Annotated in this window: 55 protein-coding genes and 1 pseudogene; 26 read left to right on the forward strand and 30 right to left on the reverse strand. The window is 64.4% G+C overall.

Translation table 11 applies throughout. The features are described 5' to 3' along the window. A pseudogene (locus tag QRN11_RS22180) lies at window positions 1-203 on the forward strand (HNH endonuclease signature motif containing protein); the annotation flags it as partial. A gap of 135 nt (window positions 204-338) precedes the next feature. Here QRN11_RS22180 and QRN11_RS22185 read toward each other — a convergent pair. Together QRN11_RS22185 and QRN11_RS22190 are read right to left on the reverse strand one after the other, a co-directional pair. Continuing rightward, window positions 339-1,205, reverse strand: a complete 867-nt coding sequence (locus QRN11_RS22185) for a hypothetical protein (protein WP_285314515.1) — start codon at window positions 1,203-1,205, stop codon at window positions 339-341. Then, window positions 1,189-2,952 carry an NAD(P)/FAD-dependent oxidoreductase gene (locus QRN11_RS22190; RefSeq protein WP_285314516.1) on the reverse strand — a complete coding sequence of 588 codons (1,764 nt, stop codon included), beginning with the start codon at window positions 2,950-2,952 and terminating at the stop codon, window positions 1,189-1,191. Before QRN11_RS22190 ends, QRN11_RS22185 begins: the two co-directional genes overlap by 17 nt. A gap of 244 nt (window positions 2,953-3,196) precedes the next feature. Here QRN11_RS22190 and QRN11_RS22195 point away from each other — a divergent pair, with 244 nt between their 5' ends. The 4 genes from QRN11_RS22195 (at window position 3,197) to QRN11_RS22210 (ending at window position 5,654) form a co-directional block, all read left to right on the forward strand. Next, complete coding sequence (locus tag QRN11_RS22195; protein WP_285314517.1) at window positions 3,197-3,559, forward strand: UBP-type zinc finger domain-containing protein; 363 nt, start codon at window positions 3,197-3,199, stop codon at window positions 3,557-3,559. 63 nt (window positions 3,560-3,622) lie between these two features. Further along, a complete protein-coding gene (locus QRN11_RS22200) occupies window positions 3,623-4,315 on the forward strand; it encodes an MSMEG_4193 family putative phosphomutase (protein ID WP_285314518.1) in 693 nt (230 codons plus the stop codon). 23 nt (window positions 4,316-4,338) lie between these two features. Continuing rightward, entirely contained in the window at window positions 4,339-4,887 is a 549-nt protein-coding gene (locus QRN11_RS22205; RefSeq protein WP_285314519.1) for a DUF3090 domain-containing protein, read from the forward strand. Continuing rightward, on the forward strand, window positions 4,887-5,654 hold the full coding sequence (locus QRN11_RS22210; protein WP_285314520.1) for an SCO1664 family protein: 768 nt from the start codon (window positions 4,887-4,889) through the stop codon (window positions 5,652-5,654). The genes QRN11_RS22205 and QRN11_RS22210 overlap by 1 nt, the downstream gene beginning before the upstream one ends. A gap of 140 nt (window positions 5,655-5,794) precedes the next feature. On the opposite strand, the gene QRN11_RS22215 is transcribed toward QRN11_RS22210, so the two are convergent. Then, the gene (locus QRN11_RS22215; protein ID WP_285314521.1) at window positions 5,795-7,225 is read right to left on the reverse strand and encodes a LamG domain-containing protein; all 1,431 of its coding nucleotides are present in this window, start codon (window positions 7,223-7,225) and stop codon (window positions 5,795-5,797) included. Between the two features lie 625 nt (window positions 7,226-7,850). On the opposite strand from QRN11_RS22215, the gene QRN11_RS22220 reads away from it, so the two are divergent. The 8 genes from QRN11_RS22220 (at window position 7,851) to QRN11_RS22255 (ending at window position 12,114) form a co-directional block, all read left to right on the forward strand. Then, window positions 7,851-8,405 (forward strand): hypothetical protein, encoded by a 555-nt coding sequence (locus tag QRN11_RS22220; RefSeq protein ID WP_285314522.1) that lies wholly within the window; start codon window positions 7,851-7,853, stop codon window positions 8,403-8,405. A 711-nt stretch (window positions 8,406-9,116) separates the two neighbouring features. Continuing rightward, on the forward strand, window positions 9,117-9,290 hold the full coding sequence (locus QRN11_RS22225) for a CsbD family protein (RefSeq protein ID WP_091418386.1): 174 nt from the start codon (window positions 9,117-9,119) through the stop codon (window positions 9,288-9,290). Window positions 9,291-9,472: 182 nt separating this feature from the next. Beyond that, window positions 9,473-9,865: a nuclear transport factor 2 family protein gene (locus tag QRN11_RS22230; protein WP_285314523.1), complete on the forward strand. Its 393-nt coding sequence runs from the start codon at window positions 9,473-9,475 to the stop codon at window positions 9,863-9,865. A 207-nt stretch (window positions 9,866-10,072) separates the two neighbouring features. Next, entirely contained in the window at window positions 10,073-10,396 is a 324-nt protein-coding gene (locus tag QRN11_RS22235; RefSeq protein WP_285314524.1) for a hypothetical protein, read from the forward strand. Between the two features lie 106 nt (window positions 10,397-10,502). After that, window positions 10,503-10,673: a hypothetical protein gene (locus QRN11_RS22240; protein ID WP_285314525.1), complete on the forward strand. Its 171-nt coding sequence runs from the start codon at window positions 10,503-10,505 to the stop codon at window positions 10,671-10,673. A 61-nt stretch (window positions 10,674-10,734) separates the two neighbouring features. Beyond that, the gene (locus tag QRN11_RS22245) at window positions 10,735-10,899 is read left to right on the forward strand and encodes a hypothetical protein (RefSeq protein ID WP_285314526.1); all 165 of its coding nucleotides are present in this window, start codon (window positions 10,735-10,737) and stop codon (window positions 10,897-10,899) included. Window positions 10,900-10,904: 5 nt separating this feature from the next. Next, window positions 10,905-11,057, forward strand: a complete 153-nt coding sequence (locus QRN11_RS22250) for a hypothetical protein (protein WP_285314527.1) — start codon at window positions 10,905-10,907, stop codon at window positions 11,055-11,057. Window positions 11,058-11,604: 547 nt separating this feature from the next. After that, window positions 11,605-12,114, forward strand: coding sequence for a hypothetical protein (locus QRN11_RS22255; RefSeq protein WP_285314528.1), 510 nt, complete (start codon window positions 11,605-11,607; stop codon window positions 12,112-12,114). Between the two features lie 37 nt (window positions 12,115-12,151). Here the strand turns inward: QRN11_RS22255 and QRN11_RS22260 are convergent, their stop codons facing one another. Then, window positions 12,152-12,601: a DUF4259 domain-containing protein gene (locus QRN11_RS22260; protein ID WP_350224021.1), complete on the reverse strand. Its 450-nt coding sequence runs from the start codon at window positions 12,599-12,601 to the stop codon at window positions 12,152-12,154. A gap of 310 nt (window positions 12,602-12,911) precedes the next feature. Here QRN11_RS22260 and QRN11_RS22265 point away from each other — a divergent pair, with 310 nt between their 5' ends. Both QRN11_RS22265 and QRN11_RS22270 read left to right on the forward strand, forming a co-directional pair. Further along, window positions 12,912-13,640: a hypothetical protein gene (locus tag QRN11_RS22265; protein ID WP_502935067.1), complete on the forward strand. Its 729-nt coding sequence runs from the start codon at window positions 12,912-12,914 to the stop codon at window positions 13,638-13,640. A gap of 173 nt (window positions 13,641-13,813) precedes the next feature. Next, the gene (locus tag QRN11_RS22270; RefSeq protein WP_285314530.1) at window positions 13,814-14,701 is read left to right on the forward strand and encodes a DNA/RNA non-specific endonuclease; all 888 of its coding nucleotides are present in this window, start codon (window positions 13,814-13,816) and stop codon (window positions 14,699-14,701) included. 337 nt (window positions 14,702-15,038) lie between these two features. Here the strand turns inward: QRN11_RS22270 and QRN11_RS22275 are convergent, their stop codons facing one another. Then, window positions 15,039-15,197, reverse strand: a complete 159-nt coding sequence (locus tag QRN11_RS22275; RefSeq protein ID WP_285314531.1) for a hypothetical protein — start codon at window positions 15,195-15,197, stop codon at window positions 15,039-15,041. An 810-nt stretch (window positions 15,198-16,007) separates the two neighbouring features. Here QRN11_RS22275 and QRN11_RS22280 point away from each other — a divergent pair. Further along, on the forward strand, window positions 16,008-16,586 hold the full coding sequence (locus QRN11_RS22280; protein ID WP_502935069.1) for an AMIN-like domain-containing (lipo)protein: 579 nt from the start codon (window positions 16,008-16,010) through the stop codon (window positions 16,584-16,586). Window positions 16,587-16,915: 329 nt separating this feature from the next. Further along, the gene (locus QRN11_RS22285; RefSeq protein WP_285314533.1) at window positions 16,916-17,146 is read left to right on the forward strand and encodes a hypothetical protein; all 231 of its coding nucleotides are present in this window, start codon (window positions 16,916-16,918) and stop codon (window positions 17,144-17,146) included. 285 nt (window positions 17,147-17,431) lie between these two features. On the opposite strand, the gene QRN11_RS22290 is transcribed toward QRN11_RS22285, so the two are convergent. Then, window positions 17,432-17,725 (reverse strand): hypothetical protein, encoded by a 294-nt coding sequence (locus tag QRN11_RS22290; RefSeq protein ID WP_285314534.1) that lies wholly within the window; start codon window positions 17,723-17,725, stop codon window positions 17,432-17,434. Between the two features lie 612 nt (window positions 17,726-18,337). Here QRN11_RS22290 and QRN11_RS22295 point away from each other — a divergent pair. From QRN11_RS22295 to QRN11_RS22305, 3 genes are read left to right on the forward strand one after another with little or no spacing between them, the layout of a single operon-like run. Then, complete coding sequence (locus tag QRN11_RS22295; protein WP_285314535.1) at window positions 18,338-18,982, forward strand: hypothetical protein; 645 nt, start codon at window positions 18,338-18,340, stop codon at window positions 18,980-18,982. Further along, on the forward strand, window positions 18,979-19,143 hold the full coding sequence (locus QRN11_RS22300; protein ID WP_285314560.1) for a hypothetical protein: 165 nt from the start codon (window positions 18,979-18,981) through the stop codon (window positions 19,141-19,143). Before QRN11_RS22295 ends, QRN11_RS22300 begins: the two co-directional genes overlap by 4 nt. Next, window positions 19,140-19,313, forward strand: a complete 174-nt coding sequence (locus tag QRN11_RS22305) for a hypothetical protein (protein ID WP_285314536.1) — start codon at window positions 19,140-19,142, stop codon at window positions 19,311-19,313. Before QRN11_RS22300 ends, QRN11_RS22305 begins: the two co-directional genes overlap by 4 nt. Before the next feature lie 86 nt (window positions 19,314-19,399). Here QRN11_RS22305 and QRN11_RS22310 read toward each other — a convergent pair whose 3' ends face one another. Together QRN11_RS22310 and QRN11_RS22315 are read right to left on the reverse strand one after the other, a co-directional pair. Further along, window positions 19,400-20,128, reverse strand: a complete 729-nt coding sequence (locus tag QRN11_RS22310) for a PspA/IM30 family protein (protein WP_285314537.1) — start codon at window positions 20,126-20,128, stop codon at window positions 19,400-19,402. Window positions 20,129-20,790: 662 nt separating this feature from the next. Next, window positions 20,791-21,201: a hypothetical protein gene (locus QRN11_RS22315; RefSeq protein ID WP_285314538.1), complete on the reverse strand. Its 411-nt coding sequence runs from the start codon at window positions 21,199-21,201 to the stop codon at window positions 20,791-20,793. 547 nt (window positions 21,202-21,748) lie between these two features. Between QRN11_RS22315 and QRN11_RS22320 the strand changes: the two genes are divergently transcribed. Continuing rightward, the gene (locus tag QRN11_RS22320; protein ID WP_285314539.1) at window positions 21,749-22,498 is read left to right on the forward strand and encodes a DUF4241 domain-containing protein; all 750 of its coding nucleotides are present in this window, start codon (window positions 21,749-21,751) and stop codon (window positions 22,496-22,498) included. A 54-nt stretch (window positions 22,499-22,552) separates the two neighbouring features. Here QRN11_RS22320 and QRN11_RS22325 read toward each other — a convergent pair whose 3' ends face one another. From QRN11_RS22325 to QRN11_RS22360, 8 genes are all read right to left on the reverse strand, one after another. Then, window positions 22,553-23,140 carry a hypothetical protein gene (locus QRN11_RS22325; RefSeq protein ID WP_285314540.1) on the reverse strand — a complete coding sequence of 196 codons (588 nt, stop codon included), beginning with the start codon at window positions 23,138-23,140 and terminating at the stop codon, window positions 22,553-22,555. Between the two features lie 134 nt (window positions 23,141-23,274). Then, a complete protein-coding gene (nrdF, locus tag QRN11_RS22330) occupies window positions 23,275-24,249 on the reverse strand; it encodes a class 1b ribonucleoside-diphosphate reductase subunit beta (protein WP_050054849.1) in 975 nt (324 codons plus the stop codon). A gap of 97 nt (window positions 24,250-24,346) precedes the next feature. Further along, on the reverse strand, window positions 24,347-26,467 hold the full coding sequence (gene nrdE / locus QRN11_RS22335) for a class 1b ribonucleoside-diphosphate reductase subunit alpha (protein ID WP_091419697.1): 2,121 nt from the start codon (window positions 26,465-26,467) through the stop codon (window positions 24,347-24,349). A gap of 20 nt (window positions 26,468-26,487) precedes the next feature. Continuing rightward, window positions 26,488-27,000: a class Ib ribonucleoside-diphosphate reductase assembly flavoprotein NrdI gene (nrdI, locus tag QRN11_RS22340; RefSeq protein ID WP_285314541.1), complete on the reverse strand. Its 513-nt coding sequence runs from the start codon at window positions 26,998-27,000 to the stop codon at window positions 26,488-26,490. Between the two features lie 51 nt (window positions 27,001-27,051). After that, window positions 27,052-27,297: a glutaredoxin-like protein NrdH gene (gene nrdH / locus QRN11_RS22345; protein ID WP_050054847.1), complete on the reverse strand. Its 246-nt coding sequence runs from the start codon at window positions 27,295-27,297 to the stop codon at window positions 27,052-27,054. Between the two features lie 400 nt (window positions 27,298-27,697). Next, window positions 27,698-29,110 carry a class I SAM-dependent methyltransferase gene (locus QRN11_RS22350; protein ID WP_285314542.1) on the reverse strand — a complete coding sequence of 471 codons (1,413 nt, stop codon included), beginning with the start codon at window positions 29,108-29,110 and terminating at the stop codon, window positions 27,698-27,700. After that, window positions 29,107-29,832: a DUF1365 domain-containing protein gene (locus QRN11_RS22355; protein ID WP_285314543.1), complete on the reverse strand. Its 726-nt coding sequence runs from the start codon at window positions 29,830-29,832 to the stop codon at window positions 29,107-29,109. The genes QRN11_RS22350 and QRN11_RS22355 overlap by 4 nt, the downstream gene beginning before the upstream one ends. Further along, entirely contained in the window at window positions 29,829-31,229 is a 1,401-nt protein-coding gene (locus QRN11_RS22360) for an NAD(P)/FAD-dependent oxidoreductase (protein ID WP_285314544.1), read from the reverse strand. The genes QRN11_RS22355 and QRN11_RS22360 overlap by 4 nt, the downstream gene beginning before the upstream one ends. Window positions 31,230-31,354: 125 nt before the next feature. On the opposite strand from QRN11_RS22360, the gene QRN11_RS22365 reads away from it, so the two are divergent. From QRN11_RS22365 to QRN11_RS22375, 3 genes are read left to right on the forward strand one after another with little or no spacing between them, the layout of a single operon-like run. After that, entirely contained in the window at window positions 31,355-32,272 is a 918-nt protein-coding gene (locus QRN11_RS22365; protein WP_091419689.1) for a LysR family transcriptional regulator, read from the forward strand. Window positions 32,273-32,317: 45 nt separating this feature from the next. Continuing rightward, window positions 32,318-32,824, forward strand: a complete 507-nt coding sequence (locus QRN11_RS22370) for a DUF2004 domain-containing protein (RefSeq protein ID WP_091419687.1) — start codon at window positions 32,318-32,320, stop codon at window positions 32,822-32,824. Window positions 32,825-32,842: 18 nt separating this feature from the next. Beyond that, complete coding sequence (locus QRN11_RS22375) at window positions 32,843-33,553, forward strand: DUF4386 family protein (RefSeq protein WP_285314545.1); 711 nt, start codon at window positions 32,843-32,845, stop codon at window positions 33,551-33,553. A gap of 60 nt (window positions 33,554-33,613) precedes the next feature. Here the strand turns inward: QRN11_RS22375 and metE are convergent, their stop codons facing one another. The 8 genes from metE to QRN11_RS22415 form a co-directional block, all read right to left on the reverse strand. Next, window positions 33,614-35,944, reverse strand: coding sequence for a 5-methyltetrahydropteroyltriglutamate--homocysteine S-methyltransferase (gene metE / locus QRN11_RS22380; RefSeq protein ID WP_285314546.1), 2,331 nt, complete (start codon window positions 35,942-35,944; stop codon window positions 33,614-33,616). An 83-nt stretch (window positions 35,945-36,027) separates the two neighbouring features. Beyond that, window positions 36,028-36,993 carry a methylenetetrahydrofolate reductase gene (locus tag QRN11_RS22385; RefSeq protein WP_142063067.1) on the reverse strand — a complete coding sequence of 322 codons (966 nt, stop codon included), beginning with the start codon at window positions 36,991-36,993 and terminating at the stop codon, window positions 36,028-36,030. Between the two features lie 349 nt (window positions 36,994-37,342). Further along, window positions 37,343-38,044: a hypothetical protein gene (locus tag QRN11_RS22390; protein ID WP_285314547.1), complete on the reverse strand. Its 702-nt coding sequence runs from the start codon at window positions 38,042-38,044 to the stop codon at window positions 37,343-37,345. Beyond that, window positions 38,041-39,087 (reverse strand): vWA domain-containing protein, encoded by a 1,047-nt coding sequence (locus QRN11_RS22395; RefSeq protein ID WP_285314548.1) that lies wholly within the window; start codon window positions 39,085-39,087, stop codon window positions 38,041-38,043. Before QRN11_RS22395 ends, QRN11_RS22390 begins: the two co-directional genes overlap by 4 nt. Beyond that, window positions 39,084-40,115, reverse strand: a complete 1,032-nt coding sequence (locus QRN11_RS22400) for a vWA domain-containing protein (protein ID WP_285314549.1) — start codon at window positions 40,113-40,115, stop codon at window positions 39,084-39,086. The genes QRN11_RS22395 and QRN11_RS22400 overlap by 4 nt, the downstream gene beginning before the upstream one ends. After that, window positions 40,106-40,573 carry a hypothetical protein gene (locus QRN11_RS22405; RefSeq protein WP_285314550.1) on the reverse strand — a complete coding sequence of 156 codons (468 nt, stop codon included), beginning with the start codon at window positions 40,571-40,573 and terminating at the stop codon, window positions 40,106-40,108. The genes QRN11_RS22400 and QRN11_RS22405 overlap by 10 nt, the downstream gene beginning before the upstream one ends. Further along, a complete protein-coding gene (locus QRN11_RS22410) occupies window positions 40,563-41,435 on the reverse strand; it encodes a DUF58 domain-containing protein (RefSeq protein WP_285314551.1) in 873 nt (290 codons plus the stop codon). Before QRN11_RS22410 ends, QRN11_RS22405 begins: the two co-directional genes overlap by 11 nt. 7 nt (window positions 41,436-41,442) lie before the next feature. Further along, window positions 41,443-42,450 carry an AAA family ATPase gene (locus QRN11_RS22415; protein ID WP_285314552.1) on the reverse strand — a complete coding sequence of 336 codons (1,008 nt, stop codon included), beginning with the start codon at window positions 42,448-42,450 and terminating at the stop codon, window positions 41,443-41,445. A 140-nt stretch (window positions 42,451-42,590) separates the two neighbouring features. Here QRN11_RS22415 and QRN11_RS22420 point away from each other — a divergent pair, with 140 nt between their 5' ends. Beyond that, window positions 42,591-42,794 (forward strand): hypothetical protein, encoded by a 204-nt coding sequence (locus QRN11_RS22420; protein WP_091419676.1) that lies wholly within the window; start codon window positions 42,591-42,593, stop codon window positions 42,792-42,794. Window positions 42,795-42,801: 7 nt separating this feature from the next. On the opposite strand, the gene QRN11_RS22425 is transcribed toward QRN11_RS22420, so the two are convergent. The 6 genes from QRN11_RS22425 to QRN11_RS22450 all read right to left on the reverse strand — a co-directional run bounded on the left by QRN11_RS22425 (window position 42,802) and on the right by QRN11_RS22450 (window position 49,726). Beyond that, the gene (locus QRN11_RS22425) at window positions 42,802-43,683 is read right to left on the reverse strand and encodes a carbohydrate ABC transporter permease (RefSeq protein ID WP_502935068.1); all 882 of its coding nucleotides are present in this window, start codon (window positions 43,681-43,683) and stop codon (window positions 42,802-42,804) included. Then, window positions 43,680-44,549 (reverse strand): carbohydrate ABC transporter permease, encoded by an 870-nt coding sequence (locus QRN11_RS22430; protein WP_142063144.1) that lies wholly within the window; start codon window positions 44,547-44,549, stop codon window positions 43,680-43,682. Before QRN11_RS22430 ends, QRN11_RS22425 begins: the two co-directional genes overlap by 4 nt. Before the next feature lie 15 nt (window positions 44,550-44,564). Next, window positions 44,565-45,917, reverse strand: a complete 1,353-nt coding sequence (locus tag QRN11_RS22435; RefSeq protein ID WP_502935070.1) for an extracellular solute-binding protein — start codon at window positions 45,915-45,917, stop codon at window positions 44,565-44,567. Between the two features lie 111 nt (window positions 45,918-46,028). Next, window positions 46,029-47,231, reverse strand: a complete 1,203-nt coding sequence (locus QRN11_RS22440) for an ROK family transcriptional regulator (RefSeq protein WP_285314559.1) — start codon at window positions 47,229-47,231, stop codon at window positions 46,029-46,031. Window positions 47,232-47,399: 168 nt separating this feature from the next. Next, window positions 47,400-48,590, reverse strand: coding sequence for a class I SAM-dependent methyltransferase (locus QRN11_RS22445; protein WP_285314554.1), 1,191 nt, complete (start codon window positions 48,588-48,590; stop codon window positions 47,400-47,402). Window positions 48,591-48,643: 53 nt separating this feature from the next. Next, complete coding sequence (locus QRN11_RS22450; protein ID WP_285314555.1) at window positions 48,644-49,726, reverse strand: FAD-dependent oxidoreductase; 1,083 nt, start codon at window positions 49,724-49,726, stop codon at window positions 48,644-48,646. A 67-nt stretch (window positions 49,727-49,793) separates the two neighbouring features. Between QRN11_RS22450 and QRN11_RS22455 the strand changes: the two genes are divergently transcribed. Further along, entirely contained in the window at window positions 49,794-51,125 is a 1,332-nt protein-coding gene (locus QRN11_RS22455) for an SAM-dependent methyltransferase (RefSeq protein WP_285314556.1), read from the forward strand. The last annotated feature ends 201 nt before the right edge of the window (window positions 51,126-51,326 follow it).

Below are 51,326 nucleotides of genomic sequence, written 5' to 3' on the forward strand. Positions count from 1 at the left end.
CGGGCTGGACCTCACCCACCGGCCGCCACTACAAAGCCGAACACCACGACTGGGAACCACCACACTTGCCCAGGCGACTGGCACCGCCTCGGAAAGGCGCATGGCCTTCACGATCATCACCCGGCGATCCGCCGGACTTTATCTACACCAGATGCTCCCCCGGGGAGGACTACCTGGAGCGGTTCCTCCACGGCAGCTCCTAGCGAACCAGCAATCGGGGCGACCGGGGGTCCTGCATGCGAATGTGCAAGACCCCCAAACGTGTCTCGCAGGCCTTGCGGTACCCCGCCGCCCATGCGGGCCTTTGCCGGGGCACCCCTGCACGAGCATGAGGTGGCTCAGTTTATTCCTGCCCGGGCGGCCGGTGCGAGCGACAGTGCGAGCGCCCACCCGCCGGCCACTCCGATGGCAAGCAGTACGGTTACGAAGCCGATCGCCGGTGGGCTCGGCCATGTCAAGGTGCCGCCGTACCGCAGCAGGGCGATTGCCTGCAGAATGACGAAGGCTACGGAGGTCAGGGCCACCGGGCGGGCTGTGCGGAGGTCGCGGCTGAACTGACCCTGCGCGGCCGCCCACCCCAGGCCGACCAGCCACGCTCCGATCGCCCTCCCTGTGAGCTCGGTCAGAGGCCAAGGCCACCACGCCGCGGCTGGAATCGGTGCTGCCAGCAGCGCCAGGCCATACAACAGCAGCACCCCGGCGATTCCTGCCAGGAGCAGCCGGAGGACAGGCGGCAACACTGGCCTTCCCGCTGTTCCGGACACGGGGGCAGGAGGCCGCGATCTGAGCTGCATTCTGCTGATGGCGAGCATCGCCACTGGCACCACCGCATATATTGCCAGCCATGCCCAAGTGGCTATTTGGGCAGTGGGGGCAGTATCTGGCGAAAGGTGGAAGCGATCGATATGGACCAGGGTGACTCCCAAGGTCAATGTCGTGAAAATGAACACAGGCCACACCGCCAGCCTCGCTGAATCCCAACTTTCCGAACGGGCGCCGGTCACCTCCAGGCCTGCACTCGCCCAGTATGCAGCCCCGAGGAAGACCGCAGTCATGGGCGGATTGACTGTCCACGCAAAGAATTCATTGGTCTGCAGCGGAAACACGAACAGCACGAGCCCGGCAAGGAATACCAGGAATGCAGCGACGTACAGCAGCCACCGCATCGGCGGAATCAACGGTGCGACTTCAGTTGACGCGGACATCACCTGGCCGATCCTCGGGTGCGGTTTCCCCACCAGGAGCTTGAGGCGAGGCAGGCAGGGGGTTCTCGGCCAGGTAGGCGTGAAGCATCGAGACCACGGTGGCGCCGTCCCCGACTGCCGTAGCCACCCTTTTGATCGAACCGGACCTCACGTCGCCGATAGCGAAAACGCCGGGCAAACTGGTTTCCAGCGCCAGTGGTGGCCTGGCGGCCCGGACGGACCCGGTGTCACTGACATCCCGGGCGCCCGTACGCAGAAAACCGGCCGGATCACGCTCTACAGTGGCCGGCAGCCAGGAGGTCCGCGGCACCGAACCGATCAGCACAAACAAACCTGCCGCTTCTATCTCCTCGCTCGCGGTTGCATCGGAGGCTTCGGATGCGGCAACCTTCACGGCGGTAAGGAATCCGTCCTGATGCCGGGCCCCCACGAGCACGGCGCGATAGCGGATCGCGACGTTCCGGGTGGCCTCAAGTTGGGAGATAAGGTATTCCGACATGCTGACCGACAGGGTGGGTCCCCGCACCAGCAGCATCACCTTCTTCGCGTACTTCGCAAGGTGCAGAACAGCCTGTCCGGCCGAATTGCCGCCACCCACCACACAGACGGGCTTTCCTGCCATGGACGGCGCCTCGGAAACTGTGGCCCCGTAGAAGACGCCTCTGCCGACCAGATCCTCGAGTTGAGGTATGCCGAGGCGGCGGTAGTCCACGCCGGCGGCCACCACCACGGTGCGGCATCGCACCACGCTGCCATCGGAAATTGACACAGCGTAGAGTGCCCCGTCCACGCGAAGCCCCTCCACCTTCCGCAGGAACAGGAAGTCCGTCCCCAAAGTCCAGGCCTGATGGAATGAGCGGTAGGCCAAGTGGGCGCCGCTCACACCTCGGGAGAAGCCAGGGTAGTTGCGGATCAGTGAACTGGTGCCAGCCTGTCCGCCCACTGCTTCTCCCTCCACCACCATGGTGGAGAGGCCCTCGGAGGAGGCATAAACAGCAGTCGCGAGACCGGAGGGACCGGCTCCCACCACCACCACATCGAAGATCCTGTCCGCCGGCGGCGGTCGCGTCACCCCCATCGCTTCAGCGATCTCCTCGTTGCTGGGGTTCTCGAGCACAATTGGTGGAGCGGTGAACTCCAGCACCATAACCGGCAGCACGGGGCTGCGCAGGCCCAGGCTCTCCAACGTGCGTTGCGCGGTCTCAGACCCCACAGGGTGGAAGACCGCCGGGATGTGGTTTCGGCTCAAGGAGTCGCGCAACATGTGAGTCCGTTGGTCGCCTACCTCCCCGATCAGCCGGACTGCCTCGAAGCCGACACCCTGGGCCAGGTGCCAGTCGTCGAGGGCGTCAGTAATTGCCCCGTGGAACTCTTCGTCACGCGATCGCTCGGGACGTATGATCACCAATTCGGCGTAACCCTGGGCGATTGCCCGGAAAACGGTGGGGGCGCTGGCGAAGTCACCCCATGTCACCACAACACCGCGCTTGGCGGCAGGGTGAAAGCCATAGGCACGTCGCAGGAATTCGAGTCCACTACGGTCAGCAGGTCCGTAGCACCCAAGTATGAGGGCGACCGGGCGGTTCCATCGCCGGAGCCCCTCCAACACCGCCCGCCCGTGGGCGTAGTCGGCGCAGGCCACCACCTCGTAGTCGGCACCGTACCGTCGACGTAACTCGTCTTCAAGAATCCGCCGGGAGTTCGGGTCTGTGGTGGCAACCAGCATGATCGGAACCGAGTGGTCCATGGCCGCCGTCTTTCCGGATCAAAATGGTTCGGTGGCGCTCACGATACTCGCGATTGGACGATGGGGACAAGAGGTGCCCGGTGCCTGCGGAACGTCCTTTGCCGGCCGTCGACGGAGTTGTATCGCGCCCGCCTCGTCACCTCGAATCTGCCATTCCAAGGGCGCGACGATTCTGCCAGAATGGCTCCCTGGGCGGGCAAGCCGGATGACCTGGCAAAACGGCAGCGATGAAAGTAGAGGACCGATGGAGGATCGCCCGATTCCGGGAATCAGCCTCACTGCCATACCCAGTGGAACAGGGTGCCTGGAGTGCCTTAAGGGTGACGGCCCAGGTTGGTGGCTTCATCTTCGCCGCTGCGCCCAATGCGGCCATATCGGATGCTGCGATTCGTCACCGTCACAGCATGCCAGTGCCCACGCGCGCACCGTCGGCCATGCCGTCATGAGGTCATTTGAACCTGGCGAGAACTGGTTCTACCAGCGCACCACCAAAAAGTTTTTCCACGGTCCGCGGCTTCCGGATCCGCAGTCCAGGCCCCTGGATCAACCGTCGCCTGCCCCCGCAGACAAGGTGCCGGCAGACTGGCGGGACCACCTGCACCGGTAGCCGCGCAACTGTAAACAACCGCGACGCCGGGATTCAGTGAAGGAGGCTGGTTAGGCTGTAGGAATGGCGACAGTTATCCTCGTGCGGCACGGCCGCACCACAGCCAACGCCGCTGGACTGCTGGCTGGTCGGGCGGCCGGCGTCAGCTTGGACCAGATCGGGCTCGAGCAGGCAGCTTTAACCGGAGACCGGCTCGCGTTGGTGCCTTTGGCCGGGGTGGTATCGAGCCCCCTCGAGCGTTGCCAGCAGACCGCCCGGCTCATCCTCGACCGCCAGGCTGGTAATCCTCATTCGCCGTCCGATCCCGATCTCACCGAGTGCGATTACGGCCAGTGGCAGGGCCGCTTACTCAGTGATCTCGCGACCGAAGACCTGTGGGCTGCAGTGCAGTCCCAGCCGTCCGCCGTCGTATTTCCCGGCGGTGAATCCATGGCGGCGATGCAGGCGCGGTCGGTAGCAGCAATCCGACGCCACGATGCGGCTTTCGAAGCCGAGTATGGGCCAGGAGCCGTGTGGGTGGCAGTGAGTCACGGTGACATCATCAAATCAATCCTCGCCGACGCGCTTGGTATGCACCTCGACCTTTTCCAGCGCATCAACGTGGGCCCGGCCTCCGTATCGATCGTGCACTATGGTGCTGTCCGGCCGAGCGTCTATGCGACAAACACCGATGCAGGCGATCTGTCATGGCTGTCCAAAGGCATCAGCTCCGGCGATGCACCGGTGGGCGGCGGTGCAGGGCAAGCGGCGCCGTAACCTCATGTGCCTAGAATACTGACATGCCCACACGAGTTCATGAGTTTGCCTGGCCTGACCGGGTCGTCATCGGCACAATCGGCGAACCAGGGGCGCGCACGTTCTACCTGCAGGTACGCACAGGTAAGCAAATTGTGAGCATCGCCTTGGAGAAGCAGCAGTCGGCCCAGCTCGCAGAGAAGGTTGACGGCATCCTCGATCAGCTCAGCACCCTCGAGGGCAACCCCTTCAGCGTTCCCAAGGGTACTCCCATCGAACTGGTGGACAATGACCAGCTCGAGCCGGTCGAGGAGCAGTTCCGAACCGGTGCAATGACCTTGGGCTGGGACCCGACGACGGCGCAGGTGGTCATTGAGGCATACCCGCTCACCGACGCTGATGATGACGACGAATCGCCTGATCAGAACGGCATTGAAGTGCCCGAAATGCTGCTGGTGCGGATGCCGGTTGGCACCGCCCGCGCCTTCGCCAAGCGGACGCGTGAAGTTGTGGGCGCCGGCCGACCCGCCTGCCCGCTCTGCGGTTATCCCGTGGACGCGGACGGGCACGCCTGCACCCTGCCCGAGGCCTGATGCCCGCGCCCGAGCTGCTGACTGCCGAGCTCACGCTCTCCGGGCGGATCACGACGGCGTCGAATGCCACCTTTGTGGGCAGCATCGGCGACACCACAGTCGTTTATAAGCCGATAGCCGGGGAAAAACCACTATGGGATTTTCCCGACGGCTTCCTTGCCCACCGGGAGGTCGCCGCCTACCTGGTCTCTGAGGTTCTCGGCTGGAACGTTGTGCCTCGCACCTGGCTCCGCGATGGTCCCCTAGGCCAAGGAATGGTGCAACTGTGGCAGGACACTGACCCCGACCAGAACGCGGTGGATCTCGTTGCCGCGCATGACGTTCCGGAGATCGGGTGGAAACAGGTCCTTGAGGGGGAGGATGAGACGGGGCGGATGGTCGCCCTCATACATGAGGACACGCCAGCGCTCAGACGCATGGCGGTGTTCGACGTCGTCGTCAATAACGCTGACCGCAAAGGCGACCACGTCCTTGCCATGAAAGACGGGCACCGGCACGGCGTGGACCATGGACTGACCTTTCACCGAGACCACAAGCTGCGCACGGTGCTGTGGGGGTGGCTGGGAGCCACATTGACCGACGAGGAATGCGACGGCGTCGATCGCGTCATCGAAGGACTGCACGGTGAGCTGGGGCGAAACCTGGCGAACTTGCTCAGCGCCGAGGAAATCGCCTCACTCGCCAAACGCTGTGCCCGGTTGCGCTCGGCAGGGCGGTTTCCAGCTCCCAGCGGTGACATGCCCGCAGTTCCTTGGCCACTGTTCTAAGGGCACTACGGCTACAGGCTTCGCACGTTGGCCCATGGCTCCCCCGCCGCTGCAACCTCGGCGCTCTTGTGGATAATTTCAACCTGAGGGGCGCGCGGACGGCACGTCGCGCGAATCCTGGATTCTATTCAGCCGGGATGTCAGGACCCGAATTTGAAGGACTCGACGACCTCCCCGGCTCCGGCTTCCCTGAGATAGTCATTCAGACTCCACTGTGCGCGGAGGGCGGTCACCTCTACTGCAACGTTTCCGCCTCTCCAGTCAAGAAGGATGAGGCGTATTTCGAGTGGGGCACCGGCTGCGTGGTAGAAGTCGGAAACTCCGCCACCGATCATAAGGGGAACTGCGTGGAAAAAACCGCCGAGCGGGCATGTGCTCTTCCAGTCGTCGCTGACGCGGAAGTCCAGGGCTATTCCCGTCAAGCCGCCAAGTGAGGTGGGGGCCTCTGCTGCAATTTCAAGGCCTGGGACGGTGCGGTACCAGGCGGCAAGTTCTGCGGCCCTGGTACCTACTCCTGGTTGCGCTTCTTCACTGCACTGCGCCGCGGCGCGAACATTCTGATACACGCCAATGTAGCTTCTGCCCCAATCTCCTTCCTGGGGATCGCTGGGGCGGAGCAGCAGTACTTGGCCGGGAAGGTCTTCCTCGTTGGACCATCCCTTTGGGACTGTGTAGGACAGCTTCAGTTCAAATGATGTGGTTTCATGTTTTGTGCCTGGTTCCAGGGGGCCGAGGCAGATGCCACCGTGGGGATTGGGGTAGATGAAGGGTGCAGATTGCTCGGGGCGATCGAGCGTGGCTCCTTTGGGGGCGGCGACCCCTGCAGCGGCAGTCACCTCATCGGCGCCGAGAGCGCGGGGCCAAGTTCGAACGTCGTAAATGGTTCCTTTGAAGAATCCTTCGGGTTCTCCGTGGGACTGGCCCCTGCCGAACAGCAAAGCCCCTTGCGATGCGAACAAAGGGTCGGTGGCGATACCTTGCTCGCTCACGGGGAACCCGTTGAGATAGAAGCGGGCCTTTCCGGCCGCGGTATCGTAGACGCCGGCAAGGTGTACCCAGCGGTCCGGTGTCACCTCGACCCGCGTCGCCCGGTCCCGGTTGGTGACGAAGTTGTCCCCGTTTCCATCCTTGGGCTTGACCGAGAAGGACCAGAACCCTTCATTGACGCCCAGGAAAAACGCGCCGGCAGTTTGCCCTGCTTGGGTGAGCACTGTGACGTTCTGCCCGGGTTGCCCCTTGGGGCGTACCCACGCGCCGACCGTGAAGTTTGAGTCGGTGGCGACCGGACCGGGAGCGGAAGTGCTCGCGAAGCCAGTGCCCTCAACCACCAACCCCTCACCTGTCCATTGGGCGCCGCCTTGCATGGAGAGGGTCACGCCGCCAGTCGAAGCTTCAGGAGCCGTGAGTGGCCACACGTTAGCTGCGCCCAAGTCCTTTGATGAGTTGCAGGCAGCGAGGGTCCATGCCAGCATCGCGGCAACGATTATCGCGACGATTAGCGCCTGGCGACGGCCGGCCGGGGGTTCGATGATCGAAAAGGCACCATCGGTGCTGAGATCCCGGATACCCATAATGGCCTCTTTGCCGTCTAGTAAGGCGAGATCCGGACAAAAAAGGATCGCCGGTTACGGGTGGACCCATTTAACCGGAAATTATGAGGAAGCCGTCGGCGCCGTCCGGCAGGGGATGCGCAGACCTTCAAGATACGCTCAGCCCCCAGCTAAGGGAAGGGACCCGTCAGGCGTCGCGCCGTGACAGCGGGCACAATTGGGCCCCGGTCCAAGGCGTTCTGCCCATCGTCATGCGGCTGGCAGGGTCCGGGCATGGTGAACTTATGACGCATGAGGCATCAGCTGCCACCGCCCGAGACCTGACCGGCCGAGCCGGTACGACGCCGGCTTCCTCGGGTCCCGGTCACGGCATCCTGTCTGGGTGTTCATCCCGCAGAGTGAAGAAGCTCTTCGGATCGTCGGCGCCCAACAGGTCGTGGTGGAAGGCGATGGCGTCCACGGGCCGGGTGTCCACGAGACAAGATTCCAGGCAAGATCCATCAGTTCGTGGATCGCCGCGTCAACAGTTGGAGCCGTCATAGCTCCATGGTGCTCCCGGGCACCGACAGTTTGGGGTAGCGGGCGGGTGTGTCCTGCAGGGCTGTTGCTTTGAGCGCTGGGCGTGGCGAACATGGGAGGTGTGGACATGAAAGGCATCCGCCGGCTGGCCTTTCCCCTGTGCCTGCTGGTACCGATGGCCGGCACGACAGGATGCTCCTATGACTACCCGGACCAGGCGAGCACCTCGACAGCCTCAGCCGACGGCACGAGCACAAACGACCCGTTATGGACCACCGGATCTTCTCCACAAACCGCTGATCCTCTGGTCCTTCAGCACGAGGTCAGAAACTACCAGGACCTGGACGCGCTCTTGAAAGCCGTGCCAGGGCCGGTCCTGCTCTACCAAAAAGGTCCAATGGACGGCCCCGCCAGGGGCTTCGGCGGGAGGGAACAGGTGCCGGCAGCCGGCCAGTACACGGTCACTGTCGCCTGCGTCGGGGCCGCCAAAGCCACCATCTTCATCCGGCAGGAGCATCCCACGGTCACCCTCTGGCCCGTCGAGCTCATAGTGGACTGCCCAGGAACCACGTCCCAGGTCATCACGCTTCAAAAGGGCTACGTTTCGACACACCTATCCCTGCCCAGTCCCGGAGACACACCCTGGACAGGGGCAGTCGGCGGAGTACGCGTTACCGGTTGAGCATCCCGTCTCCTCGACGCCGCTTCCCTACCAAGATCCGCGAGTCGAAAGGGTGGCGATCACATCGTCGCCCCATGAGACTAAGCTGTCCGGAGTCGATCTGATCACTTGATCCAACAGCACTCGTTCCACGGGCTCAGCGTAACGTCACTGCTGCCATTGAGCTTGTCGATGACCGGATTATGCGAACCAGGACGGGCGCCTGAGCCCTTGCGATGGATTCGGCGGTTGTCTGCCGGCCGAGGGCCACCAAGGCGAGGGTATCGAACTTGTCGGCGTCCCCACTGTTCCCCGCGTCCCGGACGATTCGTCCGCGGTACGCTCTTCCGGGAAGCCGGGGAGAAGATCTCGGAAATCAGCTCCCCGGAAGCTGGCCATGGCCCCGACTCAACCAGCGGAGAAGAAGTCCGAGCACTCCTTGCCACCGTGGATCCCAGCACGGCAAACCCGGCATGGACAAAGTTCGCCCCTAGGGATGTCCTGCCGCTGCCTGAAGGATCACAAGCGATTAACTTGGAAAAGGCATCTGCTTGGTCACCGATAACGGCCCGTCGACGGCCCAGCGACACCTGACGTAGCGTCTTGCGCTGCGGCAGGGCACATCAACTGACGAATGCAAGTCGGCTCGTCCGACTTGCGCGGTCAATCCTAAGCATGCTTAGTATGGGTGTAGCCGAATGCGAACGGCTGCCAACCAGAGGAGGAAACACCATGGGACTAGGCGACAAGATTGAGAACGCGGCCGAGAAGGCCGGCGGCAAGGGCAAGGAAGCGGCCGGTAACGCCACGGGCGATGACAGCCTGAAGGCTGAAGGCCAGACGGACCAGGCCAAAGGCGACGTGAAGCAGGCCGGGGAAAAGGTCAAAGACGCCTTCAAAGACTGAATGGTTTTACGAAAGGGTGCGCTCAGCGAACGGGGCGCACCTTTTTCGTGCCCTCATTTTGTGAGGCCACGCCCGCTGATCCGGCACTGCCCGCGGCACTTTAAAGCGCCCATCGACAAACCGGCCGCTCGAGCCTACTCTGACCTCGCAGGAATCCGACAACGAAGACGGAGGTGCCCAAAATGGGCGCACAGGAAGATGTGGCACTGGTACGGCGCGGCTATGAAGCTTTCAACGCGGGCGACATGGACACACTCAGGGAACTATTCACCGAAGGCGCTGTGTGGCGCGTTGGCGGCAGCGGCGCCCTGTCAGGCGCGAAGCAGGGCAGGGACGCAATCCTGGCCTATTTCGGCGAGCTGGGTTCGCGCTCCAACGGAACCGTCAAGGTCGATCTGGAAGACGTGTCCGCCGGTGACAGATATGTGATCGGTGTCCAGTCGAACCATGCCGAGCGCGACGGCAAGTTCCTGGACCAGCGATCCGCCCTCGTCTTTACCCTCGCTGACGGAATGGTAACTGAAGTCCTCGAACTCCAGGAAGACACGGGCAAGGCATCTGACTTCTGGTCCTGACCGCAAGTCATTCGAAAGGCGCACCGCAATATAGGTGTGCCTTTTCGTGTCACTCGAATTTGCCCGGTCAAGAAATTCTTGATCAACTCTTGGGGACTTTCGGATTCACTCTTTGCACCCGGCCCCCCATCATTGCCTCAACGCGCCGGTCAGTCCCGGCCGGGCTCGGGTCGGGAGCTTCCCACCCGTGATGAGGATGGAGCCGAAATGGTGGCGTTCCGAGTAGAAATCGGTGAGGGTGGACAACCGTCGTGGTGGCTTTACGGAGTCAATGACGAACTCCTGGCCTGGGCCGGCAGGTATTACGTTTCCCTGGCCTTTGCGCGCGATGAGGCGGCCGCATTCCGGTCATCCGCGCTTCGGGCGGTGTACGAAATCTATCCGCACCCGGCTGGTGGCTGGGGCTGGAGGGCTGTGCAGCCCGTAGACTACTACATGGCCCATTCCGCCGCCGGTTTCACTAAGCCGGCAGAAGCTCGCCGCGCTGCGAGACACGTCAAGACGGTGGCACATCGGGCCTCCGGGCTGTAGACAACGCCCCGGACGTATAGGGCTGGACACCCTCCTGTCGTTAGAGAACCAGGAGGCCGCGGAGTTGCGTCCAGGATTCACGGTCCTTCAGTCCTAGGCTTTCGGCATGCACCCCTTAGCGGCGATCGGTCTGGTGTTCCTCGCCGCCACGGCTTGGACCGTCACGATCCTGACCATGCTGATTCTTCTGGTCAAAGCCCGGCGCCGTCCCCCAGCCGAAGCCAGGAGCGCAGTCCCGGGTGCAGCGGTCCAAGGCTCCGTTGAGCGGGCGGAGTAGAGATAGCCAGGGCCCCTTGCCGACCGCGTAGCCTAGGGGCAACGACTATTTGGGGGTAGCAATGTTTAGTCTCAGTCCCGCGTTTGGCATCCTCGGCATTCTGTCCGCGGCACTCAGCATCGTCCTGGCCGGCCTGGCGGTGTACGCCCTGGTGTTGGTCATCATCTTCCTTCGGCTGCGGATCACCGAGCTGAAACGTGCTGCCCCACCGAGGAACAACCCGTAAACCCCATGACCCAGGTCAAACGCCCTGCACCACACCCGGAGTGGGTCATGATGTACAGCAAGGGCACCAGCGCTCCGAGGATCGCCGCCGGGGCTGGCGTGGCTCCATCGGTGGTGCGCTACACCTGGCTATTGCCGCAAAACTGGAGCCCGGTCTGAGGTCTGAACATCGCGAGGCCCTGCCGCCTGCTGGGCCGCGGCTCACCGTTGCCGGCCAGCAGAACCTTGACGACATCCTCGCCTTTTACGCGTCCGAGGACCGGCTGCCCGTAAGGGGTCGGTCTGCACGCGAGTCGGCGTTGGCTAATTGGCTGCCACGCCGCTGCAAGGAGGCATCCGAGGGAAGCCTCTCCCCTGCCTACCCTGCCCTGGACCAGGTCCCCGGATGGCGGAAGCCCAACGAAGCGGGACGCCGACGAGGCCCGCTGGAAGCAGCGCCTGGACCAGGCGGCCACCTACCTGGCCGCCGACAACCAATGGGCCCGGCACAATAAGACCGAGGACCAGTCGGAACGCACCCTGGGCGTCAGGCTACATACCCAAACGGATCACCCGGCGGGCGGGGAAACTCGACGCGGCCAAGGAGAAACAGCTGGACGAGGTCGTCCCCGGCTGGCGACAAGGCCGCGAGCGCAGCGCCCAGAGGCGAATAAGAGACCGCGAGTAGTGTGGAGAGACGCCAAGCAACAACATTTCGGGGGAAATAATGCTTGAAAATACCGCCCGGCCATCGCAGCCACCGCCGCCGGCAGCCCATCGCCATGTTCATCAGGCGGACCTTCCTGAAGAACAAATCTACGTCCTGGAAGCGGTGCCCAAACGGCGGCTGGGCGGCTGCTTCGTCGCGATACTTCTCAGTTGCTGGATGCTGGTGATTCCGATCGCCCTTATCGTCCGACTCAAAGATGTTCCGGGACCAGGGGCGGGAGTGGTTTCGGTCATCATCGTCGCCTCTGCTGTGGCGACTGCCGCTCTTGGATGCTTCCGTTTGTTCAACCCCCGCGATGAACGCAGGGGCCTGGCCATCGCCCTGGTCATTTCATTGGCAGCGACTGTAGGTGCGGCGGTCGCATCAGTTGCCATTCCCGGTTACGGTCCACTCCTGATTATCCCCGCCCTGATCGCAGGACTGCCCGCAGTATTCATGCTCAGCAAGGACACCCACCCGCAGATAGCTGCCGGTTCAACCTTCCGGATGGCAGTTGATCGTCAGTAGCTGGAACAACACATCGGCTGACGGCAGGCGCCGCACGTTACCGCAGGGCCGCGCGCAGCCTCTCCGACAGGTCGTCGAGGGATTCTCGCCATTCGGGCTCGTCGGCGTCGTCCCACAGCTCGGCCAGCTCGGACTTCTCCCCGGCCACGCGTCCTACCGCTTCCAACGCCAGCTCCACGTCTTCGGGGGTGAGCTCGGCCCCGTGCGCGGCCACCCAGTCGGCGACATGCTCGGGCAGGTCCCCGGACGGGTTGCCCTGGCAGGCTGCGGTGATGTCGGCGGCCACAATGGCGATGCTGTCCTCTTGTGCTCCGACGTAGCCGCCGTTAGTTTTGGCCAGCGCCCCACGGATAACGTCCACACCGCCGGCTTCGAGTTCGTCCAGCCAGTCCAGCGCGTCATCATTCTCAAACGGCAAATAGCCCCATGCGCCCGCTTGATTCCCCTTCCGGTTGCCCGAACTTGCTGGCACCAATATGGCAGACACTGCCGGTATTCTTGCGTACCCACACGGAGGCCGTGGTCCTTTCCTGACCGCTTGTAGTCGTCGAGCAGAGGGGCCCAGTATCGTCGGTTTCCTTGCCCGAGTTGTGCGCTGGGCGTGATCTAGGTACAACTCTTACGTTGTCACGGCTTCTGTGCCGGAGGAGACTTGAGGCGACGGCATCCCATCTCGGGCCGCCCGCGGGGCCACCCGGCTGCGAGGCCTCACAGTACCCCTGTAGCGGCTTGGTGGATCGATGAGCTCGACACCCCTCGAAAATGCCGCTCAGCGTTCGCGCCATCTCATGCCCCTGATGGCTATCGCACTGATTTCATGTCTCGGCGGGTGCGAGTATGAATCCAACGACGTCGCCCTCCCCTCCGCCAGTTCTCCCACTACGGAGGCTCGCACCGTCTCACCGCTGCCGGAGAGTGGCGACACTCGCATGGTCCGACCGCTGCCGAAGAGTGGCGACATCGACGCCGGCACATACCTTGTCCCCGTCGCCGGCTACACGGAACCTTTCGAGATCACCGTCCCAGACGGCTGGTTTGCTCTTGACAGCAAAAGCCTGGGCAAGGACGACCCGGATCACCCGGCTGAATGGGCCGTCTACATAACTCTTTGGCCTGCCAACTATGTGTCGATGGACGTATGCAAGTGGATGGGCGCTCTTGCCGATGTCGGTCCGTCGGCCGAGGCCTTCATCAAGGCCATGGCGGCGCAGGCGTCAACGGCAAGTACCCCTCCCACCAAGGTCATGGTCGGCAATGACTCCGGCTTCGAGTTCGACCACTCGGTCGAGGGCGACGTGGACATCAACGCCTGCGACGCCGACAGGTTATGTATCCACTCAGAAAATAGATTTACCTGCACACACGGGTACTCGACTCGGGGCCAACGCGAAACCTACCGGGTGGTCGACCTCAACGGCCAGCGCGCTGTCGTCGCGGTGGGCAATATCGCCGAATCAATCAATCCTGAACTGACGAGAGAGGCACGCGTCGTCTTCGACTCGATCGTGTTCAAGTCCGACAAGTGACCAGCTGATCCGATAGGCGATTCCGCCCGCGGGCGGGATTGGTCCGCGCGCGGGCTAACGGAAGGCACCCACTCAGGCATTGCCCGGTGACAGCGGGGCACAACCTGGCCCCTGCCCCTGCCGTTCAGCCCACCGTCATGTGCGGCTGCTAGGGTCCGGGCGTAGATGAACTGATGACGCATGAGGCGCAGGTCGCCACCGCACGGGACTTGGCCGGCCGGGCGGGGTACGACGCCGGCTTCCTCGGAGTCCCGGTCCCGATCCCCGCGCTGCCAGGCGTTGAGACCGTCCTGCTCCCGTACACGCACTTCTCCGTCCTCATGCGCCCGGGCAAGCGGCTCGCCGCGGTGACCGCCCTTGCCATGGACGGGAAAAAGCTGATGGACCTGGACCGGGCCGGGATCCAGTGGCGGCTGGATCCGCGCCTGCCGGAGGAGCAACAGACCGGTGAACGGGTGTATGCCCGCAACGACCTGGACCGCGGACACCTGGTCCGCCGCGGCTCCGCGGTCTGGGGCAATACCCGGGCCGAGGCCGAGCAGGCGAACGAGGACACCTTCTACTACACGAACGCGGCCCCGCAGGCGGCCAAGTTCAACCAGGGCATGGAACTCTGGCTGGTGCTGGAGTCCTACCTGCAGAAGAACGCCGCCGACAACAGCCGGCGGATCGTCGTGTTCACCGGACCGGTCTTCGGCGACACCGATCCGGTCTACCGGGGCGCGGACATCCCGCTGCGCTTCTTCAAAGTCGCCGCCTTCCGCCACAAGGGTGAGCTTGCGGCCACCGGCTATGCTGTGGACCAGACACCCTCCCTGGACGACCTGCCGGAGATCCCCCTCCCCCGTGCCATCGACGAGGCTCCCCCGCTCGGGCCGTTCCGGACCTTGAAGGTACCCATTAGGGACATCGCCGCACTCACCGGGCTCGACTTGGACCAGTTTGTGGCTGTGGACCGGATGCCGACCGCGGCAGCCCTGCCAAGCGCCCGGATTACCTCCACGTGGCGGGGGCTACACTCCCCCGAAGACCTAGACCTGGACTTCGACCTCGGCGACTAAAGGTACGGCTGCCGATGATCTCTCCGCTTGCTACTGTTGGCGAACGCTGAAGAAGCCTTTCGGGTCGTCGGCGCCCAGGAGGTCTTGGTACGGCAGCCGGGGCGATGACCCGAACTGCACTGTCTCTTTTACCCGCCCGCCCAATGACCGAAGTTTCCCCCTCCCCTGGTTCGTTCGTCATCGTCTTTGCCGCACCGCCGGCAGCGCTTGTACACACTGCCGTCTTCGGCGTGTTCGACATGCCATTCGTGCCGGATGTTCAGCTTGCACAGCAGGGCCTGGATCATGGCGTCCTCCGATTCAAATCGCAATGCTCTACACCGCTCGGGGTGGTCACCTACCACCACCGCCTTAGAGCCCAGTCGTTGGCTGCCCCATCCCCGTCGGCGCTGTCCTTGCCGCAGAGCAGGCAGCGTTTGTACAGGCCGCCGTCGTCGTTGTGTTCGACGTGCCAGCGGTGATGGAGATTGAGCTTGCACAGCAGTTCCGTGAGCATGACGCCTGCGTGCGCTAAAACTAGTCGTAGGTGCGGGAGTCTTCAGGGTGGCCGATGTCTGAAAACCTCCCCGACCGCCGGGCAGCGTGGGGATCTTCCAGCCCGCAGTGAATACAGCGGAGGGCGAACTCGCCGTCGTTCATTTGGGCCAGCCAGTGATGGCCGATGCCCCATCCGCAAAGCAGTTTTCGGATCATGATGATGTCTTCTCCGGGGGCATGCCCAGCTGTCTGTTAGCTGGCCGCGTGACGTGGCCATAAGGCTAATCATGGCCTTTCGGAAGCACCCGGGAAAGAGCCAGTCAGTAAGGGTTCGATCAGCTCGTGCCTACCCAGGAACAGCGAAGAAGCTCTTCGGGTCGTCGGCGCCCAGGAGGTCGTGATGGAAGGCTGTGGCATGACGAGGTTCTGCGCCCAGAGCGACAGAGAGCGTGTCCTCCGTGGGGACGACCGTGGGCCGGTCCCCCAACTAATGGTACCGACCCACGGCGGTGGCCGTCCCTGCCCGGGGCCACCACATCCGCTGCCTTTTCTGGGGGCAGCGGATGTCTTACCGGCTGACTGCTCAACCACGAGTAGGAACGAATTACCCATGCCATGCCCGGAATCACGTTCGGGTTACTTCTCCCTGTCCCGGCGCCGTTACCAGCATTACGGCCGGGTGCAAGATACGGCCCCGAAACGGTTAAGACGGACGACAAATAGTCCCCGGATTTACTGACGCGTGACCACGCCGCGGCCTTCCTTACGGTTACACCCCGAAGCTGCAACAAGCCTCGTTTCCGGGCTTGCCACTCCCTAGTCTTGAGCTATTCACCCGCTCCACCTCTCTGAATGGCACCCCAATGAAAAACTCCTACTCTGGCTCACGGCGCTTTTGGCGGCCGTCGGGCTGGGCATTCTGGCTCCGGGGCCCGCCTCGGCAGCCTCCTATTGCGGGCTCGCATGGGGATCTCAGGACAAGACCGCGCCCGAGATGAGCTCAGCATCCGTCACCAACGTCCGGACAGGGCAGCAACCCTGCTTCGACCGGATGGTGGTCGACCTCAACGGCCCCGCCAAGGGCTACACAGTCCGGTACGTCCCCGAGATCATCCAGGACGGCACCGGCTTCACGATCCCGGTCTACGGCAACGCACGCCTGCAGATCGTCGTGAACGCACCCTCCTATAACCAGAACGGCAACGTCACCTACAACCCGGCTGCAAAGGCCGAGCTGTCCAACGTGGCCGGCTACCAGACCTTCCGGCAAGTCGTCTATGCGAATAGCCTCGAAGGTTCCACCAGCATCGGCTTGGGCATTCGTGCCCGGCTGCCTTTCAGGGCCTTCACTTTGGACGGGCCAGGGTCCGGTTCCCGGTTGATCGTGGACGTCGCCCACTCCTGGTGACGATCGATAAGGTGCCGCACGCCGATGATCGGCGTGCGGCACCTTTTCATGTCCGGCTCGGGTCCAGCGGCTACTTCTGAAGCCTTAAGAAGCTTCTCGGGTCGTCAGCGCCCAGCAGGTCATGCGAACGACGATGGCATCCACACCTTACGGAACACACTAAGTGCCGTTAATGGGAGAGGCCTTGCTCAGGGACAATTTTCTTAGAGGGACAGGCAGGCGCGAGCCGCCGAGTGACCATGGCAAAAGGAGATACGCAGGCCTAAGATAGTGGCGTCGAACTGCCGCAAATCCGCAGACCGACACCCTCTGGAAAGGTCGCGGTTTCCGTGGTCAAAAATCCATTCCACCACTCCCCGCATACCGCCGGCGGGGAGAAAAAGCCGGAAGGACACAGGCCTTCCTGGCTCCAGCGGGAAGACGCCGCCATCAGCCACGGCAAGAGTAGTCTCTTCTTCATCGCCCACGACACTCCTGTGCCCCCTGACGCGACCTGTCTCCAGGGCCACGACATCCTGCCCGGTGAAAGCACCTGCAGGGAGGGCCATCCGATCGGCTGAACGGGCATTCCCCGAGGGGACAGAACCGTGCTGAGAACTATTCTCTGCAAGTTGAACTTAGGGCACCATTGGGCGGCGGAAGCCGACGAAACCGGGAGTTTCCGGCGCGTGTGCGTACACTGCGGCAAGTACGATTCCCACAGCTCCCGATGGTCCGGACACCTCGCGGACGGAGACCGGCCCGCACGCCCCGACTGGGGTTCCTATTCCTAGTCCTGAATCAGGCCGACGCCGCGGGGCGGGCGGTCAGCCGCCATCCTTGCAGGACCCCCTTGCCCCTCGTCCTCAATACCGACGGGTCGGAAGCGTGAAGACGCTCTTCGGGTCGTCAACGCCCAGCAGGTGGTGGTGGAAGTCGATGGCGTCCACCGGCCGGGTATCCACGAACAGGACTGCCACCTCTCTGGAGTGGACGACGGTGTAGCGGGTGAGGTCTTCCACCCAGGAATGGATCCCGGTGAACTCCTCGACGAACAACCCGTCACCGAGCAGGCCCCGCTGCCCGAGCAGATCGTAGACAAGATTCCAGGCGAGATCCATCAGTTCGTGGATCGCCGCCTCAACAGTTGGAGCCGTCATAGCTCCATGGTGCTCCTGGGCGCTGACAGTCGCGGGAAGCTGGTGGGTGTGTCTTCCGGGAACATTGGCGGACCCTCAGCTTCCACTCCGCCTTCGCCTGCGGCGGCCCGCAGGGTCCATCCTTCGTTGGGGGGTCCCACGAGATCGGGTCCAACGTTCTCTCGGCCACGACGGCCTGGGTCGCCTTGTCGTATAGGGTCACGCGGACGGCCCGGACCCCTATCCACATGTACACCGAGCTCTCCGTCGCCGCGTCGTAGCGTTTCCCGGCACCAAATTGCGTGCAGGCATTCTGGTCTTCACGATCCAGGCACTCCACCACAAAGTCGAGATTGCCCGAGTTTGGGATCACCGAAAAATCCAATGCCAGAGTGCTAAACCTCATCGCTGTGTCGCAGGAGGCAGCGCCGCACCCCGTCAACGTCGTAGCCGCCAGAAGCAGAAAGGCCACACTTGATCGACGTATCCCCGGTGTCATTCCCTCACGATAGCCGGAGACGTCCAACTCAGGCATGCATGGCTAGACTGAGTGGGGTCAGGACGGATTGGGGGATCCATATCGGCGTGCCGCCGTTCCGCTGGTCGGTCGCAGTCAGCGCGAAGAGGAGTCCGATGACCTTCTTCCAAGACCTGCCCGTGCCCGAGGAACCGCGCCGCGGCAGGACCTTCAGGTACGTTCCCCCGGCCTGGGCTGGTGCGCCGGCCCATGAACTGCCTGCAGTGGTTCATATCGGTCAGTTCCTGCACCGCAGCCCGACATTCATCATGGCCGTAGAACTCGCGAAGGTGTACTCGACCGGTTGCTCCTTCGATCTGACGTGGACACTCCGGCGGGGTAACGAAGACGATAAAGCCTGGGCTCAGCTGACTGCGGCGTTCTTCGGTCACCCGCACAGCATGCAGGCCATAGAACGACGCCCCTTCGCAGCCCTTCTCCTCGGTGTCCAACTGGCCGACGGGACCAAGGCCCGGGCCGACTCAACTCTGCACCGCCGCTATCCGCCGGGAACCGCCAAGCAGCCCGACCCGCCCGTCCTCATCCTTCAAGGAAACGGTGGCAATGGAGGCGACGACGAAATGGCCGGCAAGGGCAGCGTATGGCTTTGGCCGTTGCCCCCGGCCGGGGACCTCCGTCTGGTAGCCCAATGGGAAGAGCTTGGAATGCCCGAGACCTCCATCGCCATCGACGGCGGCCAGCTTCGGGAGGCCGCAGCGGGCGCCCAGAAGTATTGGCCCGTGCAGGGCGGGCAGGGATGATGGTTCTCGACATATTGGTTCTGACCGTGGTCTTCGCGGCGGTCTTCTTCTACGTCCTCTACGGCGTCATCCGCGCCGCCGTCCGTGACGGCATCCTCCAGGCGGACGAACGCCGGCAGCAGGCCGGGGTTGGGGTCAACAGCAGCGGAGACGGAGCATGAGCGCACCTGGCTGGCTCGTGACCGTCGTCGGGACGGTCTTCCTCGTCTTTGTGCTCCCGTACATCTTGGCAGCGTTCGGCCTGGTTCTCAACGGCACCGAAACCCTGCTCCTCGTCGTCCTGCTGTGGGCCGGCAGCTGGGTCTTTCCTCGCCGGCAAGCCGCAAAATGACGCGAGCCAGCGTAGGCGCCCGGCCCTTTTGAAGCGCGAAGGGCCCCAGATCAATGAGGTCCAGGGCCTTCATGCGGATGTACGTCCTAGTAGTCGATCGCCTTCCGGTCAATGGACTTGAGGGCGGCGAGGCGTGCTTCCACTTCGGTCTGCTCGCCGAGGTCTTCCAGGGAGGCGAACTGGGCTTCCAGGGATGAGGCGGCGAGTTCCTGCTGGCCGCGGACCGTGGCTTCCTGGCGGCGGATGTTCTGCTCGTACCGGCCGATGGCTGAGGTCGGATCTCCGGCGTCCAGGGACTTGAGCGCATCGTTGACCTGAGACTGGGCGGCGGCGACTCGGGAGCGGTTGACCAGCTCGTTGCGCTTGGCGGTCAGCTCGTGCAGCTTGCCCTTCATCTGGTCCAGGCCGCTCTTGAGCTTGTCGACGACCTGGTTCTGGGTGGCCAGGGCCGGTTCCCTTGCCTTGGCGGTGGATTCGGCGGTCATCTGCCGCTGAAGGGCGACCTTGGCCAGGGCGTCGAACTTGTCCGCGTCCACACTGTTCCCGGCGGCGCGGAACTCGTCCGCCTTGCGGGAGGCGGCGATGGCCTTGTTGCCCCAGGTATTGGCATCGTTCACGGCGCGGGCGTGGTCGTCCTCGGCCATCCGGAGGTTTCCGATAGTCTGCGCGACTGCCGCCTCGGCTTCACGGATGTTTTCCGAGTAGTCGCGGACCATCTGGTCCAGCATCTTCTGCGGGTCTTCGCTGGAACCCAGGAGGGCGTTGATGTTGGCCTTTGCCAACTGGGCGACGCGGGCGTAAATACTCTGCTTCACGGGGGTCTTTCTATCGGTGGAATTTGCATCCTATGTGTACGGCATATCGGACGGCCAGAATCGGGTTCCTACCGCCTGTCGCTATTGGGCCGCTTCCGGGTGCAGTCATGCTGCGATCCAAGCGCTGATTACGGCCCAAGGCAAGCCTCGAACTCGTCCGGGCACAAGTCGTCGGTTCGGTGCCGCTGACCTTGTCACATCGCTGCCGGCGGTGCTCAACCATGACCCAAACAGAACGAGAAGGCCGCGCTTTGGAGCACAGATCCCGGGGCGTCCTGCTCCGCGGCCTGAGCGTTACCAGTGGCCAGAAGATCATGAACCGGTAACGGCTGTATCGATGCAATCACGTGTCCGTAACCCTTTGGGCGAATGGAGGAACCGACGCCTCGCTACAGACCTACACTGAGCCATGAGCACGACCGCAGCGTTGATCCTGATCTTCTGTGTTGCCACCGCCTGGATCTGCTTGACGGTATTCGTGCTCTTACGGTTGCGCCGCCGCCGGCGTGGGTCATCGCTCGTCGCTTCCGCTCCACCTACGGCCGAACCCGTCAGCAGCCTCTCTTACAGACCATGGCGCGCCGAAGGTGCAGTAACCGGCAAGGTCCCGAGACATCGGCGCCGGCTAAGAATCAGGAAAGTACACGGCTGATCCCTCTGCTCTACAGTCCCCTCTGCCGTCGGTCCCGTACCCTGATGACCTCGACGACCCCGGCCAAGGCGAGCGGGAACGCCACGACAACGGCGAGGTATCGCTTCAGGTCGTACGGGGAATCCAAGGTCGCCCCGCCCACGAGAAGCCCTGGCAGCCCCACGCAGACTGTCACCCAGACGCGGGCGTCCCGTGCGCCGGACCAGACGGCGGCCGCGAGGGACATCGTGCAGCCGGCGAAGATGTAGCGGTTAGCGATCCAGACCTCTTCCTGCTCTGCTGGAGCCGGGAGCCACATGTGCCAGCCGGCGTGCCATATCCCGTAGCCGATCAGGATCATCGAGGCGAGGACGAGCAGGATCCAGGCAATGGTTCGGGCTCGCCGGTCGATCTCAGCCGACTGTGGCCTGGTCCAAGGCATAGAGCAGCCCCTCAGTGTCCAGGACGTCGTAGAAGGCCACGGTTTGCCCGAGTCCCGGGCTGAAGAAGTCCATCCCTGTGTTTTGGTACATTCCCATTCCCGTGCCGAAAAGTCCGGCCACGCCCTGAGCCCCGAAAGTCAGGCTGACATGGCGTCCGTCTTTGGACCGATCTACCTTGGTCGGCATGCCGCTCACAGGCGAATCGGAAACGGAACGCTCTCCTGTGCAGACAATTGCCCTGCGATCGGTGAGCCCGTAAACGGTGCGTAGCTTCCGCCACCAGTAAGGCATCCGCACCGGTGAAACGAACCTTTGGGTCCGGTTGACCCACCCACAGAAGCCTTTCGCCCTGACGAAGGAGTGGCAGAATCCGGCTTCTGGGATCGTTCATGCCACGAAGTGTTGCACAGCAGCGTGTCTACCGGAATGGGTACTCTTATGGACCGCTCCCCTCCAGTGCACGCCCGAGTGGTTGAGTCTCGAGGATGTGGGCAGTCCCCCGCGCGTCACGCTGCTGTCCTGCTGATGAGCCACGAGGATGACAGCATGGACATAGCCGATTTTTACGCCCTTCAGACGGGACCCGCACCCCTTGGCTCGGGAGCACCAGCAAAACTCACCGTTCACGATTTGGGAAACCTACGCGTGCCATCGGGCAACGTTGGCGCTTGTGATCCCTTCGTGTCCCTCGAATACCCGCTGGTTGTGCAGGTTCCGCCAGGTGACTTTCCCGTCCGCGTCACGGTCGCAGACGTCTCCGAGGAACAAGACGGGTCACACCTGCGCGAGGCATACCTTTCGCTGGTGCTCTCTGAAGCGGATTCGGTCACCGTGGAAGCGGTGCCAGGCCCAGACGGTCCGCCTCCTCCGGGTCACTACTTCACCGTGGGAGTGGACGCCGGGACCGTAGCCTTTGTCGATGCAAAAGCCGTGAAGCGCTGCATGCCCGACGCGACAACCTGGTACGAGGGGGTGTTCGATTCGGATGAAGCCGACTCCTGGTTCAGCCGTATGGACGCTGACGGACCCCACCCCGCCGGCACTGCAAACATAGTCATGCCCTTGGCATCGAACGGTGAGAATATCGTGCTGTCACACTCCGGCTGGGGTGATGGCTTCTACTGGCTCCTTCAAACCAAGGATGCCGAAGGCAACTTAACGGGCATCCACGTCGACCTCGCAGTCGTTGGAAAGTTCGACGAAGAACCCAACGACGACAAAGAGGCCCCAACGGATGCTGTCTCCACAGTTGAGAAGTCGAAGAAGAGCTGGCTGGCCAACTTGTTAAGGCGCTGATCGCCGACTGCTACGACTCCATGCGCAGCGTTGCGGTTCCCTAAGGTGTGGCACCTACTGGCCAATGGCCACCCTCTTCGCCCCGCACAAAAGCTGCAGTTCCCCGTCTGCGCTGTCCAGTCGGCAGTTCTGGTCTTTGACGCGAGGCCACCCGGAAATCTCGGGGGCGTCGCGGACCCGCTTGTAGTGGTACTCGTCGTGTCTTGTGTAGATGACGACGCTGTCGCCGTCGAACCCGTCCTGAGCGACGAGTACTGACTGCCCGCCCGCGGTGCTGACCTTCACGGTGTCGCCAATGCCGAATGCGCCTAGTGCGGCAAAGATGAACATCAGGCCGATGCACGGCACGGCGGCCGCGGCTGCCACCACGGCGGTCCACGCGACGATCCGCCGCGGCACCTTCCGGGGAATGCGGCTTATCACTGCCGGGAGCAGCAGCAGCAGCCCCACAGCCCCGGACAGGAGCGCCGCGATCAGGAACCAGTTGGCGATCGAGTCCGCTGGAATGCCGACGTAGAGGAGCATGCCCTCGCGCGCAGCAGCCCAGTACGCCTCATGGATGGCCTCGTACGCCCAAATACAGGGTGCCGCCACTACGATGAGCCCGATCCCACAGAACTCCCGGCGGCTAAAGCGCCTCATCCAGTACCTCACCGGCGGAACTTCAGCCTGCCTGCGATATCCGGGTCACCGAGCCACCAGTACAGTACCCGGCGGATCCGCGGCCTTCGACGTGCGGCTCAAATCGACGAATGCCGTTCTGCATCTTGAGTGACTTAGAAGTCCCAGTCCTCGTCTTCGGTGTTAACTGCCTTGCCGATCACGTAGGAAGATCCGGACCCCGAGAAGAAGTCATGGTTCTCGTCAGCGTTCGGCGAGAGTGCGGACAGGATGGCCGGGTTCACGTCGGTAACGGAGGACGGGAACATCGCCTCGTAGCCAAGGTTCATCAGGGCCTTGTTGGCGTTGTAGTGCAGGAACTTCTTGACGTCCTCGGCCAGGCCAACGCCGTCGTAAAGGTCGTGCGTGTACTGGACTTCGTTTTCGTACAGCTCGAACAGCAGCTCGAACGTGTAGTCCTTGATCTCCTGCTTGCGTTCCTCGGACAGGCCTTCCAGGCCCTTCTGGAACTTGTAGCCGATGTAGTAGCCGTGCACAGCTTCGTCGCGGATGATCAGGCGGATCAGGTCAGCGGTGTTCGTGAGCTTGGCGCGTGAAGACCAGTACATGGGCAGGTAGAAGCCCGAGTAGAACAGGAAGCTCTCCAGCAGCGTGGAAGCCACCTTACGCTTCAGGGGGTCGTCGCCCTGGTAGTAGTCCATGACGATCTGGGCCTTCTTCTGAAGGTTCGAGTTCTCAGTGGACCAGCGGAACGCCTCGTCGATCTCCTTCGTGGAGGCCAGCGTGGAGAAGATGGAGGAATAGCTCTTGGCGTGCACGGACTCCATAAAGGCAATGTTGGTGTACACAGCCTCTTCATGCGGGGTGAGCGCATCCGGGATCAGGGAGACAGCGCCGACCGTGCCCTGGATGGTGTCCAGCAGAGTCAGTCCAGTGAACACGCGCATGGTGAGCTGCTGCTCAGCGGGCGTGAGGGTGTTCCATGACTGGACGTCATTGGACAGCGGCACCTTCTCCGGCAGCCAGAAGTTGTTGACAAGCCGGTTCCAGACCTCCACGTCCTTGTCGTCCTGGATGCGGTTCCAGTTAATGGCCTCGACGTGGCTCAGCAGCTTGACCTTCTCGGTCATGTCATCCCCTAAACGTTGGGTGGGTTTCTCTAAGTTAAAGCGTACGACGGCGGGCGGGCGCCCGCCGTCGTACTTCACGAGTTAGTTGAAGCTACAACTACAGCATGCAGCTGACGCAACCCTCCACCTCAGTCCCTTCCAGCGCGAGCTGGCGGAGACGGATGTAGTAGATGGTCTTGATGCCCTTTTTCCAGGCGTAGATCTGGGCCTTGTTGATGTCACGGGTGGTAGCGGTGTCCTTGAAGAACAGCGTCAGCGACAGGCCCTGGTCCACGTGCTGGGTGGCCGCGGCGTAGGTGTCGATGACCTTCTCGTAGCCGATCTCGTACGCGTCCTGGTAGTACTCCAGGTTGTCGTTCGTCAGGTACGGCGCCGGGTAGTAGACGCGGCCGATCTTGCCTTCCTTGCGGATCTCGATCTTGGACGCCACCGGGTGGATCGAGGAGGTGGAGTTGTTGATGTAGGAGATCGAGCCGGTGGGCGGCACAGCCTGCAGGTTCTGGTTGTAGATGCCGTGCTCCATGACGGAGGCCTTCAGCGCCAGCCAGTCAGCCTGCGTGGGGATGTGCACGTTCTTGAACAGCTCGCGGACCTTCTCGGTCTGCGGCACCCACTCCTGCTCCGTGTACTTGTCGAAGAACTCGCCCGAGGCGTACTTGGACTTCTCGAAGCCGCCGAAGGTTTGGCCCGTCTCGATGGACAGCAGGTTGGACGCGCGGACGGCGTGGTACACCACCGAGTAGAAGTAGATGTTGGTGAAGTCCAGGCCCTCTTCGGAACCGTAGTGGACCCGCTCGCGGGCCAGGTAGCCGTGGAGGTTCATCTGGCCCAGGCCGATGGCGTGGCTCTGGTCGTTGCCCTTGGCGATGGACGGCACAGAGGTGATGTTGGACATGTCCGAGACAGCCGAGAGCGAGCGGATGGCCGTCTCGATGGTCAGGCCGAAGTCCGGCGAGTCCATGGTCTTGGCGATGTTCAGCGAGCCCAGGTTGCAGGAGATGTCCTTGCCGGTGTCAGCGTAGGACAGGTCATCGTTGTACGTGGTGGGCTGGGAAACCTGGAGGATCTCCGAGCACAGGTTGGACATGATGATCTTGCCGTCGATCGGGTTGGCCCGGTTCACCGTGTCCTCGAACATGATGTACGGGTAGCCGGATTCGAACTGGATCTCGGCGAGGGTCTGGAAGAACTCGCGGGCCTTGATCTTGGTCTTCTTGATCCGGGAATCGTCCACCATCTCGTAGTACTTCTCGGTGACCGAGACGTCGGAGAACGGCATCCCGTAGACGCGCTCCACGTCGTAGGGCGAGAACAGGTACATGTCCTCGTCCTTCTTGGCCAGCTCGAACGTGATGTCCGGGATGACCACGCCAAGGGAGAGGGTCTTGATGCGGATTTTCTCGTCCGCGTTCTCCCGCTTGGTGTCCAGGAACCGGTAGATGTCCGGGTGGTGCGCGTGCAGGTACACGGCACCGGCACCCTGGCGGGCACCGAGCTGGTTGGCGTAGGAGAAGCTGTCTTCGAGGAGCTTCATCACGGGGATGACGCCGGAGGACTGGTTCTCGATCTGCTTGATCGGGGCGCCGACTTCGCGGATGTTGGTCAGCGCGAAGGCCACGCCGCCGCCGCGCTTGGACAGCTGCAGGGCGGAGTTGATGGAGCGGCCGATCGACTCCATGTTGTCTTCGATGCGCAGCAGGAAGCAGGACACCAGCTCGCCGCGCTGCTTCTTGCCGGCGTTCAGGAAGGTGGGAGTGGCCGGCTGGAAGCGGCCCTCGATGATCTCGTCCACCATCTGCAAGGCGAGCTGCTCGTTGCCGCGGGCCAGGTGCAGGGCAACCATGCACACGCGGTCCTCGTAACGCTCCAGGAAACGCTTGCCGTCGAACGTCTTCAGCGTGTAGGACGTGTAGAACTTGAACGCGCCCAGGAACGTCTCGAAGCGGAACTTCTTTTTGTAGGCGCGGTTGAACAGGTCACGGATGAAGTTCATCGTGTACTGGTCGAGGGTTTCGCGCTCGTAGTAGTCATTCTTGACCAGGTATTCGAGCTTCTCTTCCAGGTCATGGAAGAACACGGTGTTGTTGTTCACGTGCTGCAGGAAGTACTGGTGGGCGGCCTCGCGGTCAGCCTCGAACTGGATTTCGCCGCTGGGACCGTACAGGTTCAGCATCGCGTTCAGCTCGTGATAGCCCAGGCCCTTGTAGGCGGCAGGCATCTCAGGCTTCTGGGCCCTGGTTACTTCTGTGTCTGCGACAGTCGTGTCCAAAACGTGTCCAATCCATTGTTTACACGGGTCACGTCGTCTGGCGTGCCCATTAATTCGAAGCGGTAGAGGTGCGGTACTCCGCACTTGGCGGCGATGATGTCCCCCGCCATGCAGTAGTTGTCCCCGAAGTTTGTGTTGCCGGCCCCGATCACGCCGCGGAGCAGCTGCCTGTTCTGCGGGTTGTTCAGGAACCGGATGACCTGCTTTGGAACGGATCCTTCTCCCCCGGTGCCGCCATATGTTGGCACCACCAGCACATAGGGCCGGGTGGCAAGGAGGGGTGCGTCCTTCGGGAGCAGCGGAATCCGGGCCACCTCACGGCCAAGCTTCGAGACGAAGCGGCTGGTGTTCTCGGATGCCGAGGAAAAGTAGATGAGCTGACTGCCGGTGACAACCGCGGAAACCGGCTCCGCAGCATCCACGCGCTGAGCCGCGTGAAAGTGCTGTGCCTTGTACGATTGCTCTGCTGCTGGTGCTGCCATGGGAGTCACCTCAGCTGGTTGACGTTTGCCGGCAGGAAAAAGTGTGGCCCCTTAGGCCACGGAGGAAACTGCGGAGAGTGCCAGTTCCTCGATCTTGTCCGGGCGGAAGCCTGACCAGTGGTCCTGGTCCGTGACCACAACGGGGGCCTGCATGTAACCCAGTGCCTTCAGGCGCTCGAGGGCTTCGGCGTCCTGGGAGATGTCAACGCTCTGGTACGCGATGCCCTTCTTGTCGAGAGCCCGGTAGGTGGCGTTGCACTGAACACAAGCAGGCTTTGTGTAAACCGTTACGGTCATGGTTCCTGTCCCCTTTTCTGGAAAACTTGCTCGTCCGGTGTTCCCGCCCAAGCTGTATGTAGATACTACATCTAGTGCAGACGCCTCTTCGGAACCCCAAGATGATGTATTACAAGTATGTCATTTAATGCACTTTTAATCCACAGGCCGAGGCCTTCAAAATGTCCGGAATCCCGCTGTTTTTGCGGACGGAATCCACATCCTGTGGAGTACTTAGCCACAATTAACGCCCAGCGTGTCGTGGAAAAGACGGCGTGTCGCGCCTGCCGCGGGGAGTACCGGCGGAGTGCCAAGGGCACCAAAAAGGGGCTCCGAAGTGACCTTCGGAACCCCTTCTGGTGATCAAACGCACGACGCCGGCCGGCGGCCAGGTGCCGGACCCCGCCATAGGCATGGGCTGCTAGAGCTGGACCTCCCGGCGGTCCAGCACAACCTGCTGCACATCAAGGTAGCCGGACTGGAAGCCTGCCCGGGAGTAGCACAGGTAGAACAGCCACATCCGCTGGAACACCGCATCGAAGCCGAGCTCCGCCACCTCGCGGGACCCCTCCAGGAACCGCTCCTCCCACAACCGCAGGGTGGCCGCATAGTGGTCCCCCATGCCCATCCGCTCCCGCACGCGCAGGGTGGTGTGCTGCTGGGTCACACTCTCGATGGCCCGGACGGACGGCAGGAAGCCGCCGGGGAAGATGTACTTGTGGACCCAGGTGTAGGCGTTCCGCGTGGCCAGCATCCGGCCGTGCGGCATGGTGATCGCCTGGATAGCCACCTTTCCGCCCGGCGCCAGGACCCGGTCGATAGTCTGGAAATAGATGGGCCAGTATTCGTAGCCCACGGCCTCGATCATCTCCACGGACACCACGGCGTCGTACTCGCCTTCCACCGCGCGGTAGTCCTGCAGGGCCACCGTCACGCGGTCCGCGTAGCCGGCTGCCGCGATCCGCTCCTGCGCGAGCGCCTGCTGCTCGCTGGAGAGGGTGACGCTGTAGACAGTGGCGCCGCGCGCTGCTGCCCGCAGTGCCAGTTCGCCCCAGCCGGTGCCGATTTCCAGCAGCCGGGTGCCCTCACCCACGCCGGCTTTATCCAGCAGCCTGTCGATTTTTGCCCGCTGCGCTTCCGCCAGGGCGTCCCACCCCACGGAGCCCAGGGAGCCCGCGTCAGCCGGGAACAGGGCTGAGGAGTAGCTCATGGTGGCGTCGAGGAAGTTGGAGAACAGGTCATTGGAGAGGTCGTAGTGCCGGGAGATGTTGCTCCGTGTGTTCTGTTCGGCGTTACGCTCCTGCCGCGGGGTACGCGGCAGGTAGAGGGTGCGGAGTTTCTGCAGCGGGGCAGGAATCAGCCTGTCCACCGATGCGGCGAACACCTCGAGGACACCGGCCAGGTCGCTGGCTTCCCAGTCGCCGGCCATAAAGGACTCCCCCAGCCCGATCAGGCCATTGTCCCCAATCCGGGCTTCAAATGCCTCCGGCCGCACCATCACCATCACTGGCGCATCCGGGCCGCCCGTCCCCAGGACAGCACCGTCCGGATATTCCACCCGCAGGGGCAGTCGCTTCACTGCCCCCTTGAAAAGGAGCCCGGCGGCCTTCCCGGCGATCGCGGCCTTGGCTCCCGACGGCGGTTGTGCCACTCCCGGCCACAGGTCCGCGTCGATGGAAGCGGGCGACGCCGGCACCCCCTTTGGGTTCCATGTTCCGGCCAGTTGCGTGATGCCCTGGTCCGGCGCCGGCTTCACGGCGTTGCGTTCAGCCTGCTGCGCGGCTTTTTCCCGGAGAGGAGCTGCAGCCGTTTCGTTGTCGTCCGTCATTGTCATTGAACTGCCTCCTGTGAGGGGTGGTGTGGTCTGGCGACGACGGGCAGGCGTCTTGCCCAGAGTGTAATGCCCTGTACCCGGATGAGGGCGGAAACCAACAGCGGCGCGGCTGGGACCGTCAACGCAGCCGCCAGGATGTTCCGCACGGTGGCGGGCCGTCGTTTGCCGTCCACGCTGGCCACGAAGGGCCGGTGGCCTTCTCGTTCCAGAACGATGGACACGGACAGCCGCTCCCCCGGCGGGGGCAGCTTCATCCGGTACTGCCCGTCCACCTCGTTGAACGGTGAAACGTAGAACGCCTTCGGCACCGAGGCACGCCCGGAGATGTCTGTCCTGAGCAGGTAGCAATGCCGCTCACCGTACGTGTTGTGGACTTCGGCGACCACGCACTCAAGCTCTCCGTTGGAGCGGTAGCACCAGAAGAGCGTCAGCGGGTTGAAAACATAGCCGAAGACCCTGGCGCTGGTCAGCATGTGGATAGGGCCGCCGTCGGGCTCTATCCCCTGCGTACGCAGGTACCGCTCCACGTTGCTGCGGATGGTGGCGTCCGGATCGCCCAGATGGTCGCCGGACCGGAACACGGCCAAAGGCCGCATCAGCAGCGGAAGCCGCGGAAGGTTGTCAACGTCCACGAACCAGCTGTAGCTGCGGTAGGTGAACGAGTTCTTCAAGGGGGTGTGCCGCACGTGGGAGATCGAGATGCGGTAGATCGCTGCGCTCATGCGGGTTCCGCTGCGGGAAGAAGCTCCCGCTCCCCGCCGTCCAGGGATTCAAACGGATCAGCAGGCAGGGCAATAGGCCAGGAGCGTCCCAGCGATTCAGCGGCCCGGACGCCGGACAGTGCGCCATCCTCGTGGAAACCCCAGCCGAGGTACGCGCCGGCATAGGCAATGCGGTTGTCGCTGAGTGCCGCGATTGCCTGCTGTGCCTGCACCGATTCCGGAGTGTACTGCGGGTGCTCGTAGACCATCCGTTCCAGGACGGCGTCATCGGCGATGAGTTCGGACTCCCCCAGGCTCACCAGATACGGCTTGCCGTCCAAGGGAGTCAGCCGCTGCAGGCGGGTGAGGTCGTAGCTGACCAGGACCTTGTCCGGCCGGGCTTCGCAGGACGGAAGCCGGTAATTCCAGGATGCCCTGGCGTTGTCGGCGGACGGCAGGACAGCAGGGTCCCGGTGGAACACTGTGTGGTTCACCGAATACGGCATCCCGCCCAGCGCTTCCTTTTCATCAGGGGTGGCGTCGGCCAGGAACCCGAGCGCCTGCGCCGGGTGGGTTGCGATGACAACGGCCTCGAAATCCTCGACGCCGGCTTCCGTCACCACTTCGATGCCCAGCGCGTGCCGCCGGACGGCGGACACGGGCGAGTTGAGCCGGACATCCGGCAAGGTGGCCGCCAGCTTCTCCACGTACCGCGCCGAGCCTCCCGTAACCGTGCGCCACTGGGGGGAGCCCTTGACGCCCAGCAACCCGTGGTGCCCAAGGAACGTGAAGAGATAGCGGGCCGGATAGGCCAAAGCGGTGGTGGGGTCGCATGACCATACGGCGCTGACCACCGGGGTCATGAAGTGGGAAACGAAGTAGGGGCTGAAGTTTTCACGCTCGAGGAACTGCCCCAGGGTCAGTTCGGGAACTGCCTCGTCCGGGCTGACCGAGGCGACCGGGGCGGTGTTCAGCAGCGCCCTGGCCTTGCGGTAGAAGCGGGTGACCTCCAGCAGCATCAGCAGGTAGCGGCCCCGCAGCAGGCTGGACGGGCGGGCGATGATGCCGCGGGCACCGCCGCGGGCACCGGCGTATTCCAGCCCGCAGCCGTCGCAGCGGATGGACATGCTCATTTCGGAGTCCTGGGTTTCCACCCCCAGCTCGGCAAACAGCCGCAGCAGCGTGGGGTACGTCCGCTCGTTGTGGACGATGAACCCGGTGTCCACACCGAGAACCGAGCCGTCCGGTTGCGGCATATCGTGGGTGTGGGCGTGCCCGCCCAGCCGCGAATCCGCCTCGAACAGGGTGACGTCGTCCTCGCGGTTGAGGACGTAGGCGGCCATGAGGCCGGCGACGCCGCTGCCGATGACGGCCACCCGCCGTCGTCCGCCTCCGCTTGCTGCTGGGTCAGGTGACAATTGATGCTCCTCTGCTGAACATTTGCCAGTGATGGGTATACAGAGGGAAATTCGCAGCGCCCGGGCCGCCGGATGGGTGCGGGCTTCAGCTTCTTCGGCAGGAGGCGGCAGAGTACTGTGGGCTGGTGGTAAATCCGGTACACCTGAAGACCCTCCTGGAGGTCACGCGGCTGGGCTCGTTCGCGGCCGCTGCGGCAACGCTTGGCTACACCGCCTCGGCCGTTTCGCAGCAGATGTCCGCGCTGGAACGGGACACCGGCGTGGTCCTCTTCCAGCGCTCGGCGCGCAGTGTGGTGCCCACGGAAGCCGCCGTCGTGATGACCCGGCACGCCGCGAAGGTGCTCACGGACATCGAGGCACTCATGGCAGCCGCCTCCAAAACCCAGGATTCGGCGCACCAGGAACTGCGCCTCGGAATCTTTCCCAGCCTGGCCACCTTCGTCCTGCCTCGGATCCTGAAGAATCCAACGTGGAAGAACCTGGGCATCGACCTGAAAGTCTCAGTCGCTGAGCCCGGCCAGACCATCCAGGGGCTGCGCACCGGCGGCGACCTGGACCTGGCAGTGGTTTTCCAGGTGGGCCAGACCGGCTTCGCCTGGCCCAACACGATTAACAGGCAATGGATCGGCGACGACGACTTCCGGGTGGTGCTGCCTGCCGGCTGGGGCTTCCGCGCCGATGCGAAAGTGGCCGCCGACCACCTGTCCGAGATGCCCTGGATCATGCACCACCCCGGCACAGCCGACGCCATGGTGATCGAACGGCTCTTCGCCGGCTGTAACCTGCACCCCCGGGTTGTGGCCCACAGCGATGACTTCCATGCGAGCCTGGAGATGGCTGCTGCCGGGTTAGGAGCGGCGCTGGTCCCCGAGCTCGCGCTGCGCAACAAACCCGCCGGCGTGGTGGTGCTGGACGTCCCGGAGATCCGGCTTGCCCGCAACGTTTTCGCGCTGCTGATCAACGACAGGAAAACCGCCAGGGTACAGCTGTTTGTCGACTTACTGGCCGAGACCTTCGCCGGGATGCCCAAGGCGGTGAATTAGGTCCGAACGCTGGAATGCACCGCTGTTCGGGTCTATGTTGAAACTATGAACAAGGTAGCGAGCCAGCACTTTGGCGAGATCGAGCTCAATCACGGCAGCGATCACAACATCGCTGCCAAACATGAGCTGCGGGGCCATCCGCTGGAGATCGACCTGAACATCACCGCCCACGACCACTTCGACGAGGCGGCACTGCGCAAGGTGGATTACCGCCTGCGGTTCCTGCCCGAACTGGTGGACGAGGTGCGGGACATGATCGCGGAGGAGCTGGACCAGGAAGGCACCAGCCCGCAGGAATACCTCCATTTCCACTGCAACGCGCTCAAGGATGAGCACCTGCACAAGGTTTTTGGTGTCCAGGAACGGAGCCAGCTCACCAAGGAAGTGTTCCTCAAAGCACTGAAGCTCGGCCACGTGGGCATCTACCCCGGCCAACCCGAACGCTACTTTGTGATGGACTTCACCCTGGGCGAGCACTTCACCGATGAAGTCCTGGTGGCCTCGGCGGACGAGGACGGCGTCGTGGACGACGAGATCGTCTGGGAGTCCTAATACCCGGGATGGTGGGCCATGGGCGAAACCAAAGCCGGCGTCTGGCGGCTTGCCGGGTCCCTGCTCCTTGCGGGTGTGCTGGTGTCGATCCTGGCCGGGCTGCTGCACGCCGAGTCACACGACGCGAACGACCATCCCGCCTCGTTCACTGCCTATGCCAACAGTGATGCCTGGACTGCGGTCCATCTGGGGCAGTTTTTTGGCATGGCACTGGTCTGCGCCGGACTCGTAACTCTCTGGTCCGCCCTGGACTTGCGGCGTGGTGCGCGGGCGTGGACTGCCGGCATCGGGGCTCTTGCTGCTGCCCTCGCGCTGTCACTTTACGGCGCGCTGCAGGCAGTTGACGGCGTTGCCCTTAAGCAGGCGGTGGATTCGTGGGCTGCCGCTGCGGAGCCCGACAAGGCGGCACGTTTCGCCACAGCCGAGGGGATCCGCTGGCTTGAATGGGGAATGCGCAGCTACCAGAGCTTCCTGCTGGGCATCGCACTGATTCTCCTGGGCGCCGCGGTGGCCATGCGTCGGCGGGTCTCCCGGGTCATAGGCTGGCTGATGGCGCTGTCCGGGCTGGCATATTTGGCGCAGGGCTGGATCATCGGTGAACTGGGTTTCGCCGCCGCCAATTCGCTGCCAACCCTGATCGGTATCATCGCCACCGTGATCTGGACGATCTGGCTTGCGGTCAGTGCCTGGAGGATGAAGGAGACGACGCCGGCCGGTCACCTGGGGTGACCGGCCGACGACGTCGGTGCTTCAGCACACGTCAGCCACCGTTCTTGGTTTGCTGTTGTTTTACTTCGCCGCTTCCAGCAGTCCGGCGCGGACCGTCTTGGTGGCCTCGACCAGGTTCCGCAGGGATTCCTCGGTCTCAACGTAGCCGCGGGTCTTCAGGCCGCAGTCCGGGTTGACCCAGAGCTGGCGGGACGGAACGTGCTTCACGGCGGTGCTGAGCAGCTCAGTCACTTCCTCGGTGCCGGGAACGCGCGGCGAGTGGATGTCGTAGACACCAGGACCAACGCCGCGGCCGAAGCCGTGGGACTCAAGGTCGTGCACAACCTCCATGCGGGACCGGGCGGCCTCAATGGAGGTCACGTCCGCGTCCAGCCCGTCGATCGCGTCGATGATCACGCCGAACTCGGAGTAGCAGAGGTGTGTGTGGATCTGGGTGGCGTCGGCCGCACCGGCGGTAGCCAGGCGGAAGGAGTCCACGGACCACTTCAGGTACTCGGCGTGGTCTGCCTTGCGCAGCGGAAGGAGTTCGCGCAGGGCAGGCTCGTCCACCTGGATGACCTTGATGCCGGCGGCTTCGAGGTCGGCGATCTCGTCGCGCAGGGCCAGGCCGACCTGGTTGGCCGTCTCGCCCAGCGGCTGGTCGTCGCGGACGAAGGACCACGCCAGGATGGTGACCGGACCGGTGAGCATGCCCTTCATCGGCTTGCTGGTCAGGGACTGCGCGTACTCGGCCCACTTCACCGTGATGGGGGCGCTTCGGGTCACGTCGCCCCACAGGATGGACGGACGGGTGCAGCGCGAGCCGTAGGACTGGACCCAGCCGTGGACGGTGACGTCGAAGCCTTCGAGGTTCTCAGCGAAGTACTGCACCATGTCGTTGCGCTCGGGCTCGCCGTGCACCAGGACGTCGTAGCCCAGCTCTTCCTGCAGGTCCACAACGCGCTTGATCTCGTCCTTCATGAGCTTCTCGTACTGCTCGTCAGTCAGATCGCCCTTGTTGTTGCGGGCGCGGGCCGAACGGATCTCCGACGTCTGCGGGAAGGAGCCGATGGTGGTGGTGGGCAGCGGCGGCAGGTGCAGCGACTCTTCCTGGGCGGCTTCGCGGACTGAGTACTCGGAGCGGGCGAAGTCCGCGGCGGTCAGGGCTTCGGTGCGTGCCCGGACGTCTGAACGGCGGACGCCTTCGGCGGTGGCGCGGGAGGCGATCACTGCCGTTGCATCGTCGATGGCTGCTTTGGCGGAGGCGGGGTTGGCCAGGTACTCGGCGAGGGTCTTGACCTCCACGGCCTTCTGGTCGGAGAACGCGAGCCAGCTGCGGAGATGCTCGGACAGTTGGGTTTCCTCGGCGACGTCGTGCGGGACGTGCTGGGTGGAGGTGGACGTCGAGACGGCGAGCGTGCCGGCGGCTTCCTTCAGTGCGTCCAGCTTCGCAGCGGAGGCGGCGAGGTCGTTGCGCCAGATGTTGTGGCCGTCCACGACGCCGGCAACCAGGGTTTTGTTGCCCAGGCCCGCCAGGGCGGCGGCGGAGGGTACGGCGCCCTTGAAGACGTCGATGTGAAGGGCCTCGATGTTGGTGGCTGCGAGGGTGCCGAGCTGGCCGTCGAGCGAGCCGTACGGGGTGGACACGAGGATCTGCGGGCGGTTGGCCGCTGCGGTCAGGACGTCGTAGGCGCGGGCCACGGCTGCTTCGATGTCGCCGGCCGGGGTGTCCTGGTCAACCACCAGGGCGGGTTCGTCCAGCTGGACCCAGCCGGCCCCGGCTGCTGCCAGCTTCTCGAGCAGCTGCACGTAGACGGGCAGGATGTCCCCGAGGCGGGACAGCGGGTTGAAGCCGGCCGGGGCGTCGTCGGAGGCCTTGGAGAGCAGCAGGTAGGTGACCGGGCCAACGAGGTACGGGCGGGTTTCGATGCCGTTGGCCAGGGCGAAGGCAAACTCGTCAACCTTGGCGGCGGAGGCGAGGGTGAACTCGGTTTCCGGACCGATTTCCGGCACCAGGTAGTGGTAGTTGGTGTCGAACCACTTGGTCATTTCCAGCGGCTGCTGTTCCTTGCTGCCGCGGGCCAGCGTGAAGTAGCCGTCGATGTCCAGCTGTCCCTCAGCGTTGAGGAGGTTGCCGAAACGGGCCGGCACGGCGCCGAGGTGCGCGGTGGTGTCCAGGACCTGGTCGTAGTAGGAGAAGGTGCCGGGCACGGCGGCGGCTTCGGTCAGGCCGAGTTCCTGCAAGCGCGTGGCGATGGTCAGCTGGATGTCCTTGGCGGCGGCGTCCAGGGCGGCGGCGTCGATCTTGCCGGCCCAGTAGGCCTCGACGGCCTTCTTGAGCTCGCGGCGGCGGCCGATACGGGGGTAGCCAAGGAGTGAGGCGGACGGGAAGGGCGTGTTGTTTTCAGGCATGACAAATCCTCAGGTAGGAGCTGGGTTTGAAACTTTGGGCTTTATAGCCGGGGTCTAGAGCGCGGGGTGCTTCGCGGAAATCGTCAGCTGGCGAGCTGGCGCCGGGCGAGTGCGTCCCGTCGGATCCCGGAACGGGAATGCCGCGGAAGTGCCAGTTTGTCCAGCACTTCCAGTGCGCTTTGGTGTTCATTGAAGGTGTAAAGGTGGATGCCGGGCGCGCCAGCATCCAGGGCGGCGTTGGCCAGGTCCACGGTGGCATCGACGCCAATGTGGAGGCGTTCGATGTCGTTGTCCGCGGCGGCCAGGCGTTCCATCAGTTCCGCTGCGGGCTCCACGCCCGCCAGCTCACCCAGCCGTTTGAGGCGGCGGAGGCTGGTCAGCGGCATCACGCCGGGAATGATGGGGATGGTGACTCCGGCCCGGCGTGCCCGGGTGAGGAGGTCGGCGTACTGCTCTGCATGGAAGAAGACCTGGGTGATGGCGAAGTCTGCGCCGGAACGCTGCTTTGCGAGCAGCACCTCGACGTCGTGCTCCTCACTCGGTGATTCCGGGTGCCTGGTGGGATACGCCGCCACGCCAACCGCAATCTTCCCGGCGCACAGCAGTGCCGAACGGCGCTGCTCTACGCGGCGGATGAGTTCGATCAGGTCCTGGGCGTACCGCAGGGCTCCGTCGACAGGTTCGCCGCCGTCCTTGGGAAGATCGCCGCGCAGCGCCAGGATGCCGCGAACGCCGGTGTCCAGCAGTTCGCCGATGATGCCCGCCAGTTCCTGCGGCGTGTTGCCAACGCAGGTCAGGTGGGCCAGCGGCCGGAGGGTGGTTTCGAGCAGGAGCCGGTTGATAAGTTCGACGGCGGTGTCCCGGTTGGAGCCACTGGCACCATAGGTGACGGAGACGTAGTCAGGCTCGGTGGTTTCCAGTTCCCGGATGGTGGTCCAGAGCGTTTCCGCGGCTGCCGGCGAACGGGGCGGGAACAGCTCGTAGGAAAGCGCCACGGGGGCGGCTTCGGAGAGATTCGGGTGTGTGTCGATAAGGCTTGGTGGCGACATTTGCATCCTTGGCTTTGGGCCATTGGAGGTTCCCTGTCAGAAACTGGGCGGGGACCGGCAATGAATTTGAGTTTGGGGAACACGAAAAAACTCCACAAGGACGCAGCCGCGACTGTTACGCCTGGAATGAAGTTGTCCGTGAGCAAATGTCAGGCCCACATGGGGGCACCCACACCCTCCGCAACGGAGGATCGCTGACACGTTACCGCGGTAACTTGTATAGAACTCTATGGGCGGCCGGAGGAGCTTTCAAGTCGGGGTCCGAATTAAGACGCAGTCTTACGCCTTGTTTCGTTCGGCAACAGAATATTCTTCGCTCCGCTCCCCCTTTGCGCCTGCCGGCCGCTGGTCACCAGGGCCGGTCCACGCCAGCGGTGTCCTCAAGGTAGTCCGACCGTTCCCGTCCGTTGTTGCGTTCCCGCTGGGACTCCCGGGCGCTTTCCTGCAACTGCTGCAGCTGGTCCTGGCCGGGCGACTTGGCCTTCGGCTCGTCCGGGCCTCCCTCCTCCGCCGCGTTTTCCTGATCCTCGACGGACTCCTTGGCTGACTCGAGTTTTCCGTTCAGGCGTCCTTCCGCCTCCTTAAGCTTTTGGCCGGCATCAGCCGCCGCTCCCCCGGAAAAGCATCCCTCCGGGGCCGCGCCGGCGGCTTCCAATGCCTCGGTAAACAGGGCCGCGGCACCTGCCCTATCCTCCAGACGCAGCTTCTCGTCACCGAGCCGCTCGATGGCGAGGACAAGATTGAGCCGCACCGCGCAGGCATCCGGCGAGCCTGGCGGGGCAAAGTCCAGGGCTTCCTCGAAGCGCAACCGGGCAGCTCCAAAGTTGCCGGCGAGCGCCTGGGCGTCCCCGGCGGCGAAGGGGGCTTTGTGCGGCTCCACGATGTTTGCGGCCTGGAGCACCTCCGCAGCCATTCCGACGGCGGCCGCGTCCTTGGCTTCGAAGGCCTTCGCGGCGTGCCCCGCAAGCGGGTCGAGGCTGAGAAGTTTCGCCGCGACCAACAGCACCAGCAGAGCGGGAAGGGCCGACCACACCAGCAGGCGGCGCCTCATCGTGCCGTCTCCTTTGGCTGGCCGCCGTGTGCGGCAGGAAGGGGCATGGCCGCAGTCCGCACTTCGCGCAGCTCCCGTATGACGCCCATCGACTCGGCCAACCCCACCACGAAGGCACCCGCAGCGAAAAGCCAGTAGAACTCGATCCCGCCCCCAAGGGTGCCGTCTTGTTCCGTTCGTTCCAGGGCGCCGGCGCGCGCCTCCTGCAGCATGGCTGAGACCGGGTCCCCCGCTGACCGGTGCACATAGGGCACACCCAGCCGCGCAGCGACCTCCCGGAGCCTGTCCTCATCGATGGTGGACAGCGCATCCTTGGCGGCATCTCCGGTGCGGTCCTGGATGTAGGGGGCATCGTCGTCGGACTCCATCCCGGTGTTCTCCTTCATGCGTCCGCCGCCGGAGGTCCCGTACCCCAGCACCGCTCCCCCGGCCACCAAGTCCCCATCCAGCGCCATGGGCTCCGGTTCCTTGCCGCTGGTTTGCTCGCCGTCACCCAGGTAGAAGACAAGCCGGGGCCGCTCGGGGTGGCTGTCCCTGGCTGCGGACAGGCGTTCGGCGAGCACTTGGCGGGCGGCCGTGATGCTGCTGCCTTTGGCATAGGACGTGACCTGCGGCTGGAGGATCGAGGTAACGGTGTCCAGCGCTGACGTGTCGCTGGTCAGGGGCATCCGGACATGGGCCCCGGTGTCAAAGGTGATGACGGAAAAACGGGCACCCGGCAGTTCCCCGGCGATGGCCATGATGTCCTGGCGGACGCCGTCGAGGCGCGGTGCGGCATTGCCGTAGTCCTCGGCCACCATGCTGCTGGTGGTGTCCACCACAAAAAAGACGTTCAGGTCCGCAGCAGCGGCCTGGGCGGAGCCGCCGGGGATGCCTGGCCGGAATGCTGCTGCCAGCACGAACAGCACCAACAGGGCCCGCCGGATTCGTCCAGAGCTGCCGGGGCGCCTCCGTTCGCAAAGGATCCGCCAGCCCAGGAAGACCAGTGCGGCGGCGGTGAGGGGCAGGAGGAGCCACCACGGCAGGATCGGCTGCAGTGTCATGGCCGGAGCCGCCAGGAGGCAACAGCGAGGACAATCCCGGCCAGGAGCGCAACGGCCAAGGGAAGGTTGGGCAAGTCGGTGACCACGGCACGCGGCGCGCCCTCAAGGGTGGACTTCTCCGTTTCCTGCACAGCCCGCACAATGCCGGGCACTGCTTCCGGACTGTCCAGGGCGGAATAGGCTCCCCCACTGGACTCAGCGGCCGCACGCAATTGCGCGCCGGGCTGGTCAGCGTCGGTGCCGTAGTCAAAGTCCCCCGGATTCAGCGCATAAACACGGACTTCCCTTTCCTTCGCCATTCCGGCAGCTTCCTGCAGGGTCATGATGGGATCGCCCGAAACAAAGTTGTCCGTGGCCAGGATCACCGACCGCGAGCGCGGTTGCCGGCTGCCCTGCTGGCCAGCGTTCTGCTGGTTGCTGTTTTCCGGGTCCCGGGAGGGTGGAAAGCTGGTGATGCATGAGGCGAGGCCATCCCCGATCAGGGATGAACCGCGGCCGCTCCAGGTTCCGTCGAGGAAGCCGGACGTGCCGGGTTTGCCGTTGAAGGCGTCCCGTGCGAGCGCCAGCTGTTCCCTGGCGTACTCATAGTCGTCGGTGAGGGGAAAGACCTGGATGGCTGTGCTGTCGAAGATGGTGAGGCCGATCCTTTCGCCCTTGAAGTCCTCTGCCAGCCGGGCAAACACGTCCACCACCTCCGCGTCTGCGCTGCTCATGGATCCGGAAGCGTCCAGGCACAGGACGATGTCGCGGTTGTGCTGCTCCGGCCGGACCGTGTCCACATTCACAGGGCGTGCGGCGGCGAGCAGGGTTGACGCCAGCAGGACCCCGCAGGCAGTTGCCGCGACCACCAGCCAGCGGCGGTGCCGCCGCAGTGCGGCCTGGTATTCGGGCAGGCGGGTGAGCCTGTCCGCATGGGCTGCCGGCCGCCGTCGTGCGCTCGTGTTCCTGCCCGGGCGGCACGCCGCCCAAGCCGCGAGGCCTGCCACGGCCGCGCCCAGGGGAACCACCCACCAGAACATCAGCTCCATGAGCGCACCGCCTCGCGTGCCGCCGCGGCAGAGCTTGCGACGGCGGGCAGCGGCTCGGACCCGAACTCACCCGGGTACAGCGCGCCGACGGCCTTCGCGGCCGCGGGCAACGGATGGCTCGCGAGGTCGGCGTACGTCATTCTCGGCGCGTCCACCCCGGTGGCGTCGCGGACGAAGCGGCGCAGCAGGAGGCTGATCTGCTGGTGGGCAGCGCGGGCACTGATGTTTCCGGCGGCTGCCTCCCGTTCCGCGTCAGTAATCCGCTGCAGGTACGCCGATTGGAGTGCGGGCAGGTCGGTGAGCGATCCCGACCCGGCGGGTGTCCTGGGCCCGGGACGCCTGGTACTGGCGAAAACAAACGTGTACCAGGCGGCCAGCAGGAGCAGCAGGGCCAGCCCTGTCCACGTCCACAGCGGACTGTACGGCAGCGGGCCGAGGAATTCGGGATCAGCCTGCACGCCGGTGCCTTTCCAGGAGTGCGAACAGCTCCGTGATGACCTCCGGGCTCCCGCTGACCGAACCCCCGGTGATCCCTGCCTGGCACAGCATGTCAGTGCGTCCGGAGTCCCTGTCCGTCACTGCCTGGGCATATGCTGCAGCCACTCGCGGAGACCGGGCCAGGTGGCCCATCAGGGGCGAGGAATCGTGCACGCTGAACCACGGCGCCTCCGCCGTCAGATCCGCATCACGGACCGTCAGCCACAGGATCTCATGCTGCGCCCGGAGCCGGCGGAGCAGCCCTGACAGCGAGGGGGTGGCTAGCATTTCGTCCGCCACAACGAACAACAGGAACCTGCCCTTGACTGTGCGGGCCACATGCTCCAGCTGGTCCTCAAGCCGGCTGGCCGCGGAATCCATGGTGGCGTTGGCATGAACATGGCGCAGGAGCCGTTCGAGGTGCGCCTCTCCGCTTTTGGCCGGCAGGGATGTTGTCTTATGGGCGTCGCCGGCCACCAGTCCCACCACTTCGCCGTGGCGGTGGGCCAGGTACCCGATAACCCCCAGCGCCATGATGGCGATGTCCTTCTTGGTTTCCCCGCCGGCTGCTTCGGCTGCCATGTTGCGCCCGGTATCGGTGATGAGCAGGACTGTCTGCCGCCGGACGGCCACGTACCTCCTGATCAATGGGGACCCGTGGCGGGCTGTTGCCTTCCAGTCGATATCGCGCACCTCGTCTCCCGGGACATAGGCGCGGAGGTCATCAAAGTCCAGGCTGCGGCCGCGGAAAACAGAACCGTATTCGCCGTCGAGCATGCCGCGGGCCTTGCGGTGGGCAAAGATGGCCATCTTCGACTTCACCCGGTGAAGGAGGCTGGTCATGGCCGGCTCAGGGCGTCTGGACGGCGGCGACCACGGCGTCGATGACCGTTTCCACCGGCACCTGCTCAGCCACTGCCTCAAAATTCAGGATGAGGCGGTGCCGCAGGACGCGGTGGGCCAGCGATTTCACATCTTCCGGGATCACATGGTCCCGGCCCTGCAGGAGCGCCACTGCGCGTGCCGCCTGGCTGAAGGCGATGCTGGCGCGCGGACTGGCACCGAACTCGATGAAGCCGGCAAGCCGCGGATCAATGTACTGCTGCGCGTTCCGGGTGACGTAGACCAGCCCCACGATGTAGTTGATAACTGCAGGATCAACATAGATCCGCTTCACCACGTCCTGGACCCGCGCCACCGCCTCAAGGGACGCCGCGGCCGCCGGCTTCTGCTCGTCGGTGAACACTCCGGCGTCGAGCCGGCGGATGATCTCGGCCTCCTCGGCAGGCGACGGATAATCCAGGACGTCCTTGAGCATAAAGCGGTCCATCTGGGCTTCCGGAAGCTGGTAGGTGCCTTCCTGCTCGATCGGGTTCTGGGTGGCCAGGACCAGGAACGGGGACGGCAGTCGATACTCCTCCCCGCCGATGGACGTCTGCCGTTCCTGCATGGCCTCCAGCATGGCGCTCTGGGTCTTGGCGCTGGAGCGGTTGATCTCGTCCAGCAGCACGATGTTGGCGTGCACCGGGCCCAGCTGTGTGACGAACGTTCCCTTGGCGGCGTCGTAGATCTGCGTCCCCACAATGTCACTGGGCAGCAGGTCCGGAGTGCACTGGATCCGCCGGAACTCCGCGCTGATGGCTTCGGCGACGGTCTGGGCAGCCGTGGTTTTGGCCAGGCCCGGAACGCTTTCCAGCAGGATATGGCCGCCGGTGAGCAGGCCCACCAGCAGTGATTCCCGCAGCCGCGATTGCCCCACCATCTTCGCGTCGAAGCTCCTGGAAATGTTGGCTGCAACCTGTTGTGCCCGTGCCAGCTCCGCCGGTTCGATCCTTGCCGAAGAGCTGGTTTGAAGCACTGCGATTCCCCCTGATGGCTGTGTTTGGGCGTCCGGTACGGCCGGACCGCACTCCGCCGCCATCCTATCCAAGACGGATCCGCGGGTTCGGGCAATGGGGACCACTCCCCATGGGGGCTCCCCAGGTCTATTCTTTTGACATGAGCGAGCTTCCAGCCAGTTACAAGGAGTTTCTCGCCGACAAAAGCGAGATGTTCATCAACACCGTCAAGCCTGTCCTGCAGCAGTCAGCCGCGGACAGGCTCCATGGAGTCCGGGTTGTCTACAACCCAGGCTCAACCGGCCACCAGGCACACCTTGACGACAGCATCCCCTTCGGGGTGGTTGTCGAGGATATCGACTAGCGGGCGGCTAACCCCGCACCGCGCCGGACAAGGCAAATGAGCTCCCGGCACCCTTGGAGACAATGACGTACAGGGCCAGCACCGGCAGCGAGTACAGGATGGAGAAGGCGGCGAGCTGGCCGTAGGCAACTGCGCCATGCTGTCCGAAGAAGCTGAAGATGGATACCGCCGCTGGCTGCTTCGCCTCGGACAGGAGCAGCACAAACGGGACGAAGAAGTTTCCCCAGGCCTGGATGAACACAAAAATGAACACCACGCCGAGTCCCTGGCGCATCAGCGGCAGGACGATGGTGCGCAGCGCGGTCATCCTGGACGCGCCGTCCACCCATGCCGCCTCCTCGAGGGACACCGGCACTCCGTCCATGAAGTTCCGGGTCATCCAGATGGCCATCGGCAGGGCGGTGGCGGCCATAAACAGCATGGTGGCCGGCATCGAGTCCAACAATTCCAGCTGGACGAAAAGTCCGTAGACCGGCACCATGATGGCTGTGATGGGAAGGCAGGTCCCCAGGAGCACCGCGTACATAAACGGCGTGTTGAACCGGGACCGGTAGCGGGACAGTGGATACGCGGCCAGCACAGCAGCGGCGAGCGTGGCCGTGGCCGTCCCTGCGGAAAGGAGCAGGCTGTTCCACAACGGCTGCAACAGCAGCCCCGGCGTCATCACCGCGGCGAAATTTTCCAGGGTGAGGGCGGATGGAGCTCTTGTCTCGTGGCCTGCCTCCGCGTCGAAGGACGCCAGGACCAGCCACAGCAGGGGCAGCACAAAACAGGCACCGAGGACCAGCAGGGCCACATCTGCGGGACTGACACGGCTGTTCCCGGGCCTGCGCGGGCGGGGGGCCTTTTCGAAGAGGGCAGTTCCGGATGCCCGTACGGGTGCGGTCAACGCTTCCCCTCCCTCAGCAGCCGGATGTACCCCACACCGAACACCGCACCGATGAGAAGCAGCACCGAAGCCACCGCAGTGCCGTACCCGATGTCACCGAATTTGAAGGCCTCCTGGTAGGCAAGGACCGGGAGGGTAGTGCTGGCGTTGGCCGGGCCGCCGGCGGTCATGACCCAGATCAGGGTGAACACGGCAAGCGTCTGCAAGGTGACCAGCATCAGGTTGGTGGCGATGCTGCCCCGGATCATGGGCAAGGTGATGAAAGCCAGCCGCTTCCAGCCGCCGGCGCCGTCCATCTGGGCGGCCTCGGCCACTTCCGTGGGAATGTCGTTCAGGGCCGCCCGGTACACCAGCATGGAAAAGGCCGTTCCCCGCCAGATATTCGCCAGCACCACGGCCGCCATCGGCCACGAATAGAGCCAGTCCGGCTGCCCCATTCCCAGGCCGCCCAGCAACTGGTTCAGGGTGCCGTCCCGGCTGAAGTAGGCGTAGGCGGCGAAGGCCGCCACGATCTCGGGCAGCACCCAGGCAGCCACTACCGCCGTGCCCACAGCTGCGGACACGGCCCGGCGTGCGCGCCGCATCAGCACCGCGAGGGCCAGCCCCAGCAGGTTCTGGCCCAGGACAGCAGAAGCCCCAACGAACAGGACTGTCAGCCACAGCGAGAGGGGAAACACCGGATCCAGCAGCAGCCGCTGGTAGTTCTCCAGCCCCACCCATTCGGGGTTGCGCGCATTCCTGCCCGTCAGCCCGGTATTGGTAAAGGACGCCTGGAAGGCCCAAAACACCGGACCGGCCAGGAACACCAGCAAAAGCAGCAGGGCAGGCAGGACGGGCAGGTAGCGCAGCAGCCCGCGTCCCCCCATTCGGGCCGGCACCGGCTACTTCCGGACGGTCTTGTCGCCGCCCACGATGTCCGCCACGGCGGCGTCGTAGTCTGCGGCCGCCTGGTCGGGCGACTTGGCACCGGTGATCACACCCTCCGTCGCCTCCTGGACGGCGGCAGAGATCCGGGGGTAGTCGGAAGTGGCCGGGCGGTAGCGGGTGACTGAGACGAGTCCGGAGACGTCCTTCACGAACGGGTTGGCCCCCTGGTAGCCGGAGTCCTCAGCGACGTCGCTTCGAACCGCGATCTGGGAACTGTCCAGCGTGAATTTCAGCGAGTTGTCCCGGTTGAGCGCCGTGCTCAGGAATTTGAAGGCTAGGTCCGGTTCTTTGGTCCCTGCTCCGATGGCCAGCGTCCAGCCCCCGGACATGCTCACCGCACCCGGCTCGCCGCCGTCCTGCGTGGGGAACGGGGCAACCGCCATGTCCTGTGCGTAGCCGGGCCATTCGTAACTGCCGCCGTCCTGCCAGAACGACGGCGCGTAGGAGCCTTCCACGGTGGCGCCCAGTTTTCCGTCCGGGAACCATTCGCCGAACACCTTTTTCCAGATGTTCGCATCGAGGGCTTCGGCCGGCGTCACTGCGAGCCCTTCGTCATAGAGGGTCTTGAGGAAGCCCAGCGAATCCTTGAAGCCGGCGGATCCCACCACCCATTTTTTGGACTCCTCGTCGTAGAGGGTGGAGCCGGTGCCGTAGAGCAGTTCGTAGAACCCCTGCATGACGGTGCCTTCGCCGCTGCCTTTCCCGGCGTACATGTTGAACGGGACCACCGAGGGGTCGTCCGCTTTGATCTTCCGCGCCGTATCCAGGATGTCCTGCCAGTTGCGGGGCTGCCACGGAAGGCTGATGCCCGCGGCTTCGAAGACCTTTTTGTTGTACCAGATGGCCCGGGTGTCGGTGCCCAGGGGCACCGCGTATGTGCCGCCGTCGTCCGCACGCCCTGCCGCCTTGGCGCCGTCGTCGAACTTTTCCCAGTCCGCCCAGCCATCAAGGTGGCTGTCCAGCTTCAGGAGGTAGCCGGCGTCGACGTCGGAGCGGACCTTGAACGTGTCCTCGTAGAAGACGTCCGGTGCGGTGGACGGCGATCTCAAGGCAAGGGCCAGCTTGGTGCCGTAATCGTCGTCGTTGCCCTGGATGGGCTGCAGCTCGACGGTGACTCCCTGGTTGGCCGCCTCGAACTCCTTCTTGGCGGCCTGGAACATTGTTTCCAGCGCGGTGAAGGAGTCAGTTTTCTGGTAGACCACTTTCAGGGTCTTGGAGCCGTCATCGGGGGCCGCGGGCGTACACGCGGTGAGGAGGAACAGTGCGGAAGCGATGAGGGACAGGGTCTTCAGGGCCGGGCGACGCATCATGCTCCATTCAATCGAAGGCTGCGGACCCCTTTTGTCAGCGGGCCCCAGCCGCGGCAATACGCAAATGCTAGATGGGAGTCCTGCCCCGGACAAGGGCGGGCAGCCCCCTCAGCTCTCCAGGAGCAGTCTTTGGGCCCTCGGCGCGAGCGTATGTTCCAGAACGAGGGAGGCGGCACCGATGGCGCCCACGTCTTCGCCCACCCCGGTGCCCACCACCTCGATGGGATGGATCAGCCGGGTGTCACTGTTGGCATCCAGCAGGGCCGGTATCTTCTCAAGGTAGCGTTCGGCCAGGCGGCTCCAGAACGGTCCGCCAAACACCACCCGCTCCACATCCAGCGTGTTGGTCACCACGGAGGCTGCCCGTGCCACCAGCACTGCGGACTTGTCGATGATGGCGATGGCATGTTCATTTCCCGCGTCGGCCAGGTCGCACAGCGCAGAGAAGCTCTGCTGGATCTCGGCGCCACTGTTGCCCGAGCGGGAGCCGTCCAGGATGCCGGCAGCCTCGGCCTCGGCCACCAGGACCTGCGGGATGCACGAGGATTTGACGCAGCCCCGCAGGCCGCAGTCGCACGGCGGGCCGTCCGGGTCCACCACGATATGGCCGATCTCCCCGGCGTTGCCGGACGTGCCCCGGACCACCTCGTCATTAAGCACGATTCCACAGCCGATGCCGGTGCCCATGTACATAAAAATGAAGCTGCCCGCTCCGCTGGGGCCGCCGGCCCAGGTTTCGGCCACGGCCGCGCTGGTGACGTCCTTGTCCATGAGGACGGAGTATCCGGTGGCCTGGGACAGGGCGTTGCGCAGTTCCACCCGGTCCCAGCCGGGAAGGAGCGGCGGGTCCACCACTGTCCCGTTGTCCAGGTCGATGGGGCCCGGTGCCGCCACACCGAGGCCTGCAATCCTGTCCCGGTCCACGCCTGAGTCCTCCACGAGCTGGGCGATTTCGGCGGCGATGGTGGAAATAACGGCCGAAGGATCGTTGCCGCCGGGTGTCTTGATGCGGGAGTGCTGCACCACCGCACCCACCAGGTCCAGGACCACGAAGGTGGTCACGGCGGGGTCCAGGTGGACGCCGACTGCGTACATCCCGCGGGGGTTGAGGCGGAGGATGGTGCGGGGCTTTCCGGGGCCGCTGCCTTCCTTGCCGGCTTCGACAATAAGGTTCTGGTCCAGGAGGCGGCGGGAGATGTTCGAGATGGTCTGCGGCGAGAGTCCCACGATCTGGGCGAGTTCCACCCTGCTCAGTCCGCCCGAGGACCTGCGGATGGCGTCGAGGATCACAGTGAGGTTGAAGTCGCCCATCCGGGGCAGGTTCGTGCCGCGCCTCGGTGAGGATTGGCGGATCTCAGTCACGGCGTCCCCTTCGTCTTCGGCACAAAGTTACTGATGTCTGAATCGTACGTTACGCGCCGGCACAGACCCACCGGAACGGCCGACGGCGCGGCACATTGTGTGGGAAAGCGCAGCGGGTTACGGCCCGGGGCGCTCCGCTGCCGCGGCAATGGCTCCGGCAGGGTCATTGGTGCCCCGGCGGGTGCTCAGGGTCACCGTGAATTTAGGGTTCCGGCCCAACACCCGTGTGGGTCCGATGTGGCGCTCAAGTGCGGGAACGTAGGCCAGGTGGCGGTTGTAGACGGTCCAGAGCTCACCGCCCGGGGCGAGTACCCGGCCGGCTGCTTCGATGAGCTTCAGTCCCGCTCCGGCATGGACGCCGGCACCGACATGGAACGGTGGATTCAGGAGGATCAGGTCCGCGCTGGCGTCGGCCAGTGTGGCCATCGCATCATCCTGCAGGACGTGGACCTGTTCCGCCAGGCCGTTCGCGCTGGCCGTGGCCCGTGCGGATGCCACGGCTGCGGCTGACTGGTCCGTGGCGGTCACGGTTGAGCCCGGGTGCTGCCGGGCATACATCGCGGCAAGGATGCCGGTGCCGCAGCCAAGGTCGATGGCGTGCCGCGCGGGCCGCATGGAGGGCAGGAATGTCAGCAGGAACCTGGTGCCGATGTCCAGCTTTGGGCCGGCGAAGACCGCGCCGTGGGCAGCGACGTCGAGGTCGATTTCGGCGAGGTGTTCGACGACGGGGAAGCGCGCTGGCTCCCCCGTCCTGCGTGGACCGCTGGCCATGATGACCCGCGATTTCTGCCGAGCCAGCTGCGGGGCGACCGAGCTGAAGTGGCGTTCCAGGACCGCATTCATCCCCAGCGACATGTGCTTCACGCGGCCGCCGGCCAGGAGCACCACGTCCGGCGCGGCGTACCGTGCCACCGCGTCGGCGATCTGGTCCAGCTCGGCAAGGGTCTTGGGCAGTTGCAGCAGGACAATGCCGGCCCCATCAAGCAGTTCCGGGCCCAGGGGCAGCTGGGTGAAGCCGGCTTCCCCATCAGCGAACACCTCGGCTGCGTTCAGTCGCAGTGCCTGCTCCCCGGTGATGAGGTCCTGGTGCACGCTCACGGTTCCGGGATCAAGCACCGCCAGTGCGCCAAGGGTCAGGGCACCGTAGCGGTCGCCGATCACTGCCATGCTGGTTCCCGGCTGCATCCGTTCGGCTGCCGTGCCGAGCAGCAGGCGGTCGGTCGCATCCCAGGCCTGCAGGTTGGGTGCTTCCACGTCCGGCCTGCGGCGGAGCTTCGGAAGGACGTCGTCGAGACTCTTTACTGCCACCGGGTTTCCTGCCGTCTTTCCTGTATGCCATACCCCGCCCGGCTTCCGGACGGTCAGCCCCAATTTACCGTCTCTGCCCGGGGGCGGATCCCCGGCAGCTTCAGGATCGCCGATACTGCGGCGCGTCCGGCCCGGTTGGCACCGATGGTGGATGACGACGGGCCGTAGCCCACCAGATGGACGCGCGGCTCTCCCGCCACCTGGGTCCCGTCCATCGCGATCCCGCCGCCGGGCCCGCGGAGGTGCAGCGGGGCCAGGTGTTCAAGTTCCGCCCGGAAGCCGGTGGCCCACAAAATCACATCTGCCGCCAGGTGGCCCCCGTTGGCCAGCCGGACGCCGTCGGGCTCAATGGAAGTGAACATGGGCTGCCGGTTGAGCGCACCCCGCGCAGCAGCGGCCCGAAGGGACGGCGTCCAGATCAGGCCTGTCACTGACACCACACTCTGCGGCGGCAGGCCTTGGCGCACACGGTCCTCCACGAGGGCGACGGCATCGTGCCCGGCCTTCGCATCGAACTCAGCGTCCCGCCATACGGGCTCCCGCCGGGTGAACCAGCTGGTGGTGGTGACGAGCGAAATCTCGTCCAGGAGGCCGACGGCTGAGATCCCGCCGCCCACCACGATCACGTGTTTTCCCGCGAATTCTTCGGCGGAAACATAGTCGGCCACATGCAGTTGCCTGCCCCGGAACGTTGACTGCCCGGGATAGATGGGCCAGAAGGGCCGGGTCCAGGTACCGGTGGCGTTGATCAGCGCTGCCGCGCTCCAGTCCCCGCGGGACGTGCTGACCAGCAGCCTGCCGGCCGGGTCGTCGTCCTCACGGCTGACGGAGCTGACCTTGACCGGACGCAGGACCTGAAGTCCCAGCTCCTGCTCATAGTCGCGGAAGTAGCGCGTAAGGAATTCCGAGCTTGGTTCCTTGGGGTCGACTGCCGGCTTGGCGATGCCCGGCAGGTCGCTGATGCCGTTGACAGTTGCCATCCGCAGGCTCTTCCACCGGTGCCGCCACGCACCGCCCGGACCCTCCTCGGCGTCGAGCACTGCAAACTCCAGCCCCCGGCGCTGGAGATGGAACGCGGCGGAAAGCCCGGCCTGGCCCGCGCCAATAACAACAACGTCGGCGCGGGGAGAATTCACCCACCCATGATAGTCGCGCGGGCTGTCCCTCCCTTAGTGTTGGCCCAAGGACACAGGGAGGACGGCCATGACCACCAAAAGAGGAAACGCAGATCGGCTCGCAAGGGCCCTCGCCATTGTGCTGGGGACCCGGGACATCCCGCTCCGGCTCCGCGCGTGGGACGGCTCGGAGGCTGGACCGGAAGGGGCGCCGGTCCTCGAATTCCGGTCCCGCCGCGCGTTGCGGCGCATCCTGTGGTCCCCCGGCCAGCTGGGCCTCAGCCGCGCCTACGTGTCCGGTGATATTGATGCTCCGGGGGATATCTTCGCCGCCTTTACTGCGCTGAGTTCGGCGGGCAAGTTTGCCGAGCCCGGGCCGTTCAAGCCGCTCACCCCGGGTGAACTGTGGACCCTGTTCGGTATGGCGGTGAGGCTGGGTGCGCTTGGCCCCAACCCTGCTCCCCCGGCCGAAGAGGCGCGGGTGGCAAAGAAGGGCCGGATCCACTCGCGGCGGCGTGATTCAGCCGCCATCTCCCACCACTATGACGTGGGCAACGACTTCTATTCAATGGTGCTGGGCCCTTCCATGGTGTATTCCTGCGCAGTCTGGCCCGATGCCACGCCGTCCGAGGCTGTGGAAGGACAGGAGCCCGCCGGCTCGAGCCTAGCCAACGGCTTGGACGCCGCTCAGGAAGCCAAACTGGACCTGGTGTGCCGCAAGCTGGGGCTGACAGCAGGCATGCGGGTTCTGGACGTTGGCTGTGGCTGGGGCAGTTTCGCCCTGCATGCGGCCGGCAAGTACGGCGCCACCGTAGTGGGTGTGACGCTGTCCAATGAGCAGGCCATCCTGGCCCGCAAGCGCGCAGCCGACGCCGGCCTCACAGGAAGCGTGGACATCCGCGTGAAGGATTACCGGGATGTTGATGACGGGCCGTTTGATGCGATCAGTTCCATCGGCATGTCCGAGCATGTGGGCCGGGCGGAGATGCCCCGGTATACGGCGGCATTGTTCAACCTCCTGCGCCCGGGCGGCCGGTTGCTGAACCACGCTATTTCATGGAACGCCGGTCCAACCGACCCGGACCCGGATTCCTTTATCCCCCGCTATGTTTTCCCCGACGGGGAGATGATCAGCCTCGGCGAGATGTCCCTGGCCCTGGAATCTGCGGGTTTCGAGATCCTGGACGTTGAGGCGCTGCGCAGACACTACGCTCTTACCCTCCGGGCATGGGTCAGCAGACTGGAGGAACACTGGGACGAGGCGGTGAAGCTGACCAGCCTGGGCCGCGCCCGGGTATGGCGGCTGTACATGGCCTCCAGTGCCCTGGGTTTTGAAAACGGGCTGACGGGCGTGAACCAGGTCCTGGTCCAGCGGCCGGGCGGAAACCCGCCGCCGCTGCGCCGCGCGGATTGGATCTAGGAGGCAGTCAGCCCGGGATTCAGAGGCCTGTTCGCGGATCCGAACCTTCAAGGCAGGGATCTGCGAACAAGCCGGGGAGGGCCTGAGGGACGCGACTTCTCGGGTTAACGAAAAAGGAACCACCCGCGAGGGTGGTTCCTTTTACCGGTGGAGCTGAGGGGACTCGAACCCCTGACCCCCTGCATGCCATGCAGGTGCGCT

This window comes from Pseudarthrobacter sp. fls2-241-R2A-168, assembly GCF_030209335.1.
GTDB lineage: Bacteria > Actinomycetota > Actinomycetes > Actinomycetales > Micrococcaceae > Arthrobacter.

Bases quoted from the DNA above. Each gene is read 5' to 3' on its own strand.
- QRN11_RS22185 (WP_285314515.1), bottom strand. From the start codon at position 1,205: ATGTCCGCGTCAACTGAAGTCGCACCGTTGATTCCGCCGATGCGGTGG.
- QRN11_RS22190 (WP_285314516.1), bottom strand. From the start codon at position 2,952: ATGGACCACTCGGTTCCGATCATGCTGGTTGCCACCACAGACCCGAAC.
- QRN11_RS22195 (WP_285314517.1), top strand. From the start codon at position 3,197: ATGGAGGATCGCCCGATTCCGGGAATCAGCCTCACTGCCATACCCAGT.
- QRN11_RS22200 (WP_285314518.1), top strand. From the start codon at position 3,623: ATGGCGACAGTTATCCTCGTGCGGCACGGCCGCACCACAGCCAACGCC.
- QRN11_RS22205 (WP_285314519.1), top strand. From the start codon at position 4,339: ATGCCCACACGAGTTCATGAGTTTGCCTGGCCTGACCGGGTCGTCATC.
- QRN11_RS22210 (WP_285314520.1), top strand. From the start codon at position 4,887: ATGCCCGCGCCCGAGCTGCTGACTGCCGAGCTCACGCTCTCCGGGCGG.
- QRN11_RS22215 (WP_285314521.1), bottom strand. From the start codon at position 7,225: ATGGGTATCCGGGATCTCAGCACCGATGGTGCCTTTTCGATCATCGAA.
- QRN11_RS22220 (WP_285314522.1), top strand. From the start codon at position 7,851: ATGAAAGGCATCCGCCGGCTGGCCTTTCCCCTGTGCCTGCTGGTACCG.
- QRN11_RS22225 (WP_091418386.1), top strand. From the start codon at position 9,117: ATGGGACTAGGCGACAAGATTGAGAACGCGGCCGAGAAGGCCGGCGGC.
- QRN11_RS22230 (WP_285314523.1), top strand. From the start codon at position 9,473: ATGGGCGCACAGGAAGATGTGGCACTGGTACGGCGCGGCTATGAAGCT.
- QRN11_RS22235 (WP_285314524.1), top strand. From the start codon at position 10,073: ATGGTGGCGTTCCGAGTAGAAATCGGTGAGGGTGGACAACCGTCGTGG.
- QRN11_RS22240 (WP_285314525.1), top strand. From the start codon at position 10,503: ATGCACCCCTTAGCGGCGATCGGTCTGGTGTTCCTCGCCGCCACGGCT.
- QRN11_RS22245 (WP_285314526.1), top strand. From the start codon at position 10,735: ATGTTTAGTCTCAGTCCCGCGTTTGGCATCCTCGGCATTCTGTCCGCG.
- QRN11_RS22250 (WP_285314527.1), top strand. From the start codon at position 10,905: ATGACCCAGGTCAAACGCCCTGCACCACACCCGGAGTGGGTCATGATG.
- QRN11_RS22255 (WP_285314528.1), top strand. From the start codon at position 11,605: ATGCTTGAAAATACCGCCCGGCCATCGCAGCCACCGCCGCCGGCAGCC.
- QRN11_RS22265 (WP_502935067.1), top strand. From the start codon at position 12,912: ATGGCTATCGCACTGATTTCATGTCTCGGCGGGTGCGAGTATGAATCC.
- QRN11_RS22270 (WP_285314530.1), top strand. From the start codon at position 13,814: ATGACGCATGAGGCGCAGGTCGCCACCGCACGGGACTTGGCCGGCCGG.
- QRN11_RS22275 (WP_285314531.1), bottom strand. From the start codon at position 15,197: ATGCTCACGGAACTGCTGTGCAAGCTCAATCTCCATCACCGCTGGCAC.
- QRN11_RS22290 (WP_285314534.1), bottom strand. From the start codon at position 17,725: ATGACGGCTCCAACTGTTGAGGCGGCGATCCACGAACTGATGGATCTC.
- QRN11_RS22295 (WP_285314535.1), top strand. From the start codon at position 18,338: ATGACCTTCTTCCAAGACCTGCCCGTGCCCGAGGAACCGCGCCGCGGC.
- QRN11_RS22300 (WP_285314560.1), top strand. From the start codon at position 18,979: ATGATGGTTCTCGACATATTGGTTCTGACCGTGGTCTTCGCGGCGGTC.
- QRN11_RS22305 (WP_285314536.1), top strand. From the start codon at position 19,140: ATGAGCGCACCTGGCTGGCTCGTGACCGTCGTCGGGACGGTCTTCCTC.
- QRN11_RS22315 (WP_285314538.1), bottom strand. From the start codon at position 21,201: ATGCCTTGGACCAGGCCACAGTCGGCTGAGATCGACCGGCGAGCCCGA.
- QRN11_RS22320 (WP_285314539.1), top strand. From the start codon at position 21,749: ATGGACATAGCCGATTTTTACGCCCTTCAGACGGGACCCGCACCCCTT.
- QRN11_RS22325 (WP_285314540.1), bottom strand. From the start codon at position 23,140: ATGAGGCGCTTTAGCCGCCGGGAGTTCTGTGGGATCGGGCTCATCGTA.
- nrdF (WP_050054849.1), bottom strand. From the start codon at position 24,249: ATGACCGAGAAGGTCAAGCTGCTGAGCCACGTCGAGGCCATTAACTGG.
- nrdE (WP_091419697.1), bottom strand. From the start codon at position 26,467: ATGCCTGCCGCCTACAAGGGCCTGGGCTATCACGAGCTGAACGCGATG.
- nrdI (WP_285314541.1), bottom strand. From the start codon at position 27,000: ATGGCAGCACCAGCAGCAGAGCAATCGTACAAGGCACAGCACTTTCAC.
- nrdH (WP_050054847.1), bottom strand. From the start codon at position 27,297: ATGACCGTAACGGTTTACACAAAGCCTGCTTGTGTTCAGTGCAACGCC.
- QRN11_RS22350 (WP_285314542.1), bottom strand. From the start codon at position 29,110: ATGACAATGACGGACGACAACGAAACGGCTGCAGCTCCTCTCCGGGAA.
- QRN11_RS22355 (WP_285314543.1), bottom strand. From the start codon at position 29,832: ATGAGCGCAGCGATCTACCGCATCTCGATCTCCCACGTGCGGCACACC.
- QRN11_RS22370 (WP_091419687.1), top strand. From the start codon at position 32,318: ATGAACAAGGTAGCGAGCCAGCACTTTGGCGAGATCGAGCTCAATCAC.
- QRN11_RS22375 (WP_285314545.1), top strand. From the start codon at position 32,843: ATGGGCGAAACCAAAGCCGGCGTCTGGCGGCTTGCCGGGTCCCTGCTC.
- metE (WP_285314546.1), bottom strand. From the start codon at position 35,944: ATGCCTGAAAACAACACGCCCTTCCCGTCCGCCTCACTCCTTGGCTAC.
- QRN11_RS22385 (WP_142063067.1), bottom strand. From the start codon at position 36,993: ATGTCGCCACCAAGCCTTATCGACACACACCCGAATCTCTCCGAAGCC.
- QRN11_RS22390 (WP_285314547.1), bottom strand. From the start codon at position 38,044: ATGAGGCGCCGCCTGCTGGTGTGGTCGGCCCTTCCCGCTCTGCTGGTG.
- QRN11_RS22395 (WP_285314548.1), bottom strand. From the start codon at position 39,087: ATGACACTGCAGCCGATCCTGCCGTGGTGGCTCCTCCTGCCCCTCACC.
- QRN11_RS22400 (WP_285314549.1), bottom strand. From the start codon at position 40,115: ATGGAGCTGATGTTCTGGTGGGTGGTTCCCCTGGGCGCGGCCGTGGCA.
- QRN11_RS22410 (WP_285314551.1), bottom strand. From the start codon at position 41,435: ATGACCAGCCTCCTTCACCGGGTGAAGTCGAAGATGGCCATCTTTGCC.
- QRN11_RS22420 (WP_091419676.1), top strand. From the start codon at position 42,591: ATGAGCGAGCTTCCAGCCAGTTACAAGGAGTTTCTCGCCGACAAAAGC.
- QRN11_RS22430 (WP_142063144.1), bottom strand. From the start codon at position 44,549: ATGGGGGGACGCGGGCTGCTGCGCTACCTGCCCGTCCTGCCTGCCCTG.
- QRN11_RS22435 (WP_502935070.1), bottom strand. From the start codon at position 45,917: ATGCGTCGCCCGGCCCTGAAGACCCTGTCCCTCATCGCTTCCGCACTG.
- QRN11_RS22440 (WP_285314559.1), bottom strand. From the start codon at position 47,231: ATGGGCGACTTCAACCTCACTGTGATCCTCGACGCCATCCGCAGGTCC.
- QRN11_RS22455 (WP_285314556.1), top strand. From the start codon at position 49,794: ATGACCACCAAAAGAGGAAACGCAGATCGGCTCGCAAGGGCCCTCGCC.